This is a genomic window from Pseudomonas sp. S44 (genome assembly GCF_016624805.1).
GTDB lineage: Bacteria > Pseudomonadota > Gammaproteobacteria > Pseudomonadales > Pseudomonadaceae > Aquipseudomonas > Aquipseudomonas machongensis.
Genome location: NZ_JACVTY010000006.1, coordinates 1 through 57,671, shown reverse-complemented (window position 1 = coordinate 57,671; position 57,671 = coordinate 1). Strand labels below are relative to the sequence as shown.

The following is a 57,671-nucleotide window of genomic DNA, read 5'->3' as shown; positions in this document are numbered from 1 at the left end:
CGCTGCGCAGCGCTCCCTCCACTGACCCTGCACATGATCGCCAGTGGCGAGCGGGCCGGTGAGGTCAACACGATGCTTGAGCGCGCCGCAGACCTGCAAGAGAAGCAGCTGAGCTCGCGCATCTCGTTGCTGGTCAGCCTTTGCGAACCCGCGATGCTCCTGCTCATGGGCGCCATCGTGCTGTTCATCGTGCTGGCGATCCTGCTGCCGATACTCAACCTCAATCAACTGGTTACCTGATCATGTCCCCACGCAACAGTCGTCGCCGTAACGGCGGTTTCACCCTTATCGAAATCATGGTGGTTATCATCATCCTGGGCGTGCTTGGCGGGCTGGTGCTGCCCAACGTCATGAGCCGGCCAGACCATGCGAAAGCTACGGCAGTGCGTACCGACCTGCAGTCAATTTCAACCGCGCTGGAGATCTACCGGCTCGACAACGGTCGCTATCCCTCCACCGAGCAGGGCCTGCAAGCCTTGGTAGCACGTCCCACCCAGGCGCCTGCGCCAAGGATGTGGAACGAACAGGGCTATCTCAAGAGCATGCCGGTCGATCCTTGGGGAGGCGAATACCAGTACCAGAGCCCTGGTACTCGCTCGAATCAGGGCTTCGACCTCTACTCCTTTGGTGCAGATAACCTGCCGGGAGGCGAAGGTATGGACGCCGACATCGGTAACTGGCCCCAGTGAGACGTAGCCGCGGATTTACCCTGCTGGAGTTGCTGCTGGTAATGGCGGTGCTCGGGGTGGTGATCGGCATGGCAGGGTTTGTATCCATGCACAACCCGCAACGGTTGGCCGTACAGGAGGCACAGTTGTTCCTGCGGTTCTTCGAGCACGCCCGTGCGCACGCATTGATCTCGGGACAGACCCTTGGCATTCAGGTCAACCAGGATGGCTACCGCATGATGAGGCTGACGCACCTGGGGTGGGGTGCAGGTGGTGATCTGCAGCCCAGTGAGCTGGACCTGCGCCTGAAGCACACCGACTGGTCGCCGGTCGTCTCGGACGGCCTTGTGCAACTGGTGCTGGTCGGTGACGAAGAACACACGCCATTCATCCTGTATTTCAGCCACGCCGGGGAGCTTCTGGCATGTGTGACAAGTGACGGAATCAATGTGCAATTCGGCTGCTGAGCGGGGCTTCACCCTGCTGGAGGTCATGGTTGCTCTGGCGATCTTTGCGGTACTGGCAGGTGCTGCAAGCATGGCAATGCAGCAGGTCTTGCAACAGCCCCACCAACTGCGTGAGCGCATGTATGGCAGTTGGATTGCCGACAACCACTTGACCGAAATGACTCTCCTGCCCACGCCAGGCCCTGGACAACGCGTACTGACGATCGACTTTGCCCAGGGGCGTTGGCACCTGGAGGAGCGGCGTAGACGCAGGCACGCAATGCTCGAGGTCGAGGTACTGGTCACGCGCGTCCCGAATGGTCCGGCGGTGTATCAGGCCAAGCGCTGGCTGGAGATTTCGAATGAAACGCAATGAGTCTCGCGTCGGTCGCAGGCAGCGTGGCTTCACGCTCCTGGAGCTACTGCTGGCTGTGGCGATCTTCGCTGTGTTGGCTGCTGGTGCTGCCCGTTTGTTCGATGCGTTGCTGCGTACCGACTCGGCGCGCCAGGCGCAGGCCGATGAAATTCGTAGCTTGGCAAGGGCGATGGGTATGCTGCAACGGGACGCCCTTCAAGGGGTATTTCCAGCTGCATTGGAGAAAGAGCACTTCGCCTTGAGGCTACGGGAGCAACGGCTTAGTTGGCTGTCGAGTAGCGGGTATGACATCCACCTGCAGCCGCGCAGTGACTTGCGTGTGATCCAATATTGGCTGGAAGACGGTGTGCTATGGCGCCAACGCGACAGTCTCGTCAGTGGCGCAGGGCGAGCGCAATACTTGCTCGCAGGTGTCACGAGTCTGCGTTGGCGAGTCTTCGTGCCTGGCCTGGGCTGGCAAGCCGACTGGCCCGGTGATCGTACTGCGAGCGAACCGCCCATCGCTCTTGAAATTACCTTTTCCATTGGACGAGCAGAGCGGCTTCGCCGCGTTCTCCCGCTGGCGGGTATGAGCCTGTGAGAGTGAAACGACAAGAGGGCCTCGCGCTGATCACCGTGTTGTTGGTCATGGCACTGATGGTGATGCTGATCGCCGCGATGTTGCGTGACCACCGACAGTTGATTGCCAGTGTATCCGGCCAGACTGAGGCTTCGCGCGGGCTACAGGTGCTGATGGCCGCAGAGCGCCAGGCACTGGCGCTTTTGCGCGAGCGCTTGAGGCTCGACATGCGTGTCGTTCATGCGGGGCAGTCGTGGTCAAAACCCTATGAGTTCACTCTGGACGATGTGCGCCTGCGAGGGCGAGTCGAGGATTTGGCTGCGCGCATCAATCTCGCTGCGCTTGTCCGCAGCCGCGAGCCCGACTCCGTGTTGCTTGCGCGCTGGGAGCGTCTTTGCCGGACCCTTGGCCTGGTTACTCCGGATCTTGCCATGTTGCAGGGTGTTCCACTGGTGGATGTCAGCCAGTTGGCGCAGTTGCCGGATGTGAGTGCCGAAATATTGGAGCGCCTCAGGCCGTGGGTGGCGGTACTGCCTGCGCAGGCTGGGCTGAACATCAACACTGCAGATCGATTCGTCCTCGGCACACTGGAGGGCGTGACGCCGGCGATCGCTCAGCGCCTGGTCGAGCAGCGCCCCAAGGATGGATATGCCAGCGTGCAGGCCTTTCTTGGCGATCCGTTGCTCGATGGTCAGGTCGCCACGGGGCGCGGTCTGGCGGTTGGCAGTCGATGGTTCGGCATGACCCTTCAGGCCGATCTCGAGACGAGCCGCTCGTACCTGCACAGCGAAGTGGAGGTGGACCTGGATGGTCATCGACTGCGCGTATCACGACGTATGTTTTCCACGGTACGACCAGCAGGTGCTGAATGAATGAGTACGCTGCCTACCTGCTGCCCGAGGGCGTGGGTGGGGTTCCGAAGAACTGGCCTGTTCGCGTTCTTCAGCCTGATGGCGTCACGCGGGAGTCTCGTCTGAGTGACCTGGAGGCATTGGCTGGACAGAAGGTGACGCTGGTGCTGCCGATGGAGCTTTTCTCCTACTGTCAAACTGGCTCGTTGCCGGGACGCAAGCCTGCCTACGATACCCTTGCCTTTGCGGTAGAGGATCAATTCGCCACCGCCTTGGAGACGCTTCACCTCGCGTTCGGCATGGCGAACCAGGCGTCATCGCGCCCTTGTCTGGTGATCGACCGAGCGTGCTTCGAGCAACTGCTGTCGTGTCTGCGCGTTCAGGGAGTCGAACCGCAGGCAGTGCTGGTCGATGCAGACATGCTCGCCTCGACCGGCCCCACGGCGTTGTGGCTGGAGGGGCGTTGGCTGTTTGGCGGCGGGGAGCAGCAGCGTCTTGCGGTCAACTGCGCGGCAGCCAGAGTGCTGAGTACATCGTTGCCTGAAATCAAATGGCTGGCAGAACCAGGGCAGGCGTCACGATGGGACGAGGTCGAGCTGGTTACCGACGCCTTTGCGTTGCTTTGGCAGGGGCGCTTTGACGCCATCAACCTGCTCCAGGGTGCTTTCGCACCCGGACGCGCCAAGTCAGTGCCTTGGCAAGCGCTACTGGGCGGATGCCTGCTGGCAGCATTGCTGGCCTGCATTGCCGAGTACTGGCACGTAGAGTGGCTGCAAGGACAGGTCGCGCAGTTGAAACAGCATAATGTGCGAGCATTCCAGCGTTGGGCGCCGGGACATGTACCGCGTGATGACCTTGCGCGTCAGATAAACGAATTGATGCAGCACCCTGCTCCGCCCACAGCGATGCAGCGTCTGGCCGTGTTGAGTGAATCCTTGGTCGAAAGCGGCGACTTGCGGATCGAGCGCGCAGAGGTTGTGGCTGGTCAGGGATGGCGGATCGAGATTCTTGCCCAGGGCTTCGATGATCTGGAACGATTTCGTCAGCGTCTGCCAGGGCTACAGGTCGAGCGTGCGCAGCAGGCTGCACAGCAGGTAAGCGCCACATTGACATGGCCAGGAGCCCAATGATGGTTGGCCTGCTTGATTGGATCGGCAGAGAGTGGCGAGGTATTCCGGCCCCGCGTCGCTGGGTGCTCAAGGCCGTCGCCTGGGGCCTTGCCGCGATCACGGTCTGGCAGGTGCTCTGTTTGCCGGCTCAACAACGATTGGATCAGGTGCAGGTGCAATTGAACCGGGAGCGTGCGCTGGCTCAACAGTTGCGACGCCTTTCGGCGACTTCCGCAGCGCTGCCAACGCCCGCGCAGGCCTTGACGACCGCACGCCTGAATGAGAGGGCGCGGATCGATGGGCTGCAGATCGTTGACATGCATAGCAATGGCTCGCAGGTGACGATGACGCTGCAGGGTAGACCGCATATCTTGACGCTCTGGCTCCATGCATTGGAGCAGGATGGCGCGCAGTTGACCGGGATAAGGCTGCAGGCGGTCGATGACCAGCTGCAGGCGCATCTGGGCCTGGCCATGGATGATGGGTGATTGCCATTAAGCTTGGCTTCAGCAGCCGTTGTTAGCCTGTATCCATCGAAACCCATACAGGACCTGCATCATGAAAGCCCGTTACCTGCCCCTGATCCTCGCCCCACTGTTCAGCACCGCCGCTCTCGCTGCCGGCTACACAGGCCCGGGCGCCCAGCCGGTGACCACCGTCGCTGCCGCCAAGGAGGCCGCCGATGACACCCCGGTAGTGCTGCAAGGCTATGTGACCAAGAAGATCAACAACGACGACAAGTACGAGTTCAAGGACAACACCGGCACCATCACCGTCGAGATCGACAACGAAGACCTGCCGGTAACCCCGTTCAACGACAAGACCAAGGTCAAGCTGACCGGCGAGGTGGAGAAACACCTGATGAGTCGTGAAGTGGATGTGGATATCGTCGAGATCGTCAACTGACGAACACCGTTTCGCGGTGGTTCTGCGCCCCGAACCGCCGCGAATGCCTCACACCGATTTAGGTGCCAGCTTGCTCAGGTGCAGCGCCACCAGCAACGCCACCGCCAGCAGACCGCCGATGAACAGGCCGATGCCGTTCCAACCGGCGTAATGCCAGAACACCCCGCCCGCCGTCCCGGCGACACTCGATCCCGCGTAGTAGCAGAACAGGTACAGTGAAGAGGCCTGCCCCTTGGCCTTGAGCGCGCGTCGACCAATCCAGCTGCTGGCCACCGAGTGGGCACCGAAGAAGCCGAAGGTGAACACCAGCATCCCGACGATCACCACTGGCAATGGGGTGAACAGGGTCATCAGCATGCCAGCGGCCATCACCAGGATGCTCGCCCAGAATACCCTGCGACGCCCCAGCCGGTCGGCCAGCGCGCCGACCTGTGCCGAACTGTAGATGCCTGACAGGTACACCACCGACAGCAAGCCGACCAGCGCCTGGTTCATGTGGTAGGGCTCGGCCAGCAGGCGATAGCCGATGTAGTTGAACAAGGTGACGAAGGCGCCCATCAGCAGGAAAGCTTCGAGGAACAGCCAGGGCAGGCCGGCATCCTTGAAGTGCATGAGGAAGCCATCGAGCAGATTGCGCGGCTTCAGCGACTGCGCGCGGAAGTTGCGCGATTCCGGCAGCACCTTCCAGAACACTACCGCGGCCAGCAGCGCCAGGCCGCCGATCACCAGCATCGCGGTGTGCCAACTGACGAAGTCGATCAGCACCCCGGTGATCAGCCGCCCGCTCATCCCGCCGATCGCATTGCCACCGATGTACAGGCCCATCGCCAGGCCAATGTGCTGCGGGTGGATTTCTTCGCTCAGGTAGGTCATGGCCACCGCCGCCAGGCCGCTCAGCGACAGGCCGACCAGTGCGCGGGTGGCGAGCACGCCTTCCCAGGTTGGCATCACTGCGCTGGCCAGTGTCGCCAGGGCAGCGCACACCAGGGCCGAGACCATCACCGGTTTGCGCCCGATTCGATCGGAAATGGGCCCGGTCACCAGCAGCCCGAACGCCAGCATGGCGGTGGATACTGACAGCACCAGGCTGCTCTGCGCAGCGTTGATCGAAAACTCTTGCGACAGCAGCGGCATCATCGGTTGCACGCAGTAGAGCAGCGCGAACGTGGCGAAACCGCCGCTGAACAGCGCCAGTACGGTTTTCATGAAGGCTGGGGTGCCTTTTTCGATCCACAAGTCGTTCAGGGGAGGCACTTCAGGTTCGGTGGGGAGGGGGGCTACAGCAGTTTTCACGGGCGATACCTCTGGCGCAATGAAAAAAGCATATAGCTGGCTAATGATTAGATCCAATATATTGTTCGACCTATTTGATAGCTTTAGCGACTTGTTTGGAGCCGATCATGGAACTGCGCCACCTGCGTTACTTCATCGCTGTCGCCGAAGAACTGCACTTCGGCCGTGCAGCCCAGCAACTGGGCATCTCCCAGCCGCCCTTGAGCCAGCAGATCCAGGCGCTGGAACAGGAACTGGGGGCGCGTCTGTTCGAGCGCACCAATCGTCGGGTCGAGCTGAGCGAGGCCGGACGACTGTTCCTCGAGGAGGCGCGCCAGGTGCTGGCGCAAGTCGACAAGGCGGCCGATGTGGCACGTCGCGCACAGTTGGGCGAGCTGGGCGAGATGAAGATCGGTTTCACCTCGTCGGCGCCCTTCACCTCGAGGATTCCCCAGGCGATCCACGCCTTCCGCCGGCGCTTCCCGGCAGTGCACCTGCACCTCAAGGAGATGAGCAGCCGTGAAGTGGTCGATGCTGTGTTCGACGAATCCATCGAGGTCGGCCTGATGCGGCCGCTGCCGGTGCCGGAAGGGTTGGCGGTCACCGAGTTGTTTCGCGAGCCGTTGGTCGTGGTGCTCAATGCCTCTCATCCGCTGGCGCTGGGCGGCGAGCAGGGCCTGTATATGCGGGACTTGGCCCACGAGCCGTTCGTATTCTTCCCACGCAGCTACGGCAGCGGTCTGTATGCGCAACTGATGGACCTGGCACGCCAGGCAGGCTTCAGCCCGCATTTCGCCCAGGAAGCCGGTGAGGCGCTGACCATCATCGGGTTGGTCTCGGCGGGCCTTGGGGTTTCGGTGTTGCCCGCGTCGTTCCAGCGCATCCGCATCGACGGCGTGGTGTACCGCACGCTGCTCGACGAGCAGGCGACCAGTGCGGTCTGGCTGGTGCGTCGCGAGGGCGCGGGCTCGGCGATGGCCCGGGCGTTCGTCGACCTGCTGGCGGGCCTGGAAAAGCCCGAAGGTGCTGGCTAAACCGCTGCGCCGGACACATACTCGGGCATTCCCTGATACACGGAGGTCAGTCATGCGGCGCGTGGTGTTCAATCAGAAAGGTGGCGTGGGCAAGTCGAGCATCGCCTGCAACCTGGCGGCGGTCAGTGCCAACGAAGGCTACCGGACCCTGTTGATCGACCTGGATGCCCAGGCCAACTCGACCCAGTACCTGACTGGGTTGACGGGTGACGACATCCCCATGGGTATTGCCGATTTCTTCAAGCAGAGCCTGTCCAGCGGGCCGTTCAGCAAGAAGAACAAGGTCGATATCTATGAAACGCCCTTTGACAACCTGCACGTGGTCACCGCCACCGCCGAGCTGGCCGACCTGCAGCCCAAGCTCGAGGCCAAGCACAAGATCAACAAACTACGTAAATTGCTCGATGAGCTGGACGAGGATTACGAGCGGATCTACATCGATACCCCGCCAGCGTTGAACTTCTATGCGGTTTCCGCGTTGATCGCCGCAGATCGTGTGCTGATTCCCTTCGATTGCGACAGCTTCTCGCGCCAGGCCCTGTACGGCCTGCTGGCCGAGATCGAGGAACTCAAGGACGACCACAACGAAGACCTCCAGGTAGAGGGCATCGTGGTCAACCAGTTCCAGTCACGGGCCAGCCTGCCTCAGCAGATGCTCGACGAGCTGCTCGCCGAGGGCCTGCCGGTGCTGCCGGTGTACCTGGGCAGCTCGGTGAAGATGCGCGAATCCCACCACGCCAGCCTGCCGCTGATCCACCTGGAGCCGAGGCACAAGCTGACGCAGCAGTTCGTCGAGTTGCACTCGCTGCTCGAAGAAAACGCTTAGATCCCTTGGCTGCGCACCCATTCCAGTAACGACTGGAGTGGAAACGCCCCTGCCTGGCGGCTGACTTCGCGGCCGTTCCTGAACAGGATCAGGCTAGGGATCGAACGGATGCCCAGTTGCCCGGCGAGGTTGCGGTTGGCCTCGCTGTCGAGCTTGGCCAGCCGGCAGCGGCCGCTGAGCTGGCGGGCCGCCTGTTCGAAGGTCGGTGCAAAGCTCTTGCACGGGCCGCACCAGTCGGCCCAGACGTCCACCAGCAAAGGCAGGTCGCCCTTTATCTGGCTGGCGTAGGTGCTTTCGCTGAGCTCGAAGGGCTTGTCGAGCAATACCGCCTGCTTGCAGCGCCCGCATTTCGGGCTGTCGCCCAGGCGTTCGCTGGGCAGGCGGTTGAGGCCGTTGCAGTGCGGGCAGGGGATTACCAGTGGGTCGGACATGTTTTCTCCGCTATAGCGTTCATATATGGCCTGTAGGCGGGCTTGCCAGGGCGCCGAACCGCCGCGAAGCAAGGGGCGCGGTGAGTGGCACCGGCTTTGCCAGTGTTCGCGGGCAAGCCCGCTCCCACAGGTCAGTCGTAGTTCAGGAAGAACAGCTGATTTCCAGATGCTTGCCCCACTCTGGTGGTCGCTCGGCATAGGCTTGCATCCCCGGCTGCTCCTCGAATGGCTTGCACAGTACCTGGTGCAGCCGTCGCACTTCACTGTAGTCCCCACCTTCGGCCGCCTCGATGGCGCGCTGCGCCAGATAGTTGCGCAGGATGTACAGCGGGTTGACCGCATGCATGCGCTCACGCCGACCTTCGGCGTTACCCGCTTCGCGCTGGCAGCGTGCGAGGTAGTCGGCACCCCAGGCGTCGAAGCCGGCGAGATCGATGAAGTCGTCGCGAACCACGTTCAGTGCCTGCTCCACCGGCTGCTCGCCAAGCCGGCGGAAGAACAGGGTGTAGTCCACGCCGCCACTCTGCATGCGCTGCAGCAGGCGTTCGATCAGGGCCATGTCGTCGTCCTCGGCGGTCGTCAGGCCGAGCCGACGGCGCATCAGGTCCAGGTAATGGGCCTGGTACAGCGGCAGGAACAGGCCGAGCGTCTCCTTCAATGCCTCCACTTCGATCACCGTGGTCAGGGCCTGGGCCAGGGCGCTCAGGTTCCAGTGGGCGATCGGCACCTGGTTGGCGTAGCTGTAGCGGCCGCGATCGTCGGAGTGGTTGCAGATGAAGTTGGCGTCGAAGTCGTCGAGGAAGGCGTAGGGACCGAAATCGAAGGTGATGCCCAGGATCGACATATTGTCGGTGTTCATCACCCCGTGGCAGAAACCATAGGCCTGCCAGCGTGCGATCAGCTCGGCGTTGCGCTCGCCGATGCTGCGGAACATCGCCAGGTACGGCTGCTCGGCGTCGCGGCATTCGGGGTAGTGCTGATCGAGCACGTGATCGATCAGCACGCGTTGTTGCTCGGGCTGCTGGGTGTAGTAGAAATATTCGAAATGACCGAAGCGCACATGGCTCTGCGCCAGTCGCAGCAGCATGGCCGCGCTTTCGCGGGTCTCGCGCCACACCGGGGTGCTCGAGCCGACCACGCATAGCGCCCGGCTGCTGGGAATGCCCAGGGCGTGCAGCGCTTCCGAGGCGAGGAACTCACGGATCGACGAACGCAGCACCGCGCGGCCGTCGCCCATGCGCGAGTACGGGGTCTGGCCGGCGCCCTTGAGGTGCAGGTCCCAGTGCTCGCCCGCGTCGTTCAATACCTCGCCCAGCAACAGGCCGCGGCCGTCACCCAGGCGCGGGTTGTACGAACCGAACTGATGGCCGGAATAGACCATCGCCCGTGGATCGGCTTCTTCCCAGAGCTTGTGGCCGCTGAACAGCTCGGCGAACACGGGCTCATCGGCCTGGGCTGGGTCGAGGTCGAGCAGGGCCATGGCCGATTTGCTGGCGACCACCAGGCGCGGCTCGGCAATCGGCTCGGGCAGCACCTGGGTGGAGTAGGTGTCGCCGAGTTGGGCGAAGCGGTTATCGAAAGTGAGTTGGTCGAGGGCTTTCACGTGGCCGGCTCCTGGCTATCGGTGACAGGGGGCCGCCTTGCGGCCCTGCGCGGGGCAAAGCCCGCACCTACAGAACTCGGTTTCCTGTGGGAGCGGGCTTTTCCTGCGATCGAGGGCAAAGCCCTAGCAGGCATTCTGGGCGCTTGCACCCATCAGCGTCCACTCAGCTCGGTGGCGTGCTGTCGGGTTTGCTCTCCAGCGGGATCATCTGCTGCTTGCCGCCCTTGGTGTCCATCAGGAACACCTCAACCTGGCGCACCGAGATCTTGATGTCGTGGGCCTTGAACTCACGGTTGATGTAGCGGTTGATCTCGTCCAGCGTCGGGTTGCGGTCGCCCAGGTCACGCACGTGCATGCGCAGCTCGTGATCCAGCGAGCTTTCGCCGAACTGCAGGAAATACACGATCGGCTCAGGGTCCTTGAGCACACGTGGGTTTTCGTGGGCACCCTTGAGCAGCAGGTCGCGCACCAGGTCCAGGTCGGAGCCGTAGTCGATGCCCAGCTTGAGCGTCACTCGGGTAACCGTGTCGGTCAACGACCAGTTGATCAACTGGCCAGTGATGAACGTCTTGTTGGGGACGATGATGTCCTTGCGGTCGAAGTCGGTGATGGTCGTGGCGCGAATGCGGATCTTGCTCACCGTGCCGGACAGATTGCCGATGGTGATGGTGTCGCCGATCCGCACCGGGCGCTCGAACAGGATCATGATGCCGGAGATGAAGTTGGCGAAGATCTCCTGCATGCCGAAGCCCAGGCCCAGAGACAGGGCGGCGACCAGCCACTGCAGCTTGTCCCAGCTCACCCCGAGGGTGGCCAGGGTGCTGACGATGCCCACCCCGACGATCACGTAGGACAGCAGCGTGGTGATCGCGTAGGCGCTGCCCTGGGCCAGGCTCAGGCGCGACAGCACCAGCACTTCCAACAGGCCCGGCAGGTTGCTGGCCAGGGCGATGGTGATGCCGGCGATGACCAGCGCACCGAGCAGGTCGCCGAGGCTGATCGGAACCATGCTGGCCGCCGCGCCGGTGCCGCTGGCGTATTCGTACAGGGTGACGTTGTTGAGGTAGGAGAACACGGTTATCAGATCCGACCATACCCAGTACAAGCCACCGATGAAGCCACCGAGCAGGGCCAGGCGGATCAGGCGCAGGGACTGCTGGTTGACCTGCTCGATGTCCAGGGTCGGTTCCTCGATGATGACTTCGCCGTCCAGCCCTTCCTTGGCAGCCGCGCGCTTGCTCAACGCGCGCTGGTAGGCCAGGCGTCGCGCCGCCACCGACAGGCCACGGACGAACGCCGCCTCGATCACCAGCCAGAACAGCAGCAGGTAGAGGGTATAGATCAGGCGGTCGGTGAGTTTCAGTGCGGTGTAGTAGTAGCCGAAGCACACCGCGACGAACAGTGCGATCGGCAGCGCGGTGAACGCTACCCCGACCGCCTTGCGGAACAGCGACGTGTCGCGGTGCGCCGGACTGCTCAGCAGCAGGCGGCTGAGCAGCCAGGCCATCAGCGCATAGCACGCCAGCACCACGCCGATGCCCAGCACGTCGTCGGCCAGCGCCGAAGGCTGGTGCTCGGCCACCGCGACCACACCCACCAGGGCCAGCACCACCGTGCCGAGCCTGCGTACCCAACCGCGCAGGAACTCCACCTGCGGCTTGTGCCAGCGGAAGTGCACCTCGGCCACGCCGCCGGGGGCCAGCACGCGGTAGGCGGTGTAGAACACCAGCCAGGCCTGGGCCAATTGCCACAGCGCAGCGCCGAGGTTGGCGTTCTGGCCGCGGGCGTCGATCTGCAAGGCATAGCTGCACAGCGCCAGGCCCAGGCTTACCGGCATGGCCAGGAGGATGTTGATGAGGATCGCTTGTGGCGTGTGCCACTGGCTGTCGCGACGGAAGTGGCCGATGTCCTGGTGCACCTTGCCCAGACGCTGGTACAGGTACTTGCGCCGCCACAGCAGCGCGCCGATCACCAGCAGCAGCGGCAGGAACAGCAGCGGGCGCTGGCTCAGGCCGTCGGCCAGTTCCTTGATGCCCGAGCCCCAGGGCAGGCTGGCGACCTGGTCGGCGAAGCGCTCGGGCACATAGCGCAGCCAGTCCCAGTCCAGCGGCTTGTTGCTGGGGATCCAGAACATCTGCTCATCGAGGGTGGTGCGCAGGTTCTGCGCGGTGCCCAGCAGTTGCTTCTGGTTGAGCTGCAGGGTGATGGACTCATTGAGCAATGCTGAAAGCTCGCGGTTCAGGCGCTCGAGCAGGTCGCTGCGGGTGATGGCGACCTCCAGCAGCGCCTTGCGCAGTTGCGGGGTGACATCCTGCTCAGGCTGGGTGGACAGCAGCTTGTCGACGTAGCTGACCGGGCTGCTCATCTGCTCACGCTGCTGGTTGACCTCGAACTGGTACAGGCGGATATCGGCGATCTGGTCGGCCAGGTCGCGGTCCACCTTCAGGTGCGGCAGCGCCTGTTTCTGCTTGTAGAGGATCTTCGACAGCAGCAGGCTGCCCTTGAGCACGTTGATCTGCTCGTCCAGCGCCTGGTCGGCCTGGGTCAGGGTGTCGAGCTGCTGCTTGGTCTGCAGGTTCTGCTGGGTGAGTTCGTTGAGGCGGTCGGTGCTGCGCAGCAGGTAGTCGGAGAGCTTGAGGTTGGCGGCGCTCTCGTTGGCCAGCAGGGTGCTGCCGCCGGCTTTCTGCGCTTCGATCGACTGCTGGGTGACGGTCTGTTGCGACTGTGCCAGGCGCTTCTCGTTGATCAGTGTCTGCAGGTCCTGGATCTCTTGCTCCAGGCGTGCGGCACGCTCGATCAGCAGGTCGTGACGGGCATTGCCCAGGTCCTGCAGCAGGCTGTTGCCGGCCAGCTCCTGGCGGCGCAGCAGGGTGAGGGCGTTGAGCGAGGCCAGTTCGGCGTTGAGCTGGTTGCGCTGGTCGGCGGAAATCGCCTTGCCGTTGTCCTTGCCCGACTTCAGCGCGTTGTTGATCTGCTGGGCGCGGGTCTGGTTGTTGCTGATCTCGGCCTGGGCACGTTCGGGGCGGGTCTGGGAGTTGATGATCAGGCTGTTGGCTTCGGACAGCGCCTTTTGCAGCTCGCCCTGCTGGGTGCTGCGCTCGCTGAGCATCTGCTCGAGCTGCGGTACGCTGAGGCTGGCATAGCGCTGGGCCACGGGCGTGACCTTGCTGTCCTTGAGTTTGGCCAGTTCGCGCTGGCTGTCGCGGGTTTCCTGAGGGGCACCGGCCAACTGCTGCTTGAGGTCGGCGAGTTTCTTCTCGCTATCCTCTTTGCTGGCGATCAGCGCGAGCGTCTGCTCCAGCACCTGCTGGAGCGCCTTCTGCTCGGGTTCCGGCAGCTTGCGCTCGGCAATCTTGTCCAGGCTGTTCTGAATACCGGGAGCGGCCGGCACCTCGGCCGCCACAGCGGCGAACGACAGGGAAAGGCACAGCCCGAGGAGGGCTGCGCGGGCATACACGCGCAGGGACATAGGCAGACTACTTGCGAGAGGGCACTAACGGAGTTTAGAGGAACAGCCCCGGGCCGGGCCGGGTTCCTTCGGGGAATCTGACGCCCACTTTCTGGATCTTGTTCCCGTCCATGGTCGCGACCGTCCAGATCGTGCTGTGCCATTCGACCTGGTCGCCTACGACTGGAGCGCCTCCGACCTTCTGTCGGATGAACTGCGCCAACGGCATTTTCGCATCCAGGCCGTCGAGTTTCAGGCCATAAAGCGCTGCCACCGCACCGAGTTCGGCATCGCCTTCGAGGACGAAGTCGCCGAAGAAGCGCAGGTCCAGGCCGCGCTGTGGCGCCTGGCTGAACAGTTTGCCCAGGGCGGGCAGGTTGTGCTCGTGGCCGATTACGCAAAGCATGTCGCCGACCTCCAGCACGGTACTGCCCGAGGGGTGCAGCAATTGCTCACCACGGAACAGCGCGGCGATACGCGTGCCCTCGGGCATCTTCAGCTCGCGCAGGGCTGCGCCGATGCACCATTTTTCAGCGCCCAGGCGGTAGACGAAGAGCTCCCATTCGCTGGTGATATGCACCTCAAGCGCCGAGCGCGAGATCGGCGCTGGATCTGGCGGCACCGTGACCTTCAGCAGCTTGGCCATCCACGGCAGGCTGGTGCCTTGCACCAGCAGCGACACCAGTACGATGAAGAACGCCAGGTTGAAGAACAACTGCGCATCCGGCAGGCCCGCCATCAGCGGGAACACCGCAAGGATGATCGGTACCGCGCCGCGCAGGCCAACCCAGGAAATGAAGCCCTTTTCGCGGCCGTGGAACGCCTTGAACGGCAGCAATGCGGCCAGCACCGACAGTGGGCGGGCGAAGAGGATCATCCACAGCGCCAGGCCCAGGGCGGGCAGGGCGATGGGCAGCAGGTCGTGCGGGGTGACCAGCAGCCCCAGCACCAGGAACATGCCGATCTGCGCCAGCCAGGCCATGCCGTCGAGCATGTGCAGGATGCCGTGGCGGCTGCGGATCGGCTTGTTGCCCAGCACCAGGCCGCACAGGTAGACGGCAAGGAAGCCGCTGCCGTGCAGGGCGTTGGTCAGCGAGAACACCACCAGGCCGCCGGCGACCACCAGGATCGGGTACAAGCCGCCGGCCAGGTTGATGCGGTTGACCAGTTGCAGCATCAGCCAGCCGCCGCCCAGGCCCAGCAGGCCGCCGATGCCGAACTCGCGCAGCAGGTGGGTCAGCAGGCTCCAGTGCAGGCCGGTCTGGCCGCTGGCGATCATGTCGATCAGGGTGACGGTGAGAAATACCGCCATCGGGTCGTTGCTGCCCGACTCGATTTCGAGCGTTGCCGTGACCCGTTCGTTCAGGCCTTTGCCACCGAGCAGCGAGAACACCGCCGCGGCGTCGGTAGAGCCGACGATGGCGCCGATCAGCAGGCCCTGGATCAGGCTCAGGTCGAACAGCCAGGCAGCGACCATGCCGGTAAGGCCGGTGGTGATGAGCACGCCCACCGTGGCCAGCGACAAGGCTGGCCACAGGGCCACGCGGAAACTCGCCACCCGCGTGCGCAGGCCGCCGTCGAGCAGGATCACGGCCAGCGCGAGGTTGCCCACCAGGTAGGCGGTCGGGTAGTTGTTGAAAATGATGCCGCCACCATCGACACCGGCGACCATGCCGACCGCGAGGATGATGACCAGGATAGGGATGCCCAGGCGCGACGACAGAGAGCTGACCAGGATACTTGCGCCCACCAGCAGTGCGCCGATCAGGAACAGGCTGTTGATGGTGCTGGCATCCAAAGGCAGGTACTCCGGGATATCGCAGAAAGATGACTTGACTGGCAAGTCGCGTGCCAATCGATTCTAACCTGATGAATTGCCAGCATGTAAAGCGTTTCTGCAGATGTGCAAAAGGCACCGCGGTGGGTGCCTTTTGTTGTGTTGCCTATGCGGGCCCTTTCGCGGGCAAGCCCGCTCCCACAGGTACTGCACAGTTTTCATAATCTGTGCGAACCCTGTGGGAGCGGCTTTAGCCGCGAAGGGGCCGGTGCAGGATTACGCCTGCTTCACCTCACGCATCGGCTTGCCCTTCACCGGCGCACCGTTGGCCTTGTAGTACTTGGCCGTGCTGCGTGGCAGTGGCTTGCGTCCACGGATCTTGTCGGAGATTTTCTCGGCGATCATGATCGTGGTGGCGTTGAGGTTGCCGGTGATGATGATCGGCATGATCGACGCATCGACAACGCGCAAGCCTTCCATGCCATGCACGCGGCCTTCGCCATCGACCACCGCCATGTCGTCGGTGCCCATCTTGCACGAGCAGGACGGGTGGAACGCGGTTTCGGCGTGCTCGCGGATGAATTTGTCCAGCTCTTCATCGGTCTGCACGTGCGCGCCCGGGCTGATTTCGCGACCGCGATACGGGTCCAGCGCCGGCTGGGCCATGATCTCGCGGGTCAGGCGGATGCCGTCGCGGAATTCCTGCCAGTCCTGTTCGGTGGCCATGTAGTTGAACAGGATGCTCGGGTGCTGGCGCGGATCCTTGGACTTGGCCTGGATGCGGCCACGGCTTGGCGAACGCATCGAACCCATGTGCGCCTGGAAGCCGTGTTCCTTCACGCCGTTGGAGCCGTTGTAATTGATCGCCACCGGCAGGAAGTGGTACTGGATGTTCGGCCATTCGAACTCAGGACGGGTGCGGATGAAGCCACCGGCCTCGAACTGGTTGCTGGCGCCGATGCCGGTGCCGTTGAACAGCCACTCGGCACCGATGGCCGGCTGGTTCCACCACAGCAGCGATGGGTACAGCGACACCGGCTGGGTGCAGGCGTACTGCAGATACAGTTCCAGGTGGTCCTGCAGGTTCTCGCCGACGCCCGGCAGGTCGTGGACCACCGGAATGTCGAGGCTCTCCAGCAGGGCGCGCGGGCCGACACCGGAGCGCTGCAGCAACTGCGGCGAAGCGATGGCGCCGGAGCTGACGATGACTTCCTTGCGGGCACGGGCTTCGACGCGCTCTTCGCTGTCACCGACCAGATAGGTCACACCCACGGCGCGCTTGCCTTCGAAGAGTACGCGATCGCTCAGGGCGTGGGTGACGATGGTCAGGTTAGGGCGCTTCTTGGCCTGGTCCAGGTAGCCACGGGCGGTGCTGGAGCGACGACCGTTCTTGGTCACCGAACGGTCCATCGGACCGAAGCCTTCCTGCTGGTAGCCGTTGAGGTCTTCGGTGCGTGGGTAACCGGCCTGTACACCGGCTTCGACCATGGCATGGAACAGTGGGTTGTTGCCAGCTTTTGGCGTGGCAACGCTGACCGGGCCGTCGCCGCCGTGGTAGTCGTTCGGGCCGATGTCGCGGGTTTCGGCCTTGCGGAAGTACGGAAGGCAGTCGAGGTAGGTCCAGTCTTCCAGGCCTGGCAGTTCAGCCCAGCCGTCGAAGTCCATGGCGTTACCACGGATGTAGCACATGCCGTTGATCAGCGAGGAGCCACCCAGGCCCTTGCCGCGGCCACATTCCATGCGGCGGCCATCCATGTGTGGCTCAGGGTCGGTCTCGTAGGCCCAGTTGTAGCGGCGGCCTTGCAGCGGGAAGGCCAGGGCGGCCGGCATCTGGGTGCGGAAATCGAAGCGGTAGTCGGGGCCGCCGGCTTCCAGCAGCAGCACCGAGACGTTGGCGTCTTCGGTCAGGCGGGTGGCCAGGGTGTTACCGGCCGAACCGGCACCGACGATGATGTAATCGAATTCTTGGGACATGCAAAGTACCCTCGTTGGCAGTGTTCAGGGAGCGGGAGCGCCCGTGCGCAATGTCACGGGCGTGGCCAGACCGGTCTTAGAAGACCGAGTTGTAGCCGCCCAGCTCGACCTGCACCGACTTGATGCGAGTGTATTGAGCCAGCGAGCTGACGCCGTTTTCACGGCCGACGCCCGACTGCTTGTAGCCGCCAACCGGCATCTCGGCTGGCGATTCACCCCAGGCGTTGATCCAGCAGATACCGGCTTCGAGCTTGTGGATGATGCGGTGTGCGCGGGTGATGTCGTTGGTGCATACGCCCGCAGCCAGGCCGTACTCGGTGTCGTTGGCGCGGCGGATGACTTCTTCTTCGGTTTCGTAGGTGAGGATGCTCATCACCGGGCCGAAGATCTCTTCCTTGACGATGGTCATGTCGTCGCGGCAGTCGGTGAACACGGTCGGGGCGACGAAGGCGCCCTTGGCGAACGCGCCTTCGGTCAGACGCTCCCCGCCGCACAGCACGCGGGCGCCTTCTTCCTTGCCCTTGGCGATGTAGCCCAGGACGCTTTCCATGTGCGCGAAGCTGACCAGCGGACCGAAGTTGGTGTTCTCGTCTTCCGGGTTGCCGATGCGAATGCGGGCGACGCGTTCGGCGATCTTGGCTTCGAAGGCGGCTTTCATCGCTGCCGGAACGAACACGCGGGTGCCGTTGGTGCAGACCTGACCGGAGCTGTAGAAGTTGGCCATCATGGCGATGTCGGCGGCCTTATCCAGGTCGGCGTCGTCGCAGATGATCAGCGGCGACTTGCCACCCAGTTCCATGGTCACTTCCTTGAGCGAGGAGCTCGAAGCGCTGGCCATGACTTTCTTGCCGGTGGTGGTGCCGCCGGTGAAGGAGACTTTCTCGATGCGCGGGTGCTCGGTCAGCAGGGTGCCGACTTCACGACCGCTGCCGGTCAGGACGTTGAACACGCCATCCGGCAGACCGGCTTCGGTGAAGATCTCGGCCAGCTTCAGGGTGGTCAGCGAGGTGACTTCAGACGGCTTGAAGATCATCGCGTTGCCGGCGGCCAGGGCTGGCGCAGACTTCCACAGGGCGATCTGGATCGGGTAGTTCCACGCGCCGATACCGGCAGTCACGCCCAGCGGCTCGCGGCGGGTATAGACGAAGGACGATTCGCGCAGCGGGATCTGCTCGCCTTCGATGGCCGGGATCAGGCCTGCGTAGTACTCCAGCACATCGGCACCGGTGACGATGTCGACGTAGCGGGTTTCGGAGTACGACTTGCCGGTATCCAGGGTTTCCAGCATGGCCAGCTCGTCGTTGCGCTCGCGCAGGATGTCGACGGCGCGGCGCAGGATGCGCGAACGCTGCATGGCGGTCATCGCGGCCCAGACTTTCTGGCCACGTTCGGCGCTCTCGACGGCGCGCTCGACGTCAGCCTCGGTCGCACGCTGGACGTGGGCAAGGACTTCGCCGGTGGCCGGGTTGATGGCTTCGAAGGTGGCATCGCTGCCAGCGTCGACATAACCACCATCGATGTAGAGTTTTTGCGTTCCGAAACGGGCCATAGAGTCCTCGCAAGTGCAGTGTGTGATTGGCTAGCCGCGTCGTGCTCCTGCCGGTTGGGCAGTCGCTGCGTGCGATCGTTCAGCCGCCTGGGGGTTGGTAGCCAGGTCGTGCTGCTTAGCCAGTTGTAGATCCATGTATTCGTAGGCGATCCGTATTGCCTGCTCGGTGTCGAACGCGTCGCCCGAGAGCGCACCACGCAGCCACAGGCCGTCGATCAGGGCCGCCAGCCCGCGAGCAGCCTTGCGTGCATGGTAGAGCGGCAAGACACGACGGAACTGGCAGCACAGGTTGGAGTAAAGGCGGTGATCGTTGATCCGCTGCAACCTGTGCAAGGACGGCTGGTGCATGCTGGCGGCCCAGAAGGCCAACCAGGTTTTCATTGCCGGGCCGCTGACCTGGCTTGCGTCGAAGTTGCCTTCGACGATCACTCTCAGGTGCGCCCGCGGGCTGTCGTCGGTGAGGGCTTGTCGGCGGGCGACGGTGCCTTCGCTCAACGCATTCATGAGGTAGCGCATGGTCGCTGCGATCAGGCCGTTCTTGTCCTGAAAGTAGTGACTGATGATGCCGTTCGACACACCGGCCAAACGGGCAATCAGCGCAATGCTGGCATCTCCCAGACCGACCTGGTCGACAGCCTGCAATGTGGCGTCGATCAACTGCTGGCGGCGGATGGGTTGCATACCGACCTTGGGCATCTTGCTATCTCCTCAGGCCTGCGAGCGGACAACACGCATCCGACTCGGCGAGGGCCAGTCTATTTTGTTTTGATTGAACGTTCAATCAATAAAGAATAAGCTCTGCGACAATTTGTGCCATTGACAGTCTTTCAGGCAGTCGAGAAGGCACGGATTGACACCCCAGGAAAACGTGTAACCCCCGGAATACAAGGCGTTGACGGGCAAGAACGGTGCATGAACAGATTCTGCCGAGTGGTCGATGACCGCGCGGACGACCCTTGGAGCGGGTCAGGCGAGCTGTGACCAATGCGCGCATCCAGTGAGGATGAAGGCGCTCAGGTGCAGTCCGCCGGTCTGTTTTTTTGCAGCGTTTCGATTCGGGATCACGGTTTCCAAGGTGCTTTTATAACACCTGACGCAGTGGAGCTATTGCACCAATTGCGCGGGAAATGACTGATTAGCCTCCACAGCCGTACTGCCCGGAGCATTCGTGCAATGAGTTCTGCCTCCCTGACAAAGCCCCCCGCCGAGAGGGTTCGGGTCAACCGCGTGGTGTTCCTCACCTCCGCGCTGCTGGTCCTCGCGTTGACTGCCTTGCTTATCGCTGTACCCGAAACTGCCGGCCAGGTGCTGGGCGTAGCCCAGAAGTGGCTGACGCGCACCTTCGGCTGGTACTACATGCTGGTGATCTGCGGTTACCTCGTGTTCGTCGTCTACCTGGCCTTCTCCGACTACGGCAAGCTCAAGCTGGGCGGCAAGGACGACCAGCCAGACTTCAGCTACGGCGCCTGGGCCGGCATGCTGTTCTCCTCCGGTATTGGCATTTCGCTGCTGTATTTCGGCGCATCCGAACCGCTGGACCACTACTTCAATCCGCCGGAAGGCACCCCTGCCAGCCTCGAGGCTGCGCGCCAGGGCCTGCAACTGACCTTCCTGCACTGGGGCCTGCACGGCTGGGCGATCTACGCCTTGGTGGGTCTGGCCGTGGGCTACTTCGCCTACCGCCACAACCAGCCGCTGGCGCTGCGTTCGGCGCTGTACCCGCTGGTCGGTGAGCGCTGGGTCAAGGGCGCGGCCGGTAATGCCGTGGACATCTTCGGCATGTTCGTCACCCTGCTGGGCCTGGTGACCAACCTCGGTATCGGCTCGATGCAGGTCTCCTCGGGCCTGGAGTACCTGTTCGGCATGGACCACAGCAAAACCAACCTGCTGGTGGTCATTCTGGTGATGGCCGGTGTGGCCACCGTAGCCGCGGTCTCGGGTGTGGAAAACGGCATTCGCCGCCTGTCCAACCTCAACATCATGCTGTTCAGCGGGCTGTTGATCTTCGTCCTGCTCGGCGGCAATACCCTGCACCTGCTCAACGGCTTCGTGCAGAACGTCGGCGATTACCTCAACGGCATCGTACTCAAGACCTTCGACCTGTATGTCTATGAAGGCGAGGCCGGCAAGTCCGAGCGCTGGCTGGGCCTGTGGACCGTGTTCTACTGGGCCTGGTGGATCTCCTGGGGTCCGTTCGTGGGCATGTTCATCGCCCGTATCTCCAAGGGCCGTACCGTGCGCCAGCTGGTCAGCGGCGTGCTGCTGATCCCGCTGGGCTTCACCCTGGCGTGGCTGTCGATCTTCGGCAACACCGCGCTGGACCTGGTGATCAACCAGGGCGCCGTTGAGCTGGGCAAGACAGCGCTGGAGCAGCCCTCGATGTCGATCTACCAGTTGCTGGAGTACTTCCCGGCGGCCAAGATCGTGATCGGTGTGGCGGTGTTCGTCGGCTTCGTGCTGTTCCTCACCCCGGCCGACTCGGGCGCGGTGATGATGGCCAACCTTTCGTGCAAAGGTGGCCAGGTCGACGAGGATGCGCCGCACTGGATGGTGGTGTTCTGGTCGGTGATCATCACCCTGGTTACCATCGGCCTGCTGTTCGCCGGCAACTTCGAAGCCATGCAGACCATGGTGGTGTTGGCCGGCCTGCCGTTCTCGGTGGTGCTGGTGCTGTTCATGTTCGGCCTGTACAAGGCGATGAAGCAGGATGTCGCGGTCGAGCAGGAGCGCGCGGAGCTGGCTGCCCGTGGCCGTCGCGGCTTCAGCGAGCGCCTCACGCAACTGGAGCTCGAGCCGACCCAGGCGGTGGTGCAGCGCTTCATGGACAAACAGGTCAGCCCGGCCCTCAAGGAGGCGGCGGAACAACTGCGCGCCCTGGGCTTCGAGGTGGAGACCCGTGTCGGTCAGTCGCGCAACATGATGGGCGTGCGGGTGATGATGGAAGAGGGCAACCCGTTCGTTTATGAAGTCAGCCTGGACGGTTACCTGGCGGCACCGAGCGAGGCGTCTGCCGGGGGTGAGCCAGAAGTGCGCCAGCGCTTCTACCGCGCCGAGGTGTACCTGCACAACGGCAGCCAGGAGTACGACCTGATGGGCTTCCTGCCTGAGCAGATCGTGCGCGATGTGCTCGATCAGTTCGAAAGCCACCGCCAGTTGCTGGGGCGTGTCTACAGCTGATCGCGTAGGCGGCTTATCGTTGTGAAAAGGGCTCTGTCGAATGACAGGGCCCTTTTTTTCTTCAGCGGGCGGTCACGTTGGGGCGGACCGCCGACTGCCGTTGCCCATGGTCAACCGGTGCGCAAAAGCATTATGTACCCCCCAGTGATATCGACTGGCGCGGAGGCTTTGGCTTCATTTCACAACGAGCCTTGAGCATGTCTACTACCTCCGTGAGTCACCCACCCTACGACCTGTACAGCGCAGTCGCTGCGCAGTTCGCTAATCGACCGACCTTGCGCGAAGTGCTCGACCAGCAGGTCATGAAGATAATCGTCGAGCAGTATCCGCTGATCGCGATTCATCGCCCCGAGATGACTTCTGCACAGCCACTCTCGCTGCTTTGCTCCACCGCAGATGACACCTACCGCACTGAGTTGCTGATCGACCATCTGCTGCAGTTGGTGCTCGATGGCAAGCGCGTGGATTTCGCCAGCATGGGCGCTTATGCGCTGAGCCTGAATCCGTACCAACGCCTCTTCGCCATCAAGTCGCCCTTCGAAACCAGTGATGGGGACCTGATCAAGCCTGAGACGCTGGTCGAACCCTTCGAGAAGATGCTGCCTCTGTTGCCCCATTATCTGCAGCAGGCGCAGATCGGCTACTGGAACGGCGACGGCCAGGGCAACCGCGATCTCTGGTTGCAACAGGTGCTGCGAGCCAGCCTACTGCAAGGCCTGGACGAGGCTGACCTTGAGGAGGCCGAGCGCGCCTGCCTGCGCCAACTGCTGTTGGGGAACACTCGTAACGTCGAGGTGCAGGCCGTTCGCGTGCAGATGCACTTGGGCGATCGACAAAGCAGTGAACTGTTGCCCGGCTTACTGGTGACGACCCTCGACACGCCGCGTCCGTTGGTCTTGTGGTGCCAACCGGATGGGGAGGTGCGTAGCTTCGAGTCACTGAGTGCCTTTGGCCGAGGGCTGCAGCTGCAGATGGCGCGGCGTTGCGAGTTCGATCGTATGAGCTGGAGTGGTTTCACGTCGGAGGGCGATGCGTTCGCCCTGCAAAGCGGGTTGCTGCTGGAGATCCTGCTCGAGCGTCAGGCGCGTGTGCGCTGGGGGGCAGCTGATAGCGTCGCCGAGCTGGAGCGCCAGGTCGATGGAGCCTTGGACCCCTCTCAGTTTTTCGCTCAACGCAGCAATGTGCCTGCCAAGCCGGTGGCTCTGCAGCTACCTACTGGCCTCCGGAGAGCCGGGTCTGAGGGGCAGGCCACCTATTTGCAGGCCATGCTCGATCTGACGCTGTTGCAGGGGAGTGACGGTGGTGAGCGCGCCCTGGACGGGGTGGATGATCTGCACACCTATGCAGCCCGCCGTCTTCGCGAGGAAATGCTTGCCGATCATCCGGTCGATGCCAACTACTTTGCCGATGATCTGCTCCTGACCATCGACACCTTTGTCAGCGACGGTCATGGCCTGGATTTTGGGCAAAAGATCGACAGCCGTACCGTGACCCTGACCGAGCTGGCCATCGGTCGGCTGGCTGCGTCGCAGGGTGGCGTGGTGACACACATCGCCCACCGTAATGAACAGTTGATCCTGGACTGGATGAATGTCGATTACATCCGTGAACTGGTCGCACGCGTCGATATCGGCGGTACCTACCCGACCTACGTCAACAACCTGCTCGCAGATGGCACCGAAAACGCGGAACGTATCGCCCGTTTCGGTCGTCAATGGCGTATCACTTTGATGTTCGATGCCGCTCGGGCGGTGGTGGTCAATCGCCTGGATACCTTTGCCTATGGTGCAGTGGCCCGCTTCTGTCGCGATGGGGACGCGCAAGCGGCTGGGGTCAGGATTGCGCCCTTGGCTTTCAGGCGTTCGCCGACCTCGAAGAAAGTTGATCGGGTGCATGGGTTCTATGTCATTGAAATCGTCGAGTCCGGCCAGTGCGTGCTGTATTGCCCGATGTACACAGACGGCGCGGTCCATGTCTTCAAGGACGTCGATACCTTGATGGGGGCCATCCGCAAGCCTGGCAAGCTACAGAACCTCGCGCTGATGTGGATGGATCAGAACGAGCGTCCTGTCTACGACAATGGTGGATTCAATGAACCTCACCTGCCGCACTGGGTGTTCGACCCCTTCGGTCCATTGGATAAGCCTGATCCTGCTCAACTGGCGCTGGAGGCCTGGGGGCAAGACATCGACGCACAGATGTTCGAGGCGCGGCATCAGGTGTTGGTCGAGCTGGCCGACCGTTCGGCGGTGAGCAACAGCGAGTTGCGGTGGGGGGTAGTGATCGCGTTTGGCTGGGAGCTGCTCAATGCGGTGCTGCCTGTGCTGCCGGGACCGGTGGTATCGATCACCTGGCTGTACATGGGCATCCGCAGCCTGGCCAGCGATGTACAGGGGCTTGGCAGTGACAGCGCGGGGGAGCGAATCCAGGCCGTGACCGACCTTTTGAACAATACCTTGATGGCGTTGATCCATCTGCAGACCCCCAGAAACACAGTACTTGGGTCGCAGCACGATGTTACGTCGCTCGAGGAGCTGCCCGTGGCGCAGGACGTAGCGCTTCACCCGTTGCCGGAGCCTGAACGCAAGCCTGCGGGGCTGGTGCGTGACTTGTACGGCACCACGCAGACACACCTGGATTTTTCGTGGCGTGGGGCTGGTGGCCTCAACGGACTTTCGGCGTCTCAACGCAGTCGCGTGCGCGAATTGGCGGTCGAGGTATCGCTGGCTGGACACGCGCCCGACACGCAAGGTGCAACGGCGGGCTTGACTGCTGTCGACGGCAGGTACTACGTCAGGCTGGGGCAGGAGGTCTATCAGGTCGTTGTTCATGAAGGGGGGGCGAGAATCGTGGGGGCTGACCTGACGCCAGGGCCTTGCCTGCACAACGATGGCGGTGGCTGGCGCATCGATACACGGTTGCAGGGGGGCGGTGGGCGTGGGCGCAGCGCTGCGCAGGAACGGCTGCGCCAGAAGATTGCCGCTACGATCCAAAAGTCGCTGGAAGAGGTGGAGCATCATTTGCTTGAGGCAAACAAGCCGATTCCTGAGTACCTGAGACAGAACCGCCAGATCGAGGAGCTGCGGACCAAGATCGTGAAGCTGGAGGAAACACTGAACCAACCTCCTCCCACGAACCCGGATGACCTCTCCCGGTTCAAGACGTTGACCGAACTGTACACAGCAAAGCGCGATGAGCTAATGCGCGCGATGCGCGACCTGCGCCGGCAGCGTGTCGAGCTGGTCTACTCGATGTTCGAGCACCAAGCCAGCGCGCAGCGGAGCATTGTCGAGCTGCTGGATAACCCCAGCTATACGCGCACAACCGCCCATGGCAGGGACCTGCGACAAGCCCTTTCGAATGCACGTCACGACTTGATTGGCTATGGCGTATTCCTTCTGAATGAAGCGGTGGCTGTGGGTAGTTTCCGCGAGTATGACCAGATCGTCCGCAGCCTGAGCGGAGCTACGCCAGAAAACCGCGCGGTTCTCTACGCCAAGTGTCGAGAGCTGCTCGAGGGCATGGTCCTGGACCAACCAAGGATCATGGAGGTCTCAAGCCAAATGGATCATGTGCTGGCGGTCAGCGATATTGACATGGAAATCCAATCGAGCACCGGCTTGGTCAGCGTTGCCCAGGTCATCGCCGCGCGCAAGACTTCTACGGTCATGATTCGCTTCTTCCAGGCGATGAGCCTGGTGGAACTCGCACTGCGCTTCGAAGAGGGTGCCGCCAGCCAGCATTACACGATCTTCCGCGACGCGATTGCCAGCTACCGTTTGCGTGTAGCCGCAAACGCCCACCATCTGTCGATGTTCTACGAACTGCCGATCCTTGAGCGTATCGAGGTGCTGCAAGGTGCCTGGGATGAATATCTGGCGGCGATTCTCAACTGCGACCGCATCAGCAAGCTAGGCAGCGGGCTGGTCGATACCCAGCGCCTTGCCGCCTACAGAGAGCAGATGGTGGGTCTGAAGAAGATGGCAGGCGACGCGCTGGTCGAAGCCATGCGTGAGCAGGCTTCCGGACAAGCTCAGGCCTCGCGCCGTATGGTTTATCCACTGTGGGCGCTGCAAGTGGCGCGTACCCTTGCAGGGCAGACAGTGCTAGGTACAGAGGTGATGGTTGATGGGCGGGCGCAGTTGCAGGTCAAGGGCGCGTTCAGCTCCAAGATTCAGCACCGGTTTCAAAAGGTAGGCGGGGCTTGGTTGGAAGAGGTCGCGAGTACGGAACCTGAGTCGCAGTCGCGGGCCTCGACGCCGGAATTCGAGAAGAAAAGCCGTGAACTGGCCGAAGGCATATTGGCGCAAAACGAGAGCGTCATCGAGCAGGCCAAGGCATTGGTAAGCAATGACGCGCAGGACAGCGGGTTGATCTCGATGCTTGATGCGCAGATCGCTGAAGTGCTGGAGTTGCGCGAACAGCTGGCGGACGCGGATAGCACCGACAGTCTGTTGGGGCGCCTGGATGACGCTGTTATCCGGTTGCGCGAGCAGAAGCGAGAATGCCTGGTCGAGCTTTATACCAAGACGCGCTATCCCGGTGCCCGGGGTCTGAGCTTTCTCCATCAGCAAGGCTTGATCACGGTTGAGTACGTGGGGCCGCGCAAGCAGGTTTCAGATGGCTATCTGGATGAATACCGCATCAACCTGCTCAAGTCGTCCGGCGACAGCAAAGGCCGACCCCTGTGGGCCGCGCACTTCCACTTCGCCGACTCACAGGCGGCGCCCACAGCATTCGGCAAAGGCCATCTGAAGCTCTGGAGCCAGCGCAAGATGGGCTACAGGGAGCAGATGAGGGCTGCGAGCGAGGGGCAGGTGCTGAGCATCTACCGGGGCAACCTGACCTACGCCCAGGCCAAGGACATCATTCCCTTCAACAGCCTGTAGGCGCTCTGAACGGCCAAGCGATCAACGGTTGCTGTAGCGACCGTTGCGACCGTGCGCCGACATGGCCTGGTTGCTGCGTTCGGCGATCATCTGGCGCAGTTCGATCAACTCGATGCCCTGGCGCTTGAGCCCGGGCATCTCTCGTTCGAGCACTTCGAGAGTCTGCGGGTAGGGGTGGCCGATCAGCACCGCTGAACCTTGCTTGCGGGCAAGCTCGATGCCTTGGCGCAATTGACCGGCGATGGCTTCGGTTGTGCGTACGTCATCCAGAAATACATCCCGCGAGACGTGCGCCAATCCGATTGCCTGGGCCTCGGCCGCCGCCACCGTGGCGGCGCTGGTGCGGCTGTCGACGAAGAACAGCTCGCGGCCCTGCAGGTTACCCATCAACCAGGCCATGGCGTCGCGCTGTGCGGTCATGCGGCTGCCCATGTGGTTGTTGATGCCTGCGGCGAAGGGCACCTTGAGCAGCGCGGCGTCGAGGCGTCGTGCCAGCTCCTCGATGGGTAGCCCCGGATGCCAGGCATAGGGCCCGGTGGCGGGGTCCATGGGCATGTGCAGGATCACCGTACGTCCGGCCTTGTGTGCCTGGCGGGCGAAGTCGGTGGCGTGCGGGGTGTCGGGCATGATCGCCATGGTGACCGGCCCGGGCAGGGCGAGGGTGCGGCTGTCGCGTTCGTTGTTCTGGCCCAGGTCGTCGATGATGATGCTCATATAGGCCTTGGCCGGTGCCGCATGTGCGGTACCGGCCAGCAGGCAGAACAGCGTGAACAGCAGAAAACGCATGGTGGTTATCAATCACCCTTGGTGATGTTCAGGCCCTTGAGCAGGCTGAGCGCCTGGCTCAGCTGGAAGTCGTTGTCCTGCGGGCGCTCGGTACGCTTGCTGCTGCCGGTCGGACGATCGGCGCCACCATTGCCGTTGCCCAGGTGACCCTGCAGGTCGGCTTCCTTGAAGTTGTCCGTGTCGGCTTCGGCAGTGAGCTTGGCCTGGCGTACTTCGATGTCCGGCACGATACCCTGTGCCTGGATCGAGCGTCCGTTGGGGGTGAAGTACAGCGCGGTGGTGAGCTTCAGTGCGCGGTCGTTGGCCAGTGGCAGCACGGTCTGTACCGAGCCCTTGCCGAAGCTGTCGGTGCCCATCAGCACGCCGCGTTTCTGATCCTGCAGGGCGCCGGCGACGATCTCCGAAGCCGAGGCGCTGCCGCCGTTGATCAGTACCACCAGCGGTACGCCTTCGCTGGCGTCGGCCGGGTCGGCGGAGAAGCGCAGCTCGGAGTTGGCGATACGGCCCTTGGTGTAGACGATCAGGCCTTTGGTGAGGAAGTGGTCGGCCACTTCCACCGCCGACTGCAGGACGCCGCCGGGGTTGTTGCGCAGGTCCAGCACCAGGCCGCGCAGCTTCTTGCCGTTATCCTTGCGCAGCTTGGCCAGCGCCTTGCCGACTTCTTCGCCGGTCTTGACCTGGAACTGGGTGATACGGATATAGCCGTAGTCGTTCTCGAGCAACTGGCTCTTCACGCTCTTGACCTGGATGACCGCGCGGGCCAGCGTCACATCGAAGGGCGTGCCGCCGTCGCGTACCAGGGTCAGGGTGATCTTCTGGCCGATCTTGCCGCGCATCTTGTCGACGGCCTCGGTCATGGTCTGGCCGCGGGTCGGGGCGCCGTTGATCTTGACGATCAGGTCGCCCGCCTCGATGCCGGCGCGTGAGGCCGGAGTGTCGTCGATGGGCGAGACCACCTTGACGAAGCCGTCCTCCATGCCAACCTCGATGCCCAGTCCGCCGAATTCGCCGCTGGTGCTTTCCTGCAGCTCCTGGAAGTCTTCAGGGCCGAGGTAGGCCGAGTGCGGGTCAAGGTTGCTGAGCATGCCCTTGATGGCATTTTCCAGCAGGGTCTTGTCGTCCACCGGCTCGACATAGGCTGCCTTGATGCGGTCCATGACCTCGGCGAAGGTGCGCAGTTCGTCCAGCGGCAGCGGCGCCTTGGCCGTCACCTCGGTGGCCGGCACGGCAGCCGCCTTGGCAGGCTTGACCGGCTCTGCGGCGCTGGCCAGGGGCGCGCCGACGACCAGAGCTATGGTCAGGGCCAGCTGGGTGAGGCGAGACGAGTGCAGCATGTCGAACGAACTCCTGATCCTGTAGGTGCTCCCGTGGGAGCATCGGTGCGGCCCACCGTCGGGCCTTGCCGTAAATGTTGCGGTGCCTAGCCTCGGCACCATTGCGCAGGGTCGGTGGGCCGGCCCTGCTGGCGAATCGCGAAGTACAAACCTGCGCTGTCCTGGCCGCCGCTGTCGCCGACGGTAGAAATGGCTTCCCCGGCCTTGACGATGTCGCCGGCGCTCTTGAGCAGGCTCTGGTTATGGCCGTACAGGCTCAGGTAGCCATTACCATGGTCGAGAATGACCAGAAGTCCAGCGCCGCGCAACCAGTCGGCGAACACCACACGCCCGCCATGTACGGCGCGCACCTGAGTGCCGGCGCTGGCGCTGATCATCACGCCGTCCCACTTGGCACGCGCATCACCGCCTCGCGTGTCGCCGAAGCGTGCCAGCAATCGACCATTGACTGGCCATGGAAGTTTTCCACGGGCGGCGGAAAATGCACCACCGTAGTTGGCGCCATCGCTGGACACCAGCGGGCCGAGCACGGTGCGGGCCTTTTTCGGCGGCTCTTGCGGCTCGTCGCGGCGAGCGTCGGCCAGCGCCTGTTCCTTGCGCCGCTTCTCTTCTTCCTGCTTGGCCAGCAGCGCCTTCTGTCGCGCTTCTTCGGCTTCACGGGCCTGGCGGGCGAGGGTTTCCTCGATGGTCTTGAGCACCTTGGCGAGGTCGGCCTGGTCCTGTTCGCGGGCCTGAAGCTTCTGGTCGCGATCCTTGACGTCGCTGTTGAGCTTGGCCAGTACCTGCTGGCGCTTGCTGCGTTCGGCCTCCAGTGCCTGGCGGCGGCTGTCGAGGTCGGCGCGCTGGGCCATCAGCTGTTCCTGTTGGCCGGAAATTTCCAGTTCGACATTGGCCAGCTGGCGCAAGGTTTCGTTGAAGGTGCGCAATTGTTCCAGGCGCGCCTTGCTCAGGTAGTCGTAGTACGTGAGGGTGCGAGCGAACTTTTCGGGATTCTGCTGGTTGAGCAGCAGCTTGAGGTATTCCTCGCGACCGTTCTGGTAAGCGGAGCGGGCCTGGATCGCGATCAGCCGTTGCTGTTCAACGCGGGCGCTCTGGAGTTTTTTTTTCTCGTGGTCAAGGCGCTCCAGCTCGCCCTCGGTCTTTTTTAGTTCTTGCTGAAGACCCTCCACCTGCTTTTCGAGATTGCCGATATCGGTCTCGGTGGATTTGAGGTCTTTCTGCACGCCGGCTTTCTCTTCCTGGAGCTTGCCCAGCATTTTCTTGAGCTCGGCGATGTCCTGGCGAGTGGCGTCCAGTTGTTGCTGGGTCTGCGCGCGCTCGTCGGCGAACGCCGGACTGAGCAGGCATGACAGGGCTAGGAGTATGAGGGCGCGGCGCATGGAATCGGGCGTACCAGGGATGGAGACTGGCCTAGTATGCCCGCCTGAGCGAGCAAAAAAAACGCCCCGCTGCGGGTGCGGCGGGGCGTTTGTCCGGAAATCACGTCAGGGTGCGCTGCACCGCGACCCCAATGCGCAGTCTCAAGCGTCGATCAGGATCGAGGTTCCGGTCATTTCGGCAGGCTTCTCCAGCCCCAGCAGCTTGAGCATGGTTGGTGCCACATCGGCCAGCACGCCACCGTCACGGACTTTCACGCTGCGCTTGCCGACATAGATGAACGGTACCGGCTCGGTGGTGTGCGCGGTGTGCGCCTGGCCAGTGGACTCGTCTTCCATCTGCTCGACGTTGCCGTGGTCGGCGGTGATCAGCGCTTCGCCACCGACCTTGTCCAGCGCCTCGACGATGCGCCCGACACAGCCGTCCAGCGCCTCGACGGCCTTGACCGCCGCGTCGAATACGCCGGTGTGGCCGACCATGTCGCCGTTGGCGTAGTTGACCACGATCACGTCATAACGCTGTTGCTCGACGGCCTCGACGATGCGGTCGGTCACTTCCGGCGCGCTCATCTCAGGCTGCAGGTCGTAGGTGGCGACCTTCGGCGACGGAATGAGGATGCGCTCTTCGCCTTCGAACGGCTCTTCACGTCCGCCCGAGAAGAAGAAGGTCACGTGGGCGTACTTTTCGGTCTCGGCGATGCGCAGCTGGGTCTTGCCGTTCTTGGCCAGGTACTCGCCCAGCACGTTGTTCAGACTGGCTGGGGCAAAGGCCGCAGGGGCGGGGATCTTCGCCGAGTACTGGGTCAGGCCGATGTAGGCCGCGAGCTTCGGCAGGCGCGCACGGGGGAACTCGTTGAAATCGGCTTCGACGAACACTCGCGACAGTTCGCGGGCGCGGTCGGCGCGGAAGTTCATGAAGATCACCGCGTCGCCGTCTTCGACCTTGACCGCCTCGCCGATGCGCGTGGCCTTGACGAATTCGTCGCTCTCATCGCGTGCATAGGCTGCTTTCAGCCCAGCCACGGCGCTGTCTGCGCTGTACTCGGCGGTGCTGTCGACGATGAGGTTGTAGGCGGCGCTGACGCGGTCCCAGCGGTTGTCACGGTCCATCGCGTAATAGCGGCCGATCAGGCTGGCGATGCGGCCCTTGCCCAGCTTGGCGAAGGTCGCATCGAGCAGTTCGATGGACGACTGGGCGCTGCGCGGAGGGGTGTCGCGGCCGTCGAGGAAGGCGTGCAGGTAGATTTTCTCGGCGCCACGCTGGGCGGCCAGTTCGGCCATGGCGACGATGTGGTCCTGGTGGCTGTGCACGCCGCCGTCTGAGAGCAGGCCCAGCAGGTGCACGGCCTTGCCTGCTGCAACTGCCTTGTCCACGGCGCCGGTGAGTACCGGGTTTTCGAAGAACTCGCCGTCGCGGATGGCCTTGGTGACCCGGGTGAAGTCCTGGTACACCACACGGCCGGCGCCGAGGTTCATGTGACCGACTTCGGAGTTGCCCATCTGCCCGTCCGGCAGGCCGACATCCATGCCGGAACCGGAGATCAGGCCATGCGGCTGGGTGGCGCGCAGGCGGTCATAGACCGGTGTGTTGGCGGCGTAGATGGCGTTGTATTCGGGGCTTTCGCTGTGACCGAAACCATCCAGGATGATCAGGACCAGGGGCTTGGGCGTGCTCGTCATCAATCAAACTCACGGTTGTTCAAAGATGATAAAGACACGCATTTTAGGGCAAATCGGCCAGCGACGGCGAATATTCGTCGGTTCGTACGACCAGCGTCCCGACGGGTTGCAGATGAAGGCTGTTTCCGAGCCGGCCCGGCGGGCTTTGGCGGGCATGGGTGGCTGTGTATACTGGCCGGCATTTTCAATCGCCTGGAACACCCCTGATGGTTGCTCACCTGATTCAATTCGCGACAGATCACTTCATCCTGGTTGCGATCTTCTTCGTCCTGCTGATCCTGCTGCTGGTCAATGAAATCCGCCGCGGCGGCCAGAGCCTGAGCAACGGCCAACTGACCGCGCTGGTCAACGCCGAGAAGGGCGTGGTGATCGATATCCGTCCAAGCAAGGAATACTCCGCCGGCCACATCGTCGGGGCGCTGAACATTCCGCAGGACAAAGTCATCGGCCGCATTGCCGAGCTGGAAAAACACAAAGAAAAGACCCTGATCATCGTCGATGCGATGGGCCAGCAGTCCGGCACCATCTGCCGCGAGCTGCTCAAGGCTGGCTTCACCGCTGCCAAGCTCAGCGGTGGTGTGTCCAGCTGGAAAGCCGATAACCTGCCCCTGGTGAAGTGATATGAAGCCCGTCACCGTCTACTCCAGCGACTACTGCCCCTACTGCATGCGCGCCAAGCAACTGCTGGCGAGCAAGCAGGTGGCGTTCGAGGAAATCCGTGTCGACGGCAAGCCCCAGCTGCGCGCCGAGATGGCGCAGAAGGCCGGGCGTACCTCGGTGCCGCAGATCTGGATCGGCAGCACCCACGTTGGCGGTTGCGATGACTTGTTTGCGCTGGAGCGCTCGGGCAAGCTCGACGCCCTGCTCGAGGCCTGATTCACGCCTCTTTCAACCATTTTCAGAAAAGGATCTGCCATGACTGACCAACAGAACAACGGCGCCGCCGAAGAGAACAGCCCACAATTCTCCCTGCAGCGCATCTACGTGCGTGACCTGTCGTTCGAAGCCCCGAAAAGCCCGCAGATCTTCCGCCAGCAGTGGGAACCCAGCGTCGCGCTGGACCTGAACACCCGCCAGAAGGCCCTGGAAGGTGACTTCCACGAGGTCGTGCTGACCCTGTCGGTTACCGTAAAGAACGGCGAAGAAGTCGCCTTCATCGCTGAAGTTCAGCAGGCGGGCATTTTCCTGATCTCGGGTCTGGATGCAGCTTCCATGAGCCACACCCTGGGTGCGTTCTGCCCGAACATCCTGTTCCCGTACGCGCGTGAAACCCTCGACAGCCTGGTGACCCGTGGCTCGTTCCCGGCGCTGATGCTGTCGCCGGTGAACTTCGATGCCCTGTACGCACAGGAACTGCAGCGCATGCAGGAAGCCGGCGAAGCGCCTTCCCTGCAGTAATCGTTATCGCGCGGCATAAAAAAACCCTCGGGATCGACCCGAGGGTTTTTTTGTGGGCGCAAGCCGAGCTTCAGCCGAACTGCTTCTGCTGTTGCTGCTGCTTGGCCACTGCCTCCGACGCCGCCACGTAGGCGTCCTGGAACTCATCGCTCTCCAGCCAGGCCATGGTCGCCGCTTCATCGGCGCCATCGAGCCAGGCGCGGTAAGCGGTGAACACCAGGACGATGTAGTCGGTGGCGTGCTCTTCCTTGTGCCCCTTGAGTACCAGCGCCAGCAATGGATCGACCAGAAACACCGAGATCATCGACACCAGGCTGGTTTCCTGGGCCTCCTTCATCTTGTCGAACAGGGCGTCATAGCTCCCCGACTCCATGGCCTTGTTGTACACCTGCTCGACACTGGCGCTGTCGCCAGCGCTGGCCTTGACCGCCTGGCCGCCGCGGACCATGCGGTTCTGCTTGGCCTTGGAGGCGGCGCGCTTGGCGCGTTTCTGTTGCTTGGTGTTGGAAGCCATGGGTGAATCCTTGGGTGTGTCCGGAAAAAACGCGTATTGAAGCCTAGTTGCCGCGGTTCTGGATAGGGCCCATCGGTCAGAAGCTGTAGGTGCCTGTCACCACCAGGCTGCGCGGATCGCCGAACTGGATCTGCGCGGCGCTGGTCGCCGAGCTGTAGTAGGTCTTGTCGGTGATGTTGTTCAGCGCAGCGCGAACGTCCCAGTCGTGGGTGCGGTAGCCGGCCAGTGCATCCCAGTGCCCATAGCCTGGCAGCACCGTGGTGTTCTGGTTGTCGGCGTAGCGTTCGCCGACCAGTACCAGGCCGGTTTCGGCGTACCAGCCCAGCTCCGGCTTCCAGGTCACGAACAGGCTGGCGTTGCGCCGCGCCACGTTGTTTACCCGGTTACCCTCCAGGCCGCTGTTGTCCTTGGCGATGATGGCATCCTGCAGGCCGATGCCGCCGCGTACGTACCAGTTGCCGACCACATTGCCCTGGGCGGTCAGCTCCACGCCACGCGAGCGTTGCAGGCCGGTGAGGATGGTGATGCCAGGGTTGTCCGGGTCAGTGGTGCGACGGTTGTAGAGCTCCAGCTCGTAGATGGCGAGGGTGGTGCTCAGGCGCTCGTCGAACCAGTCGCTCTTGACCCCGATTTCCTTCTGCCGGGTGTTCTCTGGAGCCGTTTCGTTGGTGTTGCCGGCAGCGCCGGGGGTGATACCGATCAGGCCGCCGCCGACCGGGGAATAGGTCTTGCTCCAGGAGGCATAGAACGAATGCTCCTGCCATGGCGAATAGACCACGCCCAGGCGCGGGCTGGTGCTGTTGTCGTCCTGTTTTTCCGAGATGCCGCGCAGCTTGTTGGTGGTTTCCACCTCGAACTGGTCGAAGCGCACGCCCGCCAGGATCTGCCATTGGTCGTTGAGGCGGATCTGGTCCTGCAGGTAGACGCCACGGCTATCGACCACCGTGTGGTTGTAGCTCGACGGCACCATGGGACCGTTGTGTTGCAGGCGCCGGTTGGGGTTGTTCAGGTTCAGCGACGGCACCGCCTGGCCACCGGCACTCACCGCCCGCGCGGTGTACAGGCGCGGATCGCGGCGCTGATTGCCGAATTCCAGTCCCAGCAGCAGCTTGTGCTCCAGGCCCCAGGTGCTGACATCGCCCTCGGCCTCGAGGTTGTTGAAAAGGTTGCGGGTGTTCAGGTCCTGCTGCCAGCGCTGGCGGGTCACCAGATTGGTGCTGGGGGTGTAGCCGGTGAGGTAGGTGTTGTCGAAGTCGCTGTCGAGCTTGAACAGGCTCAGGGTATGGCGCACTTGCCAGTTGTCGCTGAGCTGGTAGTTCAGGCGCGAGCGTAGCGACTGCGACTTGTCGTCGATGAAATCGCGCTGCGTGTCGCCGTACGTAGTGCTGCGCCCGACATCCGCCGGACGACCGCCGACGCCAGGAATGCCGCGATCCGGGGTGCGGTTGTAGCGGCTGTATTCGTACTGCACCAGCCAGTTCAGGTCGGGGTTCAGTTGCCAGCTCAGCGACGGGGCGAACAGTTGGCGGTTGCCATCGACCCCATCGCGGAAACTGTTGTTGTCCTGGTTGCCCATGTTCAGGCGCACGCTGATGTCGTCGCTCAGGTCGGCACTGAGATCGGCGTACAGGCTGCGCAGGTCCTCGCTGCCGCCCTGGGCTTCGATGGTCGAGCGCCGGCCATGCTCGGGCGCCTTGCTCACCCGATTGACGATGCCGCCCTGGCTGCCACGGCCATAGAGCACGGCTGCCGGGCCCTTGAGCACCTCGATGCGCTCGATGTTGTGCAGGTCGCGCACGTACTGGCTGTCATCACGCACGCCGTCCAGATAGAGGTCGTTGCTGGCGTCGAAGCCGCGGATACGCAGGCTGTCGAAGCGTGTGTCGGCGCCGCTGCTGACGTTGGGGATGCCTTCCAGTGCCTTGCCCAGGCTGTTGTTGCCGTAGTCCAGTACGTTGGCGGTCTTGACCGTGTCGATCGCCTGCGGGACGTAGCGCACCGGCGTCGAGGTGCGGGTGGCGGTGCTGACGTCCTTGACCCGCGGATTATCGCGCTCGCGTTCACTTTCAGCAGTGACCGAGAGCTCAGGCAGGGTAGTGGTGGCAGCGCTGGCAAGGCCTGCGCTGAACATCAGTGACAGGCCCAGAGACAGGGGAGACAAGCGGCAGGGGACAAGCATCGGCAGGCATCCAGCAGAGATTGTTATGAAGAGGATGCGAATGGTAATGCTTGCTATTTGCTCTTGCTTGGCTATTTGTAAAGGCGCGTATTTACGAATGTATCAAATTGTAACTGGTAATTATTCGCTTTTATCGAGGTGTTTTTGTCAAGCCAACCAGAAGTGAGTTGCCTGTACGAAAGTACAGAAAAGAGAGGGAATAACTGTCTGCTCTGCGATTCAGCACAGTTTTGCACCAGCTCTGGCCTTTAATTTGGTTATATCAACCTTCATTTCACGTTTTTTTGACATTGCGAAGCACACGCGGCTAGGATTCGGCCTCTACGCCTGCCGGCCATCAGTTGGCCGAGCGCCGGACGAAGCCCGCTACCTGCAAAAGGAGCGGGGTTTTCAGTTTGGATACAAGCGTCGAACCTACGAAGGGGCGTTGGTTCCTGGCGTTTTAGGTAGCAGAGCGTTCTGATTCGGTAATAAGGAAAACAACATGTTGAATACAAGGATCAGCCTGGTAGCGCTGGCACTCATCGCCGCCACTCAGGCCCAGGCCAACGACCAGGCCGAAAGCAAGGGCTTCATCGAGGACAGCCACGCCAACGTCCTCCTGCGCAACGCCTTCATCAACCGTGACAAGAAGCACCACACCAACGACCAGTCCCAGTGGGGCCAGGGTGTGATCGCCAACTTCTCGTCCGGCTTCACTCAAGGCACCGTGGGTGTCGGTGTCGACGCCTTCGGCCTGTACGCCGTGCGCCTGGATGGTGGCAAGGGTCGTAATCAGGGTGGCGGTGTCGACTTCTTCAAACGCTCCGACCCCACCTTCGACGGTGAGAAAACCAACGCCCCTCACAACCTGGCTCGTGGTGGTGCAGCGGTGAAGTTCCGCATCTCCAACACTGTGCTCAAGTACGGTGACCAGATGCCGGCTCTGCCGGTCCTGCAGTACGACGACGCTCGTCTGCTGCCAGAGAGCTTCACTGGCACCATGATCACCTCCAAGGAGATCAAAGGCCTGGAGCTGAATGCAGGCCGCTTCACCCAGGAAGCCCGCAAGAGTGCCGAGCGCCGTGATGGCGGTGGCCTGAAGTCGATCAACGTGCTCGGCGGCAGCTACAAGTTCACCGACAACTTCACCGCGTCGCTGTACACCGCGGACAACGAAGATGTCATGAAGAAGCACTACCTGGGCCTGAACTACGTCTTCCCGATCGCGGCCGACCAGTCCCTGACCCTGGACTTCAACGGCTACAAGTCGGATATCGACAACAAGTATGTGCGTGAAGCTGGCTTGAATGGCGACCGCAACACCATCTGGAGCCTGGCGGCTACCTACGCCTATGGCCCGCACTCCTTCACACTGGCCCACCAGCGCAGCACCGGCAGCACCGGCTATAACTATGGCTGGTACCAGAACGAAGGCGGTGTCGGTGACGGTGGTTCGACCATCTACCTGGCCAACTCGTACTGGTCCGACTTCAACGCCGAAGACGAGCGCTCCTGGCAGTTGGGCTACGGCCTGGACTTCGGTGCCTTCGGCATCCCTGGTCTGACCTACAAGCTGGCTTACGTGGTGGGTGACAACATCAACACCCGCAACCTCAAGAACCCGGAAGGTTTCGGCGAGGGTAAGGAGCGCGAGATCTTCAACCAGGTTCGCTACGTGGTGCAGGACGGCCCGGCGAAGGACCTCTCGATCAAGCTGCGTAGTTCGTTCTTGCGTACCAACAACGCTGTGCGCCAAAACGGCTACAACGACGACGGCAACGAAGTTCGCGTGTTCGTCGAGTACCCGATCAGCATCTTCTGATACTGACCTGGCGTAACGAAACAGCCCCGGCATTTGCCGGGGCTGTTTCGTTTCAGGGCTATTGCTCCAGCAGTTGCGGATAGTCGCCGAACCAATATTCCATCGCGTCGGCGTCCATGCCGTTTGCCCCTGTCCAGAAATCCACCGGATAGCTCCAGTCCGACGAGCGCGAGCTGCTGGGCGCCAGGCCCTGGTTGGTGAAACGCTGCAAAAGCCCGGGGTGTTCGGGCGTCTGCAGGATCGCGCAATGCCCCAGCAGATCGATAAAGCTGCGCGCTTCCTCTTCGCTCATCTTCACGCCCTTGAGCTTGCGCAGTTGCTTGAGCATATCCTTGGGCCTGGCGCTGTCTGGCATCGCCCGGATCATCTCGAAGATGCCGGTCGTGAGCGGCAGTGCCTCAGGGCGGGGGCTGTCGATGGCGTTGGCCTGCTGCAGAAAGAACGCCATCTCGGCGATATCGCCACTCAGCACGCTGCCGCACAGGTAGCGTGTCTGGTTCAGCAGGACGAAATCGATGTCCAGATGCTCGAAGGCCCCGCACACCTGGCAATTGAGCTGCTTGTCGACGCTGAACGGGTGCTGCATGAAGTGAGTTGCGCTGGCGAGTGAGGAAAGGCCGGCGCGCAGGTGCGCCTGGTTCGTTTCCACACCGTGCAGGAACTGGGCGACGATATTTGCCTTGTCAGCCTTGTCACGCTCCTGCAGCAGCCACTGCACCACCTGGTCGTGGGACATTTTCTGGCTTGCAGGTGCCAGCCCGGCCTTCTTCAGCACCGGGTCGATCGCTTCGCCTTCTTCGTAATCTTCCAGCGCCTCGCGAATCGCCGCCAGTTGCTGGTTTGTTGTCATTTGCCACATGTCCTCGTATTGACCTTTGGTCAGTACCGGCAGTGAGCTGACCTTGCTGACACCCGAATCGCGCAGGTAGGTCCTGGCTGCTTGATGTCACTCGGCTGAAAAATAGTGCTCTATAGGCAATCCTGCACTTTCAAATTCAAACAGGACTTTCCACGTGAACGCGGTGGCCCAGCGATCAATCATCTCTCGTGCTTCATAACGATTTTCGGTGGTGCAGGTCAGTGAGAAAATAGACGTTTTCTTTTTACCTTTGTACACATTTATCGAAGCCTGATACTCGATCATGCGTTCTTCATCTGGTGCTCTGCACCAGATGTCCAAAGTGGCGGAAATAGGGACGCCGCTATCGAGTGTTCGCTCACTGCTCGCCATGAATATGTTATCGGCGAAGAAATTCTGTCTTACCAGAAAGCGCACATGCTCATCGTCGATTGTTTCCAGGATGTCAGGGCCGATATCGACGAAGTCATTTTTCGAGATCGACCAACCGGTAGGGGTACGCAGAGCCATCAGTGTGTGTTGCTGCACAATCGTTTGGATGATGTTCATATTTTTATTGCAGACAGCTCATGTGGTCTGCCTGCGAGATCGGATGCCCATGGAATTCGGGCAAACAACGCGGTACGGCAGGACCGCTACAACGACGACGGCAATGAAGCTCGCATATTCGTAGAGTACCCGACCGACATCTTCTGATACTGAGCTTTCTGATGCCCGAATTGCGCAGATAGATCTTGGCCGACTTGAGGGCGTTCAGGTGGGCGTCCCCCTGGCGTCAAACTCGAGGCGCGCTACGGCCCGTCGTCCCTCGTAGACTTCCAGCGTACTGCCAGGGCATAACAGGTCCCTGGGGGCATTGGGGGCAAGGAAGCGCGCGGTTCCGGTTCCTATTCTGATGTCACGTGATTGGTGATTCTTCGTGACCTCAAGTACAACACTCCAGGCCGCCCGTGAGCCGTCAGGGCCTTCAATCGGAGCGGTGATGACGTAGTAGGGGTGGTTGAGGGGAAGCTGGGCCTTACCGCCGTCACTTACATTTCGCCAGTATATGGTTACGTGAACAGGTCTGTTCATTGGTTGATCACTTTCCACAAGAGATACCCCGCGTCCAACGTGGCTTGATGCGAGCACGATTCAAATCTGCAATTTCTATGTATCTGGCTTTGCCAATGCTGTCCAAATTGCTGGAGGAGAACGCTGCATTGGCAAGTTTGTCAGGAACCTTGACCTGAACTATTTTGAAGTCTCCGCCGTGACCCATCGTCTTACCCCATGTCACAGCATCTTTGTATGACTCAGCAAACCATTTTCCTTCCATGGTGCCATTCGATGTCCACGTGCCGGTTCGCATAAGTCCGTTATATTCTTCCATGCTCATGGAGCGGTAGAGGACAGTCTCCCACCCTAGCGGGTCAATCCACATAAATGGATTGGGAGCATAGCGGTAAAGGTTCCATCCCCCCGCCAACCCTATCGGATCCGGCTGGGTAAAGCGTCCGATGTCGGGATCATAGAATCTGAAGGTGTTGTAATGCAGCCCGGTCTCTCGATCCAGGTACTGGCCTTGGAACCTCAGGTTCTGCTCCATGCCCTGGTCTGGGTTGCAGCGCTCGGCGGCAGTGTTGCCCCACACCCGATAGGTAGCTTCCCATTGGGTCTGTCCATCTTCGTCGGTCTGACGATATGGCAGACCGTTGAGGTGGTTGTGAAAATGCAGTACGCGTTGATGGGCGCCGTTCCCATCGACGCGTGCAAGGGGTTCGTGGCCAGATTCTGCATATAGGTACAGACTGCTTCGACCGTTGCGGCGCTCATGCAGCAGACGCAGGCCATCCCACAGGAAGTCGGTTCTTCCCAGCAGAAGGCCGCGTACATCGTATTGTTCCTTGGCAACACGTCTGCCGAGTGGGTCGTAGTGCATCCGTACGCAGGTTTCTCGACCGGCATGCAGGGTGCGGACTTCCACCAGTCTGTGCTCAGCGTCGTAGTGAAAGTGTTGGATGCCTCGTGCGCTGCTGACCTTTTCAATCAGGCGCCCGAAGCCGTCGTAGCGATAGCGCTTGTCCTGATACTTCAGCAGTTGGTTGTACTGAACCGAAGAGTTGTTGATTCCGTCGAGCAGGTTTGCGGCGGGGTCGTAATTGAACTGTTCTTGACGACCACCAGATGAGGCATAGCTTGAGCGCACCCTGGCTGTAACGTCGTAGGCAATGGTCTCAAGCGTGTTGCCTGTCGTGTGGAACTCCTCCACCTGGATCAGATTGTCGGCGCCGTCATAGCTGTAGTGCCGACGTGCGTTAGCCAAAGTGGCGGATGTCGGATCGCTTGCGTGATTGCCACGGCTGCGAAGCCGACCCAGCTGGTCGTAATCGCTACGGTACAGCAGGCGTCCCTGGGTACGATTGATTTCTCGATGCAGCCGATCGCGCTCGAAGTCGGCGATGACGTGCCCATCGAGGTTCAGTTGATGCAGATGACCCGAGCCATACATCAAGCGGTTGATCGAACGGCCATCGGGAAGGATGAGCCTGGTCTGATTACCCAGCTCGTCGTAGGAGTAGCCAAGTGTGCCATGTGGTGTGTGCTCCTCGAGCACATGCCCCAGCTTGTCATAGGCATAGCTCAGCGTCTGGGAGTTACCGTCCAGGGCAATGGTCTGCACCGCGAGCAACTGGTCCAAGGCATCAAACCGGTACTCCGTGCGGCCATCGGAGGTGATCTTGGCCACGAGCCGACCGACGGCATCGCGTTCGAGCTGGTGGGTGACAGGAGTATCGGGGCTCTCTGGCGCTGGGTGGAACACCAGCCGTACCAGATTGCCCAGAGCGTCATAGCTATAGGCCTTGTGACTACCACCCAGATCGCGTTGCATTGCCAGGCGGTTACACGCGTCCCAGGAGAATCGATAAGCTTCGCCGTTTTCGTTGACGAGCTCTACCAGTCGGCCGTAGTGATCGTACTCGAAACGCACGCTACGGCCGGCCGCGTCAACTTGGCGGCTGAGCTGTCCGCGTGCTGTGTATGAGTAGCGCGTGGTATGGCCAGTCGCGTTCACATGGGCAATCAGGGCGCCATCGGCTGCACGCTGGTACTGCTCGTGCGTACCGTCTGGCCGAGTGATGGACTGCAACCTGCCCTGTGCGTCATGGCTGTATCGAGTCGTGCAGCCCTCTGCATCCGTCATCTGTGCTAGATGGCCGCGGTGGTCGTAGCTGTAATGAGTAACGGAGCCCGTGCAATCGACTGTCTCGATGACTTGATCCAGGTCGTTCCAGCGCTGTGATCTTGTTTTTCCCGCAGCGTCGACCATCTCGACCATTCTGCCGTGATGGTCATGGCGAAACCGCGTCAGATGTCCTTCAGGGTCTTCTTCACGGGTGCAGTTGCCACGCGGGTCATAGCGGTATTTCCAGCGATTCCCAGCGCGGTCGACTTGCTCTCTGGGTAGCGCCCAATGTTCCAGCCAATACGTGGATTCGCTGCGCCCGAGCGGATCCACCGTCTCGGTCAGGTTGCCGGATTCATCATAGAAGTATTGCCAGCGTCCGCCTTGAGGGTCTACCGCGCCCAACAGCTGACGTTCATCGTTCCATTCGAAATGCCAGGTGTTCGCCAGGGCGTCGGTGTGTTCCACGACTTGATATTGGTTGTTCCAGCGATGCGTATGAGTGCGTTGCAGGCTGTCCGTAACATGGGTCAGCCCGGCGATCAGGTCGTAGGAAAACTGGTATTGATCACCCTCGGAAGTCCAGTGCCGACAGACGCGCCATTCATCGCCGAGGGCTTGCCACTCATAGTGACAACGTAATCCCGAGGCGTTCCGGTGTTCAATCAGCCGTCGGTGTTCACCATAGACGAAAAGCCGCTGCACTTGGCCGCTGCCATCCCTGACTTCAGCCAGCTCCCCGAACGCGTCGTAGTCATAGACAACCAGCGGTTCGTTGCTCCCGTCACTGTACACGCGAACAATCTGGGCGACGCGAGAGGGCCATCGGGAGCTATAGCGCAATTCCATTCTGGTAGCGCCGTACGTGTCATCGAGCCCGATCAGGCGACCATGCTCGTCGTACCGAAGGTGCACCCGATTGTCATTGCGGTCACCCAACAGGCGCAGGCGCAGGCGTTGGGGATCTATTGGGGAGGGTTCGAATAATCGATAGAGGCCGTCCATATCCTCGATCAACAACTCGCCATCAGCCGCGCGTCTTACGCTCAAACCTTCGCCGGCACTGAATACTGCGTCGCCTGGGGGGATCGTGCCCATATCGATGATCCGCGCCTGCTCATCCGTGTACAGCAGGCGTTCTCCGCCATCCGAATCGGCGATCAGGTTCACGCAGACTTCGTAGGGAACGCTCCAACCTCTGCCGAGCAAACCGTCCTGGCGTTCGTCCAGGCTGCTATAGAAGCGCTGCCAGACCAGTGGCATCAGCGCCGGTAGTGTGAAGTCCAGCTCCTGCTCGCCGCTCAACACTTTCGCGCCAGTGGCTGCATGCACCGGGTTGGGTGCACCGGTTATGGCACGTGTGAGTGCCCCCGTCACCTGGCTACTGACGACACTCGCGGCGCCACCGAGCAGCATGCAGCCAAACTTGCTGTAGAACTTGCCCCCACGGCCACGCAACATCATCAGCGCGGTGATGGCCAAGCCTATGCCTGGCGTCTTACCGCTGCGGATCTCTCGTACGACGATTTTCTCGCCACCAATGCGGACGTTGTCCGATATCAGGCCGGAGTCGACGATCACCGCGTCGCAGGTGCTGCGATCGCCGCTGCGCGCCGCTGGTTGGCCATTGATGCTGACCTTGTCAGAGCCCTCGGCGATATATTGGGGAGGCATCGCCGGATGCTTGGTGCACAGCACCTTGTCATCGTCCGCAGGTTCGGTGTTCGGTGCTGGCGAGGCTACGGTAGGCCGCCACATTTGCGAAAAGAACGCCTTCGTCATGTCGAGGAAGGTTTGCTCTTGTTCTTCTTCTCCTTCATCAGCCTGGCCAGCGGCGGGGGGAGGCAACACCACACCTGCAGCCCGGGCTGCAGGTTTTGAGTTTATGTAGGTATTTTGCGAACCACTGGCAATGTGGGCCTGCACTGTCGGTGGAAAAAGCGCGTTACCTATACCTTCGCAGAACCGACTCAGTGCGGTGTCCGCTCCGGTGCTCGCCATTGCCACGCCGACCACCACCCCCACGACAGCGCCCAGCACAACGCAGCCCAGACCACCGGTAGCAGCAGTGATGCCAAGCGCAGCCCCGACCGCAGCCGTGGCCAAGGCCCCGATGGCGATGGTGGCGGCGACTTCTAGTACTCCGCCGACGATGTCGGCCATCATCGAGGTGTGCATCAGTGCGTCGCCTTCGCGCGCAGCCCAGAGTGCGTCGGACATGGCAGTCGTTCAGCCGAGGTTGTCGAAGTCGAGCGACTGTTTGAGAGCCGCCCAGTGCGCCGCTTCCTCCTCACCCAATGGCTGCGGCTTCACGTAGCTCAGGGCGAGCATCTTGCGCGAGCCCGGCAGCAACAGCGCCAGTTGATATTGGTGAACCTTCTCTTTGCCCTTGGTGAACTGGCTCTGCAACTCGATGCCTTCCAGTTGCCCATCTGCTCCCAGCTTCACCGGCTGGGGTGTGTGCAAGCGCAGATCCAGCACCTGCTGGCGCAATCGCTGGATCTGGTCGTCGAAGTTGCTTTGCAACGTTTCCCCTTCGTTCAACAGGCTGCGGCTGACTACCAGTGAGGTGCCCAGTGTCTCGAAACGCAGGATGTTGATGCTGGTATCTCGCACCTGATCGGTCGGAAGGTCGAAGCGAAATTCGTTGAGGCGATAGTTCATGATTCGGGTGTCCGTCACTGGCGGGGGAATTTGTCGCTGACCCTACCGTCGATGCTGCCTTTGTCACCATGGCTGCCCGGTGTGGTGCCTGCTGCTCCACCGATGTTCAGGTCGAGAGTGCCTTTGGGGGTATTGATCTGTGCATGTTCGCTGGCGTTGATGTTCAGGCGTATGCCTGTGAGATTGATGTGACCGTTGGCGTTGAGCTCCAGCACACTGTCGCCGCACACCAGACGCAACTTTTCCCCGGCCTCCATCAGGTAGGTGGTGCTGATGCTGTCGGTCTTGCTGGCGCCAACCAGCAAGGTATCGTGATGGCGTACTGCGCGTACTCGATCCTGGCCGATGGTCACCATCTCCACCATTCCGACGCTCTTGGTCCGGCTTATGCCCACCGACAACGTCTCATTCTGCTCCACCACCGTGTCCATGTTGCGCTCGGCATGCACATACAACTGCTCCTGCCCGCGCTTGTCCTCCATGCGGATCTCGTTGAAGTTGGCCGGGCTGCCCCCCTTGCTCGAACGGCTCTTCATGCCGCTCTGGGTGGCGTTGCCGGGCAGATCGTAGGGCACGGCCTGCTCGGCGTTGTACACCCGGCCAGTGATGATCGGCCGGTCGGGGTCGCCTTCGAGGAAGCTGACGATCACTTCCTGGCCGATCCGCGGGATCTGCATCGAGCCCCAGTTCTTCCCGGCCCAGGCCTGGGATACGCGGATCCAGCACGAGCTGTTCTCGTTGGACTGGTCGTGGCGGTCCCAGTGGAAGTGCACCTTCACCCGACCGTACTGGTCGGTCCAGATCTCCTCGCCGGCCGGGCCAACCACCACGGCAGTCTGCGGGCCCTTGACCAGCGGGCGCAGGGTGCTCGATACCGGCCGGTAGCTCTGCTGGGCGTCGATGCAGCTCAGGTTGCTCTCGAACTGCGCCGAGCCGCTGCCGCCGCCGGTTTCCAGGCGCTCCTGTACTACGTAGTAGCGGGCGGCGACGATCAGGTACTCGCGGTTCTGATCCTGGCGGGAGAAGCCGCTGAGGCTGAACAGGTGACCACTGCCAAGACCACGGGCGTTGCCGCGCAGCTCCACGCGTTCATGCAGGCTCTGCAGCGACTCGAGACGGGTACGCGCATAGTGCTCGCCATCCTGGGTCTGCTCATAGGCGCCGGGGTAGTCGTACAGCGGGTAGTCGCCGGCCTGGTGCGGACGTGGCATGACCGAGCGCACATCGATGCGCGCGCTGGGCCGCTGGAAGTCGTAGTCGTTGAGCTCCATCGAGCCGGACTGCACCTCTTGCGCCAGGTGCCAGTCGTTGATGTGGTCGCGCTCGCGGTGCTGGCCGTCGGGCGGATAGAACGGCACCGACTCGTAGCCCGGCGCCTTCTGGTGTGCGCCATAGGCGTCGGCCAGCACCAGGACGTGACGCGCCTCCTCATGGCGGAAGAAGTAGTAGATGCCTTCTTCTTCCATCAGCCGGCTGACGAAGTCGAAGCTGGTCTCGCGGTATTGCACGCAGTATTCGCGCTCGCGATAGCTGCGGCTCAGGGCATCCTCGAAGTCCGAAAAGCCCAGGTCGCGGAATACCTGCTTGATGATCTGCGGTGCGCTCAGGTGCTGGAAGATCCGGCAGTCGCTGGTGCGCGTCAGCAACCACAGCCAGGGCCGCAGGGTGACGCGGTAGCTGGCGAACTGACCGCGATCGACCGACTGGCTGCAGCGCGCGACGATGCCGTGGAAGTGACGCGAAGCCATGCCGCTCAATTGCAGCGACAGGCTCATGGGTTTGCCCAGCAGCTGGTTGAGGTCGATGGCCGGATCGTCGCTGGTCAGCTGCAGCTCATAGTCGAACAGGCGGCCGAGCTCCTCGCTGCCGCCCATCTCGCTGAGGATCAGCACGTTCGGCCCCAGGGGGCTGTTGATCTGCGCCAGGCGCGTCAGTTGCGTGAACAGCATGGATGTTCCTGTATGCGCGAGACTCAGGCCGCGCTGAAGTCATAGTGCAGTTCGTTGTCGCGCGCGCCGATGCTGACGCTGGCCAGCGGCTTGCCTTCGAGCAGACGGGTAAGGAACTCGCGGCTCATGTCCGGCAGCAGGCCGTTGGTCAGGATCGCATCGATCATCCGCCCGCCGCTCTCGGTCTCGGTGCAGCGCGAGACGATCAGGTCCACCACCGCATCGTCGTAGGCGAAGCCGACCTTGTGCGTAGCCTCCACGCGCTTGCGGATGCGCTCCAGCTGCAGGCGGGTGATGGCCTTGAGCATGGCGTCGCTGAGCGGGTAGTAGGGGATGGTCACCAGGCGACCGAGCAGCGCGGGCGGGAAGATCTCCAGCAGCGGCTTGCGCAGCAAGGTGGCGACTGCATCCGGTTCGGGCAAGGTCTGCGGGTCCTTGCAGATGTCGGCGATCAGCTCGGTGCCGGCATTGGTGGTGAGCAGGATCAGGGTGTTGCGAAAATCGATCTGGCGCCCCTCGCCATCTTCCATCACGCCCTTGTCGAACACCTGGAAGAAGATCTCGTGTACGTCAGGGTGGGCCTTTTCAACCTCGTCGAGCAGCACCACGCTGTAGGGGCGACGGCGCACGGCCTCGGTCAGCACGCCACCTTCGCCGTAACCGACATAGCCGGGCGGCGCGCCCTTGAGGGTGGAGACGGTGTGCGCCTCCTGGAACTCGCTCATGTTGATGGTGATCAGGTTCTGCTCGCCGCCATACATGGCCTCGGCCAGCGCCAGGGCGGTCTCGGTCTTGCCCACGCCCGAGGTGCCGGCAAGCATGAACACGCCAATGGGTTTGTTGGGGTTGTCGAGGCCGGCGCGGGAGGTCTGGATACGCTTGGCGATCATCTTCAGGGCGTGGTCCTGGCCGATGATGCGCTTGCCCAAGTGGCTGTCGAGGTTGAGCACCGTCTCGATCTCGTTGCGTGCCATGCGCCCCACCGGAATACCGGTCCAGTCGGCAACCACAGAGGCCACGGCCTGGTAGTCGACGGTCGGCAGGATCAGCGGGCTTTCGCCTTGCAGGGCGCTCAGGCGCTGCTGCAAGTCGACGAGTCGCTCGCGCAGCTCATGGCTGCCTTGGGCATCGACCTCCTGATCGACCACCCCGACCTGCTCACGCAACTGGGCGCGGGTGGCCAGCAGTTCGTCGACCAGGGTCTTTTCTTCGGCCCAGCGGCCTTCCAGCTCGAGCAGGCGCTGACGCTCTTCGGTCAACAGCGTGTCGGCCTGTGTCTGGCGTTGCTCGGTGGCGACGCCAATGGCGGCTTCGCGGGCGATGATCTGCAGCTCGACTTCCAGCGCCTCGATACGCCGGCGGCTGTCATCGACCTCTGCAGGCACTGCATGCAGGCTGATGGCCACGCGTGCGCAGGCGGTATCGAGCAAGCTCACCGACTTGTCCGGCAGTTGGCGTGCGGGGATGTAGCGGTGCGACAGCTTGACCGCGGCTTCCAGCGCTTCGTCGAGGATCTGCACCTGATGGTGCTTCTCCATGGTCGAGGCCACGCCGCGCATCATCAGCAGCGCCTTTGGCTCGCTCGGCTCATCGACCTGCACCACCTGGAAGCGGCGGGTCAGTGCCGGGTCCTTCTCGATGTGTTTCTTGTACTCGGCCCAGGTGGTCGCGGCCACGGTGCGCAGGCTGCCACGGGCCAGTGCCGGCTTGAGCAGGTTGGCGGCATCGCCGGTCCCGGCAGCGCCACCGGCACCTACCAGGGTGTGGGCTTCGTCGATGAACAGGATGATGGGCTTGGGCGAGGCCTGGACGTCCTCGATGACCTGGCGCAGACGCTGCTCGAACTCACCCTTCATGCTGGCGCCGGCTTGCAGCAGGCCGACATCCAGGCTGCGCAACTCGACATCCTTGAGCGCAGGCGGTACGTCGCCGGCAACGATGCGCAAGGCGAAGCCCTCGACGACAGCGGTTTTGCCGACGCCCGCTTCGCCGGTGAGGATCGGGTTGTTCTGGCGGCGACGCATGAGGATGTCGACCAGTTGGCGGATCTCTTCGTCGCGGCCCACGATCGGGTCGAGCTTGCCACTGCGCGCCTGTTCGGTCAGGTCGACGGTGAAGCGCTTGAGTGCTTCCTGCTTGCCCATCGCCGCGGGGGCCACGGCGCCGCTGGCTTCGCCCGGCGCTGCCGCGGTGAAGCCGTCGCTGGCGGCCAGATTGTTCTCGGGGGAGTCGCCGACGTACTCGTCGAAACGTTCACTCAGGGCCTCGACCTTGAGCTTGGCGAACTCGCTCGACAGACCCAGCAGGGCATTGCGCAGGCTCGGGGTCTTGAGGATGCCGACCAGCAGGTAGCCGGTGCGCACCTGACTCTCGCCGAACATCAGGCTGCCGTAGACCCAACCGCGTTCCACTGCCTCTTCGACCTGCGAGGACAGGTCGGTGATCGAGGTGGAGCCCCGCGGCAGGCGGTCGAGGGCGTCGGTCAGGTCGCGGGCCAGGCGCGCCGGCTCGACGTTGAACTGGCGCACGATACGGTGCAGGTCGCTGTCCTGCAATTGCAGCAACTGGTGCAACCAGTGCACCAGTTCCACGTAGGGGTTGCCGCGCAGCTTGCAGAACACCGTGGCGGCTTCGATGGCCTTGTAGGCGACGCTGTTGAGTTTGCCGAACAGCGCGGCGCGGCTGATTTCACCCATGTTCCTGACTCCTTGTGCAAGTCGGTTGGACCGGCTGCGCGGCGTAGTAGCGAGCGAGCTTGAGGTCGTTGGCATCGTGTTGTGGACGGCCGAGCCAGGTGTCGAAACCCAGGCGCCTGCCGGCATCGAGTTCCAGCGCGGGCACGTGCTCGCGCGCGAGAATGAGGTTCAGGTCCCAGTCCAGTTCGTGGCCCTGGTACTCGGCGACCCAGGCCGCCAGTTCGATGAACGCCTGCCCGCCCGGCAGCAGCGCGTGGTATTGCTCCAGCGTCAGCGGGCCGAGGCACAGGCGGAACTTGTGCTGGCGATCCCAGACGTAGCGGCCCAGGCACAGGTCCATGCCCAGGCGGTTGGCGTGCACGCCGAGGCGGCTGCGCTCGGGCAGTTCCAGCCATTGGCCGACGTACTCCTCGATGCGCACCGGCACGCCGAAATAGCTCGCCAGGATGCTGGCCAGCCCGTCCGGATAGCGCGTCTGTGCGGCGAGGTGGCCGGAGTAGTGCAGCTTGGCGGTATGCGGCAGCGGGCCCTGGTCCTGCAGTTCGGGCTGGCCGCGCCCGCTCAGGGCCGCCAGACGCGCGGCCCAGTAGTCATCGCCGGGGCGGTCGTGACTGACGGTTGGCCGCGCTTCGGCCCAGGCACGGTAGAACAGGCTCAGCAGGCGGTGATGGAAGATGTCGAGGAAGCGCTTGCTGGTGTGGTCGGCGTGGTTGCGCTGGCGTTCGCGCATGTACTCGGTCAGGTGCAACGGCAGCGGTCCGTTGGGGCCGCCGAGGCCGAAGAAGAACTGTTCCAGGCGCGCCGGCCCTTCGCCGTCTTGCGTTACCGAGGCCAGGGTGGCCGGGGCGAAGCTGCAGTCCAGGCGCTGGCCGAGGCGCACCGGCTCATCGGCCAGGCGCTGGGCGTGACCGAAGCGAGGCAGCTCGGGGTGCTCGGCCTCGAGGCGACGCAGCGCCTGGAAGAAGTCGAACTCCCAGGGTTCGGCCTGCATGGCCTCGAGTATGTTCACAGGGTCGGCCTGCGTCCGGGCTTGGCTTTCCATCGCATGATCTCGCCGCGCTCGCTGGTGCGCAGCACGGTTTCGGTGAAGCTGTTGATGGACACGTAGCGGGTCAGGAAGCGTTCGAACACCGCGCCGAGCAGGAAGACGCCGGTGCCGCGGAAGGCGTTCTCGTCGAATTCCAGGGTAATTTCCAGGCCACGGCCAAAAACGATCGGGCCGGGCATCGGCAGGCGCCGGGTGCAGGGCTTGCTGCTGACCTCGCGCAGGCCGTCGATCTGCAGGTGCAGTGCGCTGTCCTGGCTGTCGCCGTACAGGCGCAGCAGCTCGCGCAGGGCGGCAGCCCCCTGGCCTTGCTCGGCCAGCGACAGGTAGTTCAGCGACAGTTGGCTGATCAGGCGCCAGGCGCGGTTGTCATGGGCATGGCTGGCTTTGGGCCGGCTGGGGCCGGCCAGGCAGCGCACGGCAGACACGGGGGCGCTGTCGGCGAGGCTGAAGTCGCTGCGCCCATCGCCCACGCTCATGAACAGCGGCAGGTCGCGGTTGCTGCACAGCGCGCTGATGCCCAGCTGGCGCAGGTCGTGGCGGTGTGGCGCTTGTTGGCCATCGACCAGGCTGATGAAGGTTTCGCTGCCCATGTAGCTTGAGCGCGTGCCGTTGCGCCGCTGTTCGCTCGACAGCACTCGCTGCTCGCGGCGCACGATGTAGTAGGCCTGATCGCGGCCATAGCGCGAGGGGTCACGCACGGCGTAGAAGGGCAGGAACTCCTGGTCTGCACCGGTGCCGTGACCGGTGACGCGCTGCAGCGAGTGGATCTCGAAGTCGGTGGGGCGGGTGCGGTCGGCGATCACATGGTGTTCGTTGACCTTGTCGGTCAGGTGGATGCGGTCGACCCGGCGGGGGAACAGGTTGATCGCCGGGGTACAGAAGGGCACCAGGCGCTCGGCGCCGACGCTGCTTTCCAGCGCCGAGTCGAAACGCTCGAACAGCACCAGCAGCTCCAGCTCCTGGCCGTTGCAGCGCTTGACCGCCCGTTCCAGGCCCGCGAAATCGACGAACAGAAAACGTTGTGGCAGGGCAAAGTATTCCTGCAGCAGTCGGTAGCCCTGGAACGCCTGCGGCACCACCGGCAATGCCGCTTCGCTGTCATCGAAACCGCAGGGGCGCAGGGCGTGCTCCAGCGGGATACGCTCGACCCAATCAGCGCCGGGCTGGCGGGCGAACACTGCACAGGCGTTGCCCAGCAGTTGTTCGTAGAGACGGTAGGGCGTTTCGTCGGCACCGTTGAGGTACAGCGGCAGGTGCGTCAGCGGCAGGCTCGAGAACGGGATCTCGGCACCGCTGCGCAGTGTCAGCCGCAATGCGGCGCGGGCCTTGGGTTCGCTGGCGGCGAGGCGGCCGAGCACGGTGCCAGGGTTGCCGAAATATTCGGCGCGGGCCACCTGCAGCGGCCACAGGGTGACGTCCTGGGTGCTGCGAAACTCGCACGGGGTCTGCGAGTCGCGGCCAAGGTTGGCGCGCAATACGCTGCCGCGTGGCAGCGGGAAACCGGCGCTGAGCGAACCTTCGTCAGGATCGGTCTGCAGCTGCACCACGGTCATCGAGGGCGTCGGCGCCAGGTAGTGCGGGTAGGCGATTTCCAGCAGGTTGTGGGTGAAGGTCGGGTACTCGGCGTCGAGCTTGAGCTGCACGCGCGCGGTGAGATAGGCGAAACCTTCGAGCAGGCGCTCGACGTACGGGTCGGCACAGTCGATGCCGGACAGGGTCAGACGCCCGGCGATCTTCGGGTACTCGCGGGAGAACTCCGCCGCGCTTTCGCGGATGTGCCGCAGTTCCTGGTTGTACAGATCGAGCAGGCGCGGGTTCATGCGCGTCTCCTGCGTTCGGCGGGGGCTACGTGCACTTGCCCGGACTCCAGGTCCAGGTCGGTCTGCAGCAGTAGTGGTAGCGCCGCAGGCTGGGCCCAGAGATCACCTTCGATCTCGAAGCTCAGGGCGTTGGCGTTCATCTCGCCGGGGGCGACCATGGCGCGCACCTTGAGGGTGTGGGCCAGGATGCGCGGTTCGTAGGTGGAAATGGCCTGGTGGATGATGCGCTCCAGGGCCAGCAGGTCGATGTTCGAGGCGCAGTTGCCGGCCAGGGCGGGCAGGCCGTAGTTGACCACCGAGTTGCCTGCGGGAGTGTTCAAAGTGCTGGTGCTGTCGAGCAGCGACGTGGTGTTAAGCAGCCAGGCCAGGTCGCGCAGTACCGATGCCTTGAGCTGCTGCAGCGACAGCACGCGCTTGTCCGGGGCTTCCTGCGGGTTGCCGGGATCATCGTCGGTCAGACGATCCAGCAGCGAGGGTTGCAGGCGGTCACGGGCGGCGATGTCGGCTACCACGGTCGGGTTCCTTCAAGGGGTCGGGGTCGTGGCGACTGCTTCGCGGGCAAGCCCACTCCCAGAAAGGAGCAGGGGTGCGCACTTTTCCCGGTGGGAGCGGGCTTGCCCGCGAAGCAGTCGACAGCGCTATCAGATCTTGACGTTCTGACGCACGTTCCAGCCGTACTTGATGGCGCCGCCATCCTTGGTGCCGTCGGCTTTCTGTGGCTGGTAGTCCACGGTGACCTTGGCGAAGTTCAGGGTGACGTTTTCGGTCAGGCGGTCATCGCTGCCCGAGCCGCCGGTGCTCAGCGAGCTGATGATCACCTCTTCGAGGTTGATGATCAGGTACTCGACCTGGCTCTCGCCACCGGCCTTGCGCACGGTCAGCTTGACCTTGTCGATGTGCTTGCCGCTGGAGCAGTGGGCCATCAGGTTGGGGCTGGACTTGTCGACGTACTTGGTGATCGACAGGTCCTGGATATTGACCTTGCCGGCACCGCCGCCTCCGCCCATGTGCATGTTGCCGGACTGGGACATGCCCCAGCTCCAGTTCAACACGTCGATTTCTTCCTTGTGGGTCTTGTCTGCGGACTCGCCCTTGATGTCGCCGATCTTGATGAAAATATCTACAGCCATGATGTCCTCGGTATTTCGCGTCGGTTGGCAGTTCTATCGGGCTGCTGCGCAGCCCATCGCGGGCTTGCCCCGCGATGGGGCGCGCAGCAGCCCCGGTTCAGGCTCAGGCGCCTTTGGCCGAAGGCAGCTTCGAGACCAGACGCAACGACACGGTCAGCCCTTCGAGCTGGTAGTGCGGGCGCAGGTAGAAGCGCGAGTTGTAGTAGCCAGGGTTGCCCTCGACTTCTTCCACCACCACTTCAGCCGCCGCCAACGGGTGCTGTGCCTTGGTGGTTTCGCTGGAGTGCGCCGGATCGCCGTCGACGTAGTTCAGGATCCAGTCCTGCAGCCAGCGCTGCATCTCGTCCTTTTCCTTGAACGAGCCGATCTTGTCGCGAACGATGCACTTCAGGTAATGGGCGAAGCGGCAGGTGGCGAACAGGTACGGCAGGCGAGCAGCCAGGTTGGCGTTGGCGGTGGCGTCCGGGTCGTCGTACTCGGCCGGCTTCTGCAAGGACTGGGCGCCGATGAAGGCAGCGAAGTCGGTGTTCTTCTTGTGCAGCAGTGGCATGAAGCCGTTCTTCGCCAGCTCCGCCTCGCGGCGGTCGGAAATGGCGATTTCGGTCGGGCACTTCATGTCCACGCCACCGTCGTCGGTGGGGAAGGTGTGCGCCGGCAGATCCTGCACTTCACCGCCCGATTCGACGCCGCGGATGCGCGAGCACCAGCCGTAGTGCTTGAACGAGCGGTTGATGTTGACCGCCATGGCGTAGGCGGCGTTGGCCCAGGTGTACTTGCTGCTGTCGGCGCCGTCGGTATCTTCCTCGAAGGCGAAGGCCTCGACCGGGTCGGTCTTGGCGCCGTAGGGCAGGCGTGCCAGGAAGCGTGGCATGGTCAGGCCGATGTAGCGCGAGTCTTCCGATTCGCGCAGCGAGCGCCAGCCGGCGTACTCCGGGGTGGTGAAGATCTTGGTCAGGTCACGCGGGTTGGACAGCTCCTGCCACGAGCCCATGCCCATCACCGTTGGCGATGCAGCGGCAATGAACGGCGCATGCATCGACGCACAGACCTTGGACATCTCGCCCAGCAACTCGACATCGGGTGGCGACTGATCGAAGTAGTAGTCGCCCACCAGGCAGCCGTAGGGCTCGCCGCCGAACTGACCGTATTCCTCTTCGTAGAGCTTCTTGAACACCGGGCTCTGGTCCCAGGCGGTGCCCTTGAATTTCTTCAGGGTCTTGTGCAGGTCGGTCTTGGAGATGTTGAGCACGCGGATCTTCAGCTGCTCGTCGCTCTCGGTGTTGTTGACCAGGTAGTGCAGGCCGCGCCAGGCGCTTTCCAGCTGCTGGAAGTCATCGTGGTGGATGATCTGGTTGACCTGTGCGGTGAGCTTGGCGTCGATGGCGGCGATGATCTGTTCGATCGAACCGATGGCATCGTTGGAGACCAGGTTGGTCTGCGCCAGGGCCTGTTCGGCCAGGGTGCGCACGGCGCTTTCGACGGCTTCCTTGGCACGCTCGGTCTTGGGTTTGAATTCCTGCAGCAGCAGGTTGGCGAATTCGCTGGCCTGCTCGGTGGTGGCCGGCTGGGCCTGGGTATCGCGCAACGGATCGGTCATGGCGGGCTCCTCAGGCGCTCGGCTCGTTATCGGAAGGTTTCGGGGCGCTGGCCAGGGCCTGCAGCAGGGCAGGGTCCTTGATGGCCTTGAGGATGATGTCCTCGGCACCGGTCTTGCCGTCCATGTAGGTCAGCAGGTTGGCCAGTTGGGTGCGCGCCTCGAGCAGCTGGTTCAGGGCATCGACCTTGCGCGCAACGGCGGCCGGGCTGAAGTCGTCCATGCTCTCGAAAGTGATGTCCAGGCTCAGGTTGCCTTCGCCGGTCAGCTCGTTGGGGACGTTGAATGCCACCCGTGGCTTCATGGCCTTGAGGCGGGAGTCGAAATTGTCGACATCGACTTCCAGGAACTTGCGGTCGGCCACGGCGGGCAGTGGTTCGGCCGGCTTGCCGGCGAGGTCGGAGAGCACGCCCATGACGAAGGGCAGCTGTACCTTCTTCTCGGCGCCATACAGTTCGACGTCGTACTCGATCTGCACTCGCGGCGCGCGGTTGCGCGCGATGAATTTCTGGGAGCTGTCTTTGGCCACGTGGTTCCTCCTGGTCGCCGCTGGGGGCGCTGTCGTTCGTTGCGGCTGTCGGTGGTATCAGTCGTCCTGGGGCCCGCGCAGGTTCTCGAACTGCGAAAGGCCCTCGGGAATCAGGTCGCGTACGATGGTCGCGAAATCGGCGTTGACCAGGTTCTTGGCCCGGCGCAACAGCACCGGCAACGGGCTGGAAGGCTCGTGGCGGGCGTAGTACTGGAGCAGGCGCTCGAGGCTTTGCTGAACGTCGTCGCGGTTGTTGATCTCGCCGGGGCGTGCAGCGGCACGAGCGGCTGGCGCTGCGGCGGTGGACGTCGAATGGTCGTCCTGGAAATGTTCCTGCGGCGCTTCGCTGTTCTCGGCGGCTGGCGGCGAGCCGCCGGGGGCGTAGTCGGCCAGTACCTGCTGTGCCAGGCGCAGCGGTTGCTTGAGTGCCGACAGGTCGACGCCGCTGGCCGAGCCGACCTGGTCGCTGACCCGGCGCTCGATCGCTTCGCAGGCCTCGCGAGCCAGGCTCAGGGCTTGGCGAGTCTGTTCGAGCTCATCGGGGTCGGCATCACGCAGCGCAGCGGCCAGCGCTTCGACGCTCAGGTCTTCGCTGGCGAAGTGCTGCAGGCCGGCGGCGTGCAGGGCCGCGCGCAAGGTGACCGGGCCGAAGGCGCGCGAGCGTGCCAGCACGGCTTCGCGCAGCAGGGCGATGTTGGCGTCGCAGGTCAGGCCGGACAGGGCGTTGACACGCACCGTCGGGTCGTTGTCGTCGGAGGCGTCGAGTTGCGGATGCAGGTGCAGCCAGTATTCGCCGAGCAGGTCGCGGATCAGTTCCAGGCTGGCGGCCAGGCCGACGAAGCCTTGCAATGCGAGTTTGGACTGCACCAGGAAGTGGGTGATGCGCAGGTCCTTGCTGCGTTGCAGCAGGTCGGTGCAGGTCTGTTCGATGGTGCGCCACTGCGGCGGTTCGGCAGGTTGTACCGCATCGCCCATGACCCGCTCCGGACGCCCTTGGGCATCGCGTTCGAGTTGCAGGAAGTCCGCGTCGTATTCGAGATCTTCACCGCATGGGAAGTCATCGGAAATAGCGGCGAGCAGCAGCGGCGAGTTCACCAGGAATCGATCTCCATATCGGCCCGTGGCGGGGCTTTAGTTGCGCGAAGTTGCAAATGTGAACTGGCGCACAAAAACTTGTAGAGGAGCGGGCGATTGATGTCGGCGTGATATCAATGGCAGGCTCCAAAGTTGCGCATTTATGGTTTATTTCCAAAATGCTGTCAAGGTAAGCTACCCGCCCCCGAGTGGAGGTGTGACCGAGTTTGCAGCTTTGAAGGCCCATCTGTCGGATGCCATCAATGTGCCTTGCTGCTGTGGTTAAATTCGCCGATATGTCGCGATAAAACAGCTAAAGACGGTATTTATGTCGTTGTTTTTGAAGGATTTATTGGCGATTTTCGCTATCCACTCATTTGAATGGAATCACGATACACATTATATGCAGGAGGCGTGATGGCACTTTGCCTTACTATCACTAGTTATCACAAGATTACTCCGGGCCAACGTGCGGAGATGCTTGTGGAGACTGGTGCCGTCACCATCGGGCGAAGTCCGGACAATGATTGGGTATTGCCGGATCCTGAGCGATTGGTATCGTCCAATCATTGTGTCATCCAGTTTCGAGATGGCCGTTATTACCTGACCGATAGCAGCACCAATGGCGTGGAGTTGGTACACGCTGGCGTGCGTTTGCGCCGCGGAAACAGCGAGCCCTTGATGGATGGCGAAGTTATCCGGATTGGCGAGTACGAGATCCAGGCGCGCATCGATTCGGGGTTCTCGCTGGAGGAGAGTCGCCAGCCTGGCGCACAGAGCTTCGAGGCGCTGATGGCCGGGCAGGCGACGCCCTCCGAGCCCCCTCTTGCACCCGCCCCGGCTGCTTTCCTGCAGGGGGCGTCGAGCCACGACACGCTGCCCGACATCTTCGATTTCCTTGGGCCCGCCAGCGTGCCGGCGGCGAGCCAACCTGACCATGTGCCGGCCCAGCAGCACGACTTTCGTCCGCCCGCGCCGGTAACGCCCGCCGTGTCGCCTGCCGCACCCGCCCCGGGGGTGATTCCGGCGGACTGGAACCTGTTCGACGAGGTCCCGGCCTCCAGCCCGCTGCCTGCGCAAGAGCCGATCGCGCCTGTTGCCGCAGTGCCTCCACCGCCTGCACCTGTCGCCGCACCGCGCAGGAACGCCTGCAGCAGTGCCTGGTCGGGCATGGCC

Annotated in this window: 45 protein-coding genes (1 of these 45 running past the window's edge); 18 read left to right on the top strand and 27 right to left on the bottom strand. The window is 62.6% G+C overall.

What is annotated here, in order from left to right; genetic code table 11:
* The 9 genes from gspF to IAE40_RS07100 form a co-directional block, all read left to right on the top strand.
* On the top strand, window positions 1-240 hold the final stretch of the coding sequence (gene gspF, locus IAE40_RS07140) for a type II secretion system inner membrane protein GspF (protein ID WP_200602920.1). The gene continues 963 nt to the left of window position 1, outside the view; the window shows 240 of its 1,203 coding nt (coding positions 964-1,203); its start codon lies beyond the left edge, outside the window; it ends in the stop codon at window positions 238-240.
* A 2-nt stretch (window positions 241-242) separates the two neighbouring features.
* Entirely contained in the window at window positions 243-689 is a 447-nt protein-coding gene (gene gspG / locus IAE40_RS07135) for a type II secretion system major pseudopilin GspG (protein WP_153773296.1), read from the top strand.
* Window positions 686-1,135, top strand: coding sequence for a pilus assembly FimT family protein (locus IAE40_RS07130; RefSeq protein WP_200602919.1), 450 nt, complete (start codon window positions 686-688; stop codon window positions 1,133-1,135). Before gspG ends, IAE40_RS07130 begins: the two co-directional genes overlap by 4 nt.
* Window positions 1,116-1,490 carry a type II secretion system minor pseudopilin GspI gene (gspI, locus tag IAE40_RS07125; RefSeq protein ID WP_200602918.1) on the top strand — a complete coding sequence of 125 codons (375 nt, stop codon included), beginning with the start codon at window positions 1,116-1,118 and terminating at the stop codon, window positions 1,488-1,490. The genes IAE40_RS07130 and gspI overlap by 20 nt, the downstream gene beginning before the upstream one ends.
* A complete protein-coding gene (gene gspJ, locus IAE40_RS07120; protein ID WP_200602917.1) occupies window positions 1,477-2,070 on the top strand; it encodes a type II secretion system minor pseudopilin GspJ in 594 nt (197 codons plus the stop codon). The genes gspI and gspJ overlap by 14 nt, the downstream gene beginning before the upstream one ends.
* A 2-nt stretch (window positions 2,071-2,072) precedes the next feature.
* Window positions 2,073-2,921: a general secretion pathway protein GspK gene (locus IAE40_RS07115; protein ID WP_197890416.1), complete on the top strand. Its 849-nt coding sequence runs from the start codon at window positions 2,073-2,075 to the stop codon at window positions 2,919-2,921.
* A complete protein-coding gene (gene gspL / locus IAE40_RS07110) occupies window positions 2,918-4,030 on the top strand; it encodes a type II secretion system protein GspL (protein ID WP_200602916.1) in 1,113 nt (370 codons plus the stop codon). Before IAE40_RS07115 ends, gspL begins: the two co-directional genes overlap by 4 nt.
* Window positions 4,030-4,497 (top strand): type II secretion system protein GspM, encoded by a 468-nt coding sequence (gene gspM, locus IAE40_RS07105; protein ID WP_200602915.1) that lies wholly within the window; start codon window positions 4,030-4,032, stop codon window positions 4,495-4,497. Before gspL ends, gspM begins: the two co-directional genes overlap by 1 nt.
* 70 nt (window positions 4,498-4,567) lie before the next feature.
* Complete coding sequence (locus IAE40_RS07100) at window positions 4,568-4,915, top strand: YgiW/YdeI family stress tolerance OB fold protein (protein WP_054891196.1); 348 nt, start codon at window positions 4,568-4,570, stop codon at window positions 4,913-4,915.
* Between the two features lie 48 nt (window positions 4,916-4,963).
* On the opposite strand, the gene IAE40_RS07095 is transcribed toward IAE40_RS07100, so the two are convergent.
* Window positions 4,964-6,208 (bottom strand): MFS transporter, encoded by a 1,245-nt coding sequence (locus IAE40_RS07095; protein WP_063541593.1) that lies wholly within the window; start codon window positions 6,206-6,208, stop codon window positions 4,964-4,966.
* A gap of 107 nt (window positions 6,209-6,315) precedes the next feature.
* Here IAE40_RS07095 and IAE40_RS07090 point away from each other — a divergent pair, with 107 nt between their 5' ends.
* Both IAE40_RS07090 and IAE40_RS07085 read left to right on the top strand, forming a co-directional pair.
* Window positions 6,316-7,221 (top strand): LysR family transcriptional regulator, encoded by a 906-nt coding sequence (locus IAE40_RS07090; RefSeq protein WP_153773304.1) that lies wholly within the window; start codon window positions 6,316-6,318, stop codon window positions 7,219-7,221.
* 52 nt (window positions 7,222-7,273) lie between these two features.
* Window positions 7,274-8,047: a ParA family protein gene (locus IAE40_RS07085; RefSeq protein ID WP_054891199.1), complete on the top strand. Its 774-nt coding sequence runs from the start codon at window positions 7,274-7,276 to the stop codon at window positions 8,045-8,047.
* Here IAE40_RS07085 and trxC read toward each other — a convergent pair.
* The 7 genes from trxC to betI form a co-directional block, all read right to left on the bottom strand.
* Window positions 8,044-8,478, bottom strand: coding sequence for a thioredoxin TrxC (gene trxC / locus IAE40_RS07080; RefSeq protein ID WP_063541589.1), 435 nt, complete (start codon window positions 8,476-8,478; stop codon window positions 8,044-8,046). The genes IAE40_RS07085 and trxC overlap by 4 nt on opposite strands.
* Window positions 8,479-8,620: 142 nt before the next feature.
* On the bottom strand, window positions 8,621-10,081 hold the full coding sequence (gene selO / locus IAE40_RS07075; RefSeq protein WP_200602914.1) for a protein adenylyltransferase SelO: 1,461 nt from the start codon (window positions 10,079-10,081) through the stop codon (window positions 8,621-8,623).
* Window positions 10,082-10,244: 163 nt separating this feature from the next.
* Window positions 10,245-13,550 carry a mechanosensitive channel MscK gene (gene mscK / locus IAE40_RS07070; protein WP_197890398.1) on the bottom strand — a complete coding sequence of 1,102 codons (3,306 nt, stop codon included), beginning with the start codon at window positions 13,548-13,550 and terminating at the stop codon, window positions 10,245-10,247.
* Window positions 13,551-13,584: 34 nt separating this feature from the next.
* Window positions 13,585-15,327, bottom strand: coding sequence for a potassium/proton antiporter (locus IAE40_RS07065; RefSeq protein WP_054891203.1), 1,743 nt, complete (start codon window positions 15,325-15,327; stop codon window positions 13,585-13,587).
* Between the two features lie 255 nt (window positions 15,328-15,582).
* On the bottom strand, window positions 15,583-17,280 hold the full coding sequence (gene betA, locus IAE40_RS07060) for a choline dehydrogenase (protein WP_153773308.1): 1,698 nt from the start codon (window positions 17,278-17,280) through the stop codon (window positions 15,583-15,585).
* Window positions 17,281-17,356: 76 nt separating this feature from the next.
* Window positions 17,357-18,829, bottom strand: coding sequence for a betaine-aldehyde dehydrogenase (gene betB, locus IAE40_RS07055; protein ID WP_112899397.1), 1,473 nt, complete (start codon window positions 18,827-18,829; stop codon window positions 17,357-17,359).
* Between the two features lie 30 nt (window positions 18,830-18,859).
* Window positions 18,860-19,525 (bottom strand): transcriptional regulator BetI, encoded by a 666-nt coding sequence (gene betI / locus IAE40_RS07050; protein WP_054891206.1) that lies wholly within the window; start codon window positions 19,523-19,525, stop codon window positions 18,860-18,862.
* 477 nt (window positions 19,526-20,002) lie between these two features.
* On the opposite strand from betI, the gene IAE40_RS07045 reads away from it, so the two are divergent.
* Both IAE40_RS07045 and IAE40_RS07040 read left to right on the top strand, forming a co-directional pair.
* Window positions 20,003-22,006 carry a BCCT family transporter gene (locus IAE40_RS07045; RefSeq protein WP_054891207.1) on the top strand — a complete coding sequence of 668 codons (2,004 nt, stop codon included), beginning with the start codon at window positions 20,003-20,005 and terminating at the stop codon, window positions 22,004-22,006.
* Window positions 22,007-22,203: 197 nt separating this feature from the next.
* Window positions 22,204-26,895 carry a dermonecrotic toxin domain-containing protein gene (locus tag IAE40_RS07040; protein ID WP_200602913.1) on the top strand — a complete coding sequence of 1,564 codons (4,692 nt, stop codon included), beginning with the start codon at window positions 22,204-22,206 and terminating at the stop codon, window positions 26,893-26,895.
* A 21-nt stretch (window positions 26,896-26,916) separates the two neighbouring features.
* Here IAE40_RS07040 and IAE40_RS07035 read toward each other — a convergent pair whose 3' ends face one another.
* The 4 genes from IAE40_RS07035 to gpmI all read right to left on the bottom strand — a co-directional run bounded on the left by IAE40_RS07035 (window position 26,917) and on the right by gpmI (window position 32,071).
* Window positions 26,917-27,681, bottom strand: a complete 765-nt coding sequence (locus IAE40_RS07035; RefSeq protein ID WP_197890394.1) for a divergent polysaccharide deacetylase family protein — start codon at window positions 27,679-27,681, stop codon at window positions 26,917-26,919.
* A gap of 8 nt (window positions 27,682-27,689) precedes the next feature.
* Window positions 27,690-29,015: a S41 family peptidase gene (locus IAE40_RS07030; RefSeq protein ID WP_054891210.1), complete on the bottom strand. Its 1,326-nt coding sequence runs from the start codon at window positions 29,013-29,015 to the stop codon at window positions 27,690-27,692.
* A gap of 86 nt (window positions 29,016-29,101) precedes the next feature.
* Window positions 29,102-30,394, bottom strand: a complete 1,293-nt coding sequence (locus IAE40_RS07025; RefSeq protein ID WP_054891211.1) for a murein hydrolase activator EnvC family protein — start codon at window positions 30,392-30,394, stop codon at window positions 29,102-29,104.
* A 141-nt stretch (window positions 30,395-30,535) separates the two neighbouring features.
* A complete protein-coding gene (gene gpmI / locus IAE40_RS07020) occupies window positions 30,536-32,071 on the bottom strand; it encodes a 2,3-bisphosphoglycerate-independent phosphoglycerate mutase (RefSeq protein WP_197890392.1) in 1,536 nt (511 codons plus the stop codon).
* A 206-nt stretch (window positions 32,072-32,277) separates the two neighbouring features.
* On the opposite strand from gpmI, the gene IAE40_RS07015 reads away from it, so the two are divergent.
* The 3 genes from IAE40_RS07015 to secB are packed head-to-tail and all read left to right on the top strand — an operon-like array spanning window position 32,278 to window position 33,469.
* Window positions 32,278-32,691: a rhodanese-like domain-containing protein gene (locus tag IAE40_RS07015; protein ID WP_054891213.1), complete on the top strand. Its 414-nt coding sequence runs from the start codon at window positions 32,278-32,280 to the stop codon at window positions 32,689-32,691.
* Between the two features lies 1 nt (window position 32,692).
* Entirely contained in the window at window positions 32,693-32,947 is a 255-nt protein-coding gene (gene grxC, locus IAE40_RS07010) for a glutaredoxin 3 (protein ID WP_200602912.1), read from the top strand.
* Between the two features lie 39 nt (window positions 32,948-32,986).
* Window positions 32,987-33,469 (top strand): protein-export chaperone SecB, encoded by a 483-nt coding sequence (gene secB / locus IAE40_RS07005; RefSeq protein WP_054891215.1) that lies wholly within the window; start codon window positions 32,987-32,989, stop codon window positions 33,467-33,469.
* 70 nt (window positions 33,470-33,539) lie between these two features.
* Here the strand turns inward: secB and IAE40_RS07000 are convergent, their stop codons facing one another.
* Together IAE40_RS07000 and IAE40_RS06995 are read right to left on the bottom strand one after the other, a co-directional pair.
* Entirely contained in the window at window positions 33,540-33,983 is a 444-nt protein-coding gene (locus tag IAE40_RS07000) for a hypothetical protein (RefSeq protein WP_153773313.1), read from the bottom strand.
* A gap of 76 nt (window positions 33,984-34,059) precedes the next feature.
* On the bottom strand, window positions 34,060-36,162 hold the full coding sequence (locus tag IAE40_RS06995) for a TonB-dependent receptor (RefSeq protein ID WP_200602911.1): 2,103 nt from the start codon (window positions 36,160-36,162) through the stop codon (window positions 34,060-34,062).
* A gap of 484 nt (window positions 36,163-36,646) precedes the next feature.
* Between IAE40_RS06995 and IAE40_RS06990 the strand changes: the two genes are divergently transcribed.
* Window positions 36,647-37,966, top strand: coding sequence for an OprD family porin (locus IAE40_RS06990; protein ID WP_063541571.1), 1,320 nt, complete (start codon window positions 36,647-36,649; stop codon window positions 37,964-37,966).
* Between the two features lie 58 nt (window positions 37,967-38,024).
* On the opposite strand, the gene IAE40_RS06985 is transcribed toward IAE40_RS06990, so the two are convergent.
* The 13 genes from IAE40_RS06985 to tssA all read right to left on the bottom strand — a co-directional run bounded on the left by IAE40_RS06985 (window position 38,025) and on the right by tssA (window position 56,516).
* Window positions 38,025-38,816 carry a hypothetical protein gene (locus tag IAE40_RS06985; protein ID WP_200602910.1) on the bottom strand — a complete coding sequence of 264 codons (792 nt, stop codon included), beginning with the start codon at window positions 38,814-38,816 and terminating at the stop codon, window positions 38,025-38,027.
* A gap of 96 nt (window positions 38,817-38,912) precedes the next feature.
* A complete protein-coding gene (locus tag IAE40_RS06980) occupies window positions 38,913-39,374 on the bottom strand; it encodes a hypothetical protein (RefSeq protein WP_200602909.1) in 462 nt (153 codons plus the stop codon).
* Window positions 39,375-39,906: 532 nt separating this feature from the next.
* The gene (locus IAE40_RS06975; protein WP_200602908.1) at window positions 39,907-44,211 is read right to left on the bottom strand and encodes an RHS repeat-associated core domain-containing protein; all 4,305 of its coding nucleotides are present in this window, start codon (window positions 44,209-44,211) and stop codon (window positions 39,907-39,909) included.
* 9 nt (window positions 44,212-44,220) lie between these two features.
* A complete protein-coding gene (locus IAE40_RS06970) occupies window positions 44,221-44,655 on the bottom strand; it encodes a DcrB-related protein (RefSeq protein WP_153773318.1) in 435 nt (144 codons plus the stop codon).
* Between the two features lie 14 nt (window positions 44,656-44,669).
* The gene (locus IAE40_RS06965) at window positions 44,670-46,604 is read right to left on the bottom strand and encodes a type VI secretion system Vgr family protein (RefSeq protein WP_153773319.1); all 1,935 of its coding nucleotides are present in this window, start codon (window positions 46,602-46,604) and stop codon (window positions 44,670-44,672) included.
* 23 nt (window positions 46,605-46,627) lie between these two features.
* Window positions 46,628-49,300 (bottom strand): type VI secretion system ATPase TssH, encoded by a 2,673-nt coding sequence (gene tssH, locus IAE40_RS06960; protein ID WP_063541561.1) that lies wholly within the window; start codon window positions 49,298-49,300, stop codon window positions 46,628-46,630.
* Window positions 49,293-50,342 (bottom strand): type VI secretion system baseplate subunit TssG, encoded by a 1,050-nt coding sequence (tssG, locus tag IAE40_RS06955; RefSeq protein WP_200602907.1) that lies wholly within the window; start codon window positions 50,340-50,342, stop codon window positions 49,293-49,295. The genes tssH and tssG overlap by 8 nt, the downstream gene beginning before the upstream one ends.
* Window positions 50,306-52,168 carry a type VI secretion system baseplate subunit TssF gene (gene tssF, locus IAE40_RS06950; protein WP_054891225.1) on the bottom strand — a complete coding sequence of 621 codons (1,863 nt, stop codon included), beginning with the start codon at window positions 52,166-52,168 and terminating at the stop codon, window positions 50,306-50,308. Before tssF ends, tssG begins: the two co-directional genes overlap by 37 nt.
* Window positions 52,165-52,680 (bottom strand): type VI secretion system baseplate subunit TssE, encoded by a 516-nt coding sequence (gene tssE, locus IAE40_RS06945; protein WP_063541559.1) that lies wholly within the window; start codon window positions 52,678-52,680, stop codon window positions 52,165-52,167. The genes tssF and tssE overlap by 4 nt, the downstream gene beginning before the upstream one ends.
* Window positions 52,681-52,809: 129 nt before the next feature.
* Window positions 52,810-53,298 (bottom strand): Hcp family type VI secretion system effector, encoded by a 489-nt coding sequence (locus IAE40_RS06940; protein ID WP_054891227.1) that lies wholly within the window; start codon window positions 53,296-53,298, stop codon window positions 52,810-52,812.
* Window positions 53,299-53,401: 103 nt separating this feature from the next.
* Window positions 53,402-54,895, bottom strand: coding sequence for a type VI secretion system contractile sheath large subunit (gene tssC, locus IAE40_RS06935; RefSeq protein WP_063541557.1), 1,494 nt, complete (start codon window positions 54,893-54,895; stop codon window positions 53,402-53,404).
* A 10-nt stretch (window positions 54,896-54,905) separates the two neighbouring features.
* On the bottom strand, window positions 54,906-55,421 hold the full coding sequence (gene tssB, locus IAE40_RS06930) for a type VI secretion system contractile sheath small subunit (RefSeq protein WP_054891229.1): 516 nt from the start codon (window positions 55,419-55,421) through the stop codon (window positions 54,906-54,908).
* A gap of 57 nt (window positions 55,422-55,478) precedes the next feature.
* Complete coding sequence (gene tssA, locus IAE40_RS06925) at window positions 55,479-56,516, bottom strand: type VI secretion system protein TssA (RefSeq protein ID WP_153773323.1); 1,038 nt, start codon at window positions 56,514-56,516, stop codon at window positions 55,479-55,481.
* A gap of 396 nt (window positions 56,517-56,912) precedes the next feature.
* Here tssA and tagH point away from each other — a divergent pair.
* Window positions 56,913-57,671, top strand: a 759-nt coding sequence (gene tagH / locus IAE40_RS06920; protein ID WP_200602906.1) for a type VI secretion system-associated FHA domain protein TagH, incomplete at its 3' end; no start/stop codon positions are given.

Excerpts from the sequence above, each read along its gene's own strand:
- gspG (WP_153773296.1), top strand. The coding sequence starts at position 243 with ATGTCCCCACGCAACAGTCGTCGCCGTAACGGCGGTTTCACCCTTATC.
- gspI (WP_200602918.1), top strand. The coding sequence starts at position 1,116 with ATGTGCAATTCGGCTGCTGAGCGGGGCTTCACCCTGCTGGAGGTCATG.
- gspJ (WP_200602917.1), top strand. The coding sequence starts at position 1,477 with ATGAAACGCAATGAGTCTCGCGTCGGTCGCAGGCAGCGTGGCTTCACG.
- gspL (WP_200602916.1), top strand. The coding sequence starts at position 2,918 with ATGAATGAGTACGCTGCCTACCTGCTGCCCGAGGGCGTGGGTGGGGTT.
- gspM (WP_200602915.1), top strand. The coding sequence starts at position 4,030 with ATGGTTGGCCTGCTTGATTGGATCGGCAGAGAGTGGCGAGGTATTCCG.
- IAE40_RS07100 (WP_054891196.1), top strand. The coding sequence starts at position 4,568 with ATGAAAGCCCGTTACCTGCCCCTGATCCTCGCCCCACTGTTCAGCACC.
- IAE40_RS07090 (WP_153773304.1), top strand. The coding sequence starts at position 6,316 with ATGGAACTGCGCCACCTGCGTTACTTCATCGCTGTCGCCGAAGAACTG.
- IAE40_RS07085 (WP_054891199.1), top strand. The coding sequence starts at position 7,274 with ATGCGGCGCGTGGTGTTCAATCAGAAAGGTGGCGTGGGCAAGTCGAGC.
- trxC (WP_063541589.1), bottom strand. The coding sequence starts at position 8,478 with ATGTCCGACCCACTGGTAATCCCCTGCCCGCACTGCAACGGCCTCAAC.
- mscK (WP_197890398.1), bottom strand. The coding sequence starts at position 13,550 with ATGTCCCTGCGCGTGTATGCCCGCGCAGCCCTCCTCGGGCTGTGCCTT.
- betA (WP_153773308.1), bottom strand. The coding sequence starts at position 17,280 with ATGTCCCAAGAATTCGATTACATCATCGTCGGTGCCGGTTCGGCCGGT.
- betB (WP_112899397.1), bottom strand. The coding sequence starts at position 18,829 with ATGGCCCGTTTCGGAACGCAAAAACTCTACATCGATGGTGGTTATGTC.
- betI (WP_054891206.1), bottom strand. The coding sequence starts at position 19,525 with ATGCCCAAGGTCGGTATGCAACCCATCCGCCGCCAGCAGTTGATCGAC.
- IAE40_RS07045 (WP_054891207.1), top strand. The coding sequence starts at position 20,003 with ATGAGTTCTGCCTCCCTGACAAAGCCCCCCGCCGAGAGGGTTCGGGTC.
- IAE40_RS07040 (WP_200602913.1), top strand. The coding sequence starts at position 22,204 with ATGTCTACTACCTCCGTGAGTCACCCACCCTACGACCTGTACAGCGCA.
- IAE40_RS07035 (WP_197890394.1), bottom strand. The coding sequence starts at position 27,681 with ATGCGTTTTCTGCTGTTCACGCTGTTCTGCCTGCTGGCCGGTACCGCA.
- IAE40_RS07030 (WP_054891210.1), bottom strand. The coding sequence starts at position 29,015 with ATGCTGCACTCGTCTCGCCTCACCCAGCTGGCCCTGACCATAGCTCTG.
- IAE40_RS07025 (WP_054891211.1), bottom strand. The coding sequence starts at position 30,394 with ATGCGCCGCGCCCTCATACTCCTAGCCCTGTCATGCCTGCTCAGTCCG.
- gpmI (WP_197890392.1), bottom strand. The coding sequence starts at position 32,071 with ATGACGAGCACGCCCAAGCCCCTGGTCCTGATCATCCTGGATGGTTTC.
- IAE40_RS07015 (WP_054891213.1), top strand. The coding sequence starts at position 32,278 with ATGGTTGCTCACCTGATTCAATTCGCGACAGATCACTTCATCCTGGTT.
- grxC (WP_200602912.1), top strand. The coding sequence starts at position 32,693 with ATGAAGCCCGTCACCGTCTACTCCAGCGACTACTGCCCCTACTGCATG.
- secB (WP_054891215.1), top strand. The coding sequence starts at position 32,987 with ATGACTGACCAACAGAACAACGGCGCCGCCGAAGAGAACAGCCCACAA.
- IAE40_RS07000 (WP_153773313.1), bottom strand. The coding sequence starts at position 33,983 with ATGGCTTCCAACACCAAGCAACAGAAACGCGCCAAGCGCGCCGCCTCC.
- IAE40_RS06995 (WP_200602911.1), bottom strand. The coding sequence starts at position 36,162 with ATGCTTGTCCCCTGCCGCTTGTCTCCCCTGTCTCTGGGCCTGTCACTG.
- IAE40_RS06990 (WP_063541571.1), top strand. The coding sequence starts at position 36,647 with ATGTTGAATACAAGGATCAGCCTGGTAGCGCTGGCACTCATCGCCGCC.
- IAE40_RS06985 (WP_200602910.1), bottom strand. The coding sequence starts at position 38,816 with ATGACAACAAACCAGCAACTGGCGGCGATTCGCGAGGCGCTGGAAGAT.
- IAE40_RS06980 (WP_200602909.1), bottom strand. The coding sequence starts at position 39,374 with ATGAACATCATCCAAACGATTGTGCAGCAACACACACTGATGGCTCTG.
- IAE40_RS06975 (WP_200602908.1), bottom strand. The coding sequence starts at position 44,211 with ATGTCCGACGCACTCTGGGCTGCGCGCGAAGGCGACGCACTGATGCAC.
- IAE40_RS06970 (WP_153773318.1), bottom strand. The coding sequence starts at position 44,655 with ATGAACTATCGCCTCAACGAATTTCGCTTCGACCTTCCGACCGATCAG.
- IAE40_RS06965 (WP_153773319.1), bottom strand. The coding sequence starts at position 46,604 with ATGCTGTTCACGCAACTGACGCGCCTGGCGCAGATCAACAGCCCCCTG.
- tssH (WP_063541561.1), bottom strand. The coding sequence starts at position 49,300 with ATGGGTGAAATCAGCCGCGCCGCGCTGTTCGGCAAACTCAACAGCGTC.
- tssG (WP_200602907.1), bottom strand. The coding sequence starts at position 50,342 with ATGGAAAGCCAAGCCCGGACGCAGGCCGACCCTGTGAACATACTCGAG.
- tssF (WP_054891225.1), bottom strand. The coding sequence starts at position 52,168 with ATGAACCCGCGCCTGCTCGATCTGTACAACCAGGAACTGCGGCACATC.
- IAE40_RS06940 (WP_054891227.1), bottom strand. The coding sequence starts at position 53,298 with ATGGCTGTAGATATTTTCATCAAGATCGGCGACATCAAGGGCGAGTCC.
- tssC (WP_063541557.1), bottom strand. The coding sequence starts at position 54,895 with ATGACCGATCCGTTGCGCGATACCCAGGCCCAGCCGGCCACCACCGAG.